Origin of the sequence: Mesorhizobium sp. B2-4-12 (assembly GCF_006441575.1) — a bacterium.
In the GTDB taxonomy this organism is placed as follows: Bacteria; Pseudomonadota; Alphaproteobacteria; order Rhizobiales; family Rhizobiaceae; genus Mesorhizobium.
In genome coordinates this window covers 57,672-101,006 of sequence record NZ_VFVC01000019.1, presented here as the reverse complement: position 1 = coordinate 101,006, position 43,335 = coordinate 57,672, and the positions used below count along the sequence as shown (strand labels likewise).

46 protein-coding genes, 1 tRNA gene and 3 pseudogenes (1 of these 50 cut by a window edge) are annotated in these 43,335 nt (G+C 61.9%); 23 read left to right on the top strand and 27 right to left on the bottom strand.

Translation table 11 applies throughout. The annotated features are described in order from the left end of the window. Nucleotides 1–156: 156 nt before the first annotated feature. The 3 genes and pseudogenes from FJ934_RS13875 to FJ934_RS28375 form a co-directional block, all read right to left on the bottom strand. Nucleotides 157–816, bottom strand: a complete 660-nt coding sequence (locus tag FJ934_RS13875; protein WP_140610177.1) for an amino acid ABC transporter permease — start codon at nucleotides 814–816, stop codon at nucleotides 157–159. Between the two features lie 12 nt (nucleotides 817–828). Next, a pseudogene (locus tag FJ934_RS13870) lies at nucleotides 829–1,134 on the bottom strand (ABC transporter permease subunit); the annotation flags it as partial. Between the two features lie 121 nt (nucleotides 1,135–1,255). Further along, nucleotides 1,256–1,396 (bottom strand): annotated as a pseudogene (locus FJ934_RS28375) (acyl-CoA thioesterase); the annotation flags it as partial. A 239-nt stretch (nucleotides 1,397–1,635) separates the two neighbouring features. Between FJ934_RS28375 and FJ934_RS13860 the strand changes: the two are divergent. Further along, nucleotides 1,636–1,884, top strand: a complete 249-nt coding sequence (locus FJ934_RS13860) for a ParB N-terminal domain-containing protein (protein ID WP_127320334.1) — start codon at nucleotides 1,636–1,638, stop codon at nucleotides 1,882–1,884. Nucleotides 1,885–2,004: 120 nt separating this feature from the next. Here the strand turns inward: FJ934_RS13860 and FJ934_RS13855 are convergent, their stop codons facing one another. Next, nucleotides 2,005–3,033 carry a 2OG-Fe(II) oxygenase family protein gene (locus FJ934_RS13855; RefSeq protein ID WP_140610176.1) on the bottom strand — a complete coding sequence of 343 codons (1,029 nt, stop codon included), beginning with the start codon at nucleotides 3,031–3,033 and terminating at the stop codon, nucleotides 2,005–2,007. Between the two features lie 117 nt (nucleotides 3,034–3,150). On the opposite strand from FJ934_RS13855, the gene FJ934_RS13850 reads away from it, so the two are divergent. The 5 genes from FJ934_RS13850 (at nucleotide 3,151) to FJ934_RS13830 (ending at nucleotide 6,651) form a co-directional block, all read left to right on the top strand. Then, nucleotides 3,151–3,546: a GFA family protein gene (locus tag FJ934_RS13850; protein WP_140610175.1), complete on the top strand. Its 396-nt coding sequence runs from the start codon at nucleotides 3,151–3,153 to the stop codon at nucleotides 3,544–3,546. A 156-nt stretch (nucleotides 3,547–3,702) separates the two neighbouring features. Beyond that, on the top strand, nucleotides 3,703–3,900 hold the full coding sequence (locus tag FJ934_RS13845; RefSeq protein WP_140610174.1) for a hypothetical protein: 198 nt from the start codon (nucleotides 3,703–3,705) through the stop codon (nucleotides 3,898–3,900). Between the two features lie 192 nt (nucleotides 3,901–4,092). Next, a complete protein-coding gene (locus FJ934_RS13840; protein WP_140610173.1) occupies nucleotides 4,093–4,965 on the top strand; it encodes an undecaprenyl-diphosphate phosphatase in 873 nt (290 codons plus the stop codon). Between the two features lie 145 nt (nucleotides 4,966–5,110). Further along, on the top strand, nucleotides 5,111–5,737 hold the full coding sequence (locus FJ934_RS13835) for a transglutaminase-like cysteine peptidase (RefSeq protein WP_140610172.1): 627 nt from the start codon (nucleotides 5,111–5,113) through the stop codon (nucleotides 5,735–5,737). Nucleotides 5,738–5,859: 122 nt separating this feature from the next. Next, on the top strand, nucleotides 5,860–6,651 hold the full coding sequence (locus FJ934_RS13830; protein WP_140610171.1) for a phosphodiester glycosidase family protein: 792 nt from the start codon (nucleotides 5,860–5,862) through the stop codon (nucleotides 6,649–6,651). Here FJ934_RS13830 and FJ934_RS13825 read toward each other — a convergent pair. Continuing rightward, nucleotides 6,635–7,270, bottom strand: a complete 636-nt coding sequence (locus tag FJ934_RS13825; protein ID WP_140610170.1) for a DedA family protein — start codon at nucleotides 7,268–7,270, stop codon at nucleotides 6,635–6,637. The genes FJ934_RS13830 and FJ934_RS13825 overlap by 17 nt on opposite strands. Nucleotides 7,271–7,296: 26 nt before the next feature. Then, complete coding sequence (locus FJ934_RS13820; protein WP_246671506.1) at nucleotides 7,297–8,214, bottom strand: DUF1402 family protein; 918 nt, start codon at nucleotides 8,212–8,214, stop codon at nucleotides 7,297–7,299. A gap of 303 nt (nucleotides 8,215–8,517) precedes the next feature. Here FJ934_RS13820 and FJ934_RS13815 point away from each other — a divergent pair, with 303 nt between their 5' ends. Further along, the gene (locus FJ934_RS13815; RefSeq protein WP_140610168.1) at nucleotides 8,518–9,585 is read left to right on the top strand and encodes a GH25 family lysozyme; all 1,068 of its coding nucleotides are present in this window, start codon (nucleotides 8,518–8,520) and stop codon (nucleotides 9,583–9,585) included. A gap of 34 nt (nucleotides 9,586–9,619) precedes the next feature. Here FJ934_RS13815 and FJ934_RS13810 read toward each other — a convergent pair whose 3' ends face one another. The 6 genes from FJ934_RS13810 to FJ934_RS27995 form a co-directional block, all read right to left on the bottom strand. Continuing rightward, entirely contained in the window at nucleotides 9,620–9,805 is a 186-nt protein-coding gene (locus FJ934_RS13810) for a hypothetical protein (RefSeq protein ID WP_140610167.1), read from the bottom strand. Nucleotides 9,806–10,183: 378 nt separating this feature from the next. Then, entirely contained in the window at nucleotides 10,184–12,754 is a 2,571-nt protein-coding gene (locus FJ934_RS13800; protein ID WP_140610166.1) for an EAL domain-containing protein, read from the bottom strand. Nucleotides 12,755–13,301: 547 nt separating this feature from the next. After that, complete coding sequence (locus FJ934_RS28660) at nucleotides 13,302–13,433, bottom strand: hypothetical protein (RefSeq protein ID WP_281407610.1); 132 nt, start codon at nucleotides 13,431–13,433, stop codon at nucleotides 13,302–13,304. Nucleotides 13,434–13,477: 44 nt separating this feature from the next. After that, nucleotides 13,478–14,668 (bottom strand): NADH-quinone oxidoreductase subunit D, encoded by a 1,191-nt coding sequence (locus tag FJ934_RS13795; RefSeq protein WP_140610165.1) that lies wholly within the window; start codon nucleotides 14,666–14,668, stop codon nucleotides 13,478–13,480. Between the two features lie 280 nt (nucleotides 14,669–14,948). Further along, nucleotides 14,949–15,449, bottom strand: coding sequence for a DUF6496 domain-containing protein (locus FJ934_RS13790; RefSeq protein ID WP_140610164.1), 501 nt, complete (start codon nucleotides 15,447–15,449; stop codon nucleotides 14,949–14,951). 63 nt (nucleotides 15,450–15,512) lie between these two features. Next, entirely contained in the window at nucleotides 15,513–15,686 is a 174-nt protein-coding gene (locus FJ934_RS27995) for a hypothetical protein (protein ID WP_181165611.1), read from the bottom strand. Nucleotides 15,687–16,076: 390 nt separating this feature from the next. Here FJ934_RS27995 and FJ934_RS13785 point away from each other — a divergent pair. Further along, a pseudogene (locus FJ934_RS13785) lies at nucleotides 16,077–16,148 on the top strand (transposase); the annotation flags it as partial. Nucleotides 16,149–16,177: 29 nt separating this feature from the next. Here FJ934_RS13785 and FJ934_RS13780 read toward each other — a convergent pair. From FJ934_RS13780 to phaC, 8 genes are all read right to left on the bottom strand, one after another. Then, a complete protein-coding gene (locus FJ934_RS13780) occupies nucleotides 16,178–16,420 on the bottom strand; it encodes a hypothetical protein (RefSeq protein ID WP_140610163.1) in 243 nt (80 codons plus the stop codon). A 415-nt stretch (nucleotides 16,421–16,835) separates the two neighbouring features. Next, on the bottom strand, nucleotides 16,836–17,285 hold the full coding sequence (locus tag FJ934_RS13775; RefSeq protein ID WP_140610162.1) for a GNAT family N-acetyltransferase: 450 nt from the start codon (nucleotides 17,283–17,285) through the stop codon (nucleotides 16,836–16,838). 237 nt (nucleotides 17,286–17,522) lie between these two features. Further along, the gene (locus FJ934_RS13770) at nucleotides 17,523–17,840 is read right to left on the bottom strand and encodes a hypothetical protein (RefSeq protein WP_140610161.1); all 318 of its coding nucleotides are present in this window, start codon (nucleotides 17,838–17,840) and stop codon (nucleotides 17,523–17,525) included. After that, the gene (locus tag FJ934_RS28370; RefSeq protein ID WP_246671505.1) at nucleotides 17,837–18,271 is read right to left on the bottom strand and encodes a helix-turn-helix transcriptional regulator; all 435 of its coding nucleotides are present in this window, start codon (nucleotides 18,269–18,271) and stop codon (nucleotides 17,837–17,839) included. The genes FJ934_RS13770 and FJ934_RS28370 overlap by 4 nt, the downstream gene beginning before the upstream one ends. Nucleotides 18,272–18,858: 587 nt before the next feature. Continuing rightward, nucleotides 18,859–19,152: an adenylate cyclase gene (locus FJ934_RS13760; protein ID WP_140610160.1), complete on the bottom strand. Its 294-nt coding sequence runs from the start codon at nucleotides 19,150–19,152 to the stop codon at nucleotides 18,859–18,861. Nucleotides 19,153–19,343: 191 nt separating this feature from the next. Next, nucleotides 19,344–19,418, bottom strand: a tRNA-Glu gene (locus FJ934_RS13755). 248 nt (nucleotides 19,419–19,666) lie between these two features. Continuing rightward, nucleotides 19,667–20,911 (bottom strand): YcbK family protein, encoded by a 1,245-nt coding sequence (locus tag FJ934_RS13750; RefSeq protein ID WP_140610159.1) that lies wholly within the window; start codon nucleotides 20,909–20,911, stop codon nucleotides 19,667–19,669. A 215-nt stretch (nucleotides 20,912–21,126) separates the two neighbouring features. Continuing rightward, nucleotides 21,127–22,962 (bottom strand): class I poly(R)-hydroxyalkanoic acid synthase, encoded by a 1,836-nt coding sequence (phaC, locus tag FJ934_RS13745; protein ID WP_140610158.1) that lies wholly within the window; start codon nucleotides 22,960–22,962, stop codon nucleotides 21,127–21,129. A gap of 98 nt (nucleotides 22,963–23,060) precedes the next feature. Between phaC and FJ934_RS13740 the strand changes: the two genes are divergently transcribed. The 7 genes from FJ934_RS13740 (at nucleotide 23,061) to recJ (ending at nucleotide 29,960) form a co-directional block, all read left to right on the top strand. Further along, a complete protein-coding gene (locus FJ934_RS13740) occupies nucleotides 23,061–23,453 on the top strand; it encodes a hypothetical protein (RefSeq protein WP_140610157.1) in 393 nt (130 codons plus the stop codon). Between the two features lie 60 nt (nucleotides 23,454–23,513). Continuing rightward, the gene (locus FJ934_RS13735; protein WP_140610156.1) at nucleotides 23,514–24,731 is read left to right on the top strand and encodes an LL-diaminopimelate aminotransferase; all 1,218 of its coding nucleotides are present in this window, start codon (nucleotides 23,514–23,516) and stop codon (nucleotides 24,729–24,731) included. Nucleotides 24,732–24,773: 42 nt separating this feature from the next. Beyond that, nucleotides 24,774–26,087 (top strand): homoserine dehydrogenase, encoded by a 1,314-nt coding sequence (locus tag FJ934_RS13730; RefSeq protein ID WP_140610155.1) that lies wholly within the window; start codon nucleotides 24,774–24,776, stop codon nucleotides 26,085–26,087. A 116-nt stretch (nucleotides 26,088–26,203) separates the two neighbouring features. Continuing rightward, nucleotides 26,204–26,560, top strand: coding sequence for a hypothetical protein (locus FJ934_RS13725; protein WP_140610154.1), 357 nt, complete (start codon nucleotides 26,204–26,206; stop codon nucleotides 26,558–26,560). A 66-nt stretch (nucleotides 26,561–26,626) separates the two neighbouring features. Beyond that, entirely contained in the window at nucleotides 26,627–26,794 is a 168-nt protein-coding gene (locus FJ934_RS13720) for a Thivi_2564 family membrane protein (protein ID WP_140610153.1), read from the top strand. A 190-nt stretch (nucleotides 26,795–26,984) separates the two neighbouring features. Then, nucleotides 26,985–27,968, top strand: coding sequence for a class II fructose-bisphosphatase (glpX, locus tag FJ934_RS13715; protein ID WP_140610152.1), 984 nt, complete (start codon nucleotides 26,985–26,987; stop codon nucleotides 27,966–27,968). Nucleotides 27,969–28,178: 210 nt separating this feature from the next. Then, entirely contained in the window at nucleotides 28,179–29,960 is a 1,782-nt protein-coding gene (recJ, locus tag FJ934_RS13710) for a single-stranded-DNA-specific exonuclease RecJ (protein WP_140610151.1), read from the top strand. A 137-nt stretch (nucleotides 29,961–30,097) separates the two neighbouring features. Here the strand turns inward: recJ and FJ934_RS13705 are convergent, their stop codons facing one another. The 3 genes from FJ934_RS13705 to folE form a co-directional block, all read right to left on the bottom strand. Beyond that, entirely contained in the window at nucleotides 30,098–31,072 is a 975-nt protein-coding gene (locus tag FJ934_RS13705) for a patatin family protein (protein ID WP_181165610.1), read from the bottom strand. 87 nt (nucleotides 31,073–31,159) lie between these two features. Next, the gene (gene hisI / locus FJ934_RS13700; RefSeq protein WP_140610180.1) at nucleotides 31,160–31,615 is read right to left on the bottom strand and encodes a phosphoribosyl-AMP cyclohydrolase; all 456 of its coding nucleotides are present in this window, start codon (nucleotides 31,613–31,615) and stop codon (nucleotides 31,160–31,162) included. Nucleotides 31,616–31,705: 90 nt separating this feature from the next. Continuing rightward, nucleotides 31,706–32,341, bottom strand: coding sequence for a GTP cyclohydrolase I FolE (gene folE, locus FJ934_RS13695; protein ID WP_140610150.1), 636 nt, complete (start codon nucleotides 32,339–32,341; stop codon nucleotides 31,706–31,708). Nucleotides 32,342–32,581: 240 nt separating this feature from the next. On the opposite strand from folE, the gene FJ934_RS13690 reads away from it, so the two are divergent. From FJ934_RS13690 to FJ934_RS13670, 5 genes are all read left to right on the top strand, one after another. Then, nucleotides 32,582–33,028 (top strand): iron-sulfur cluster assembly scaffold protein, encoded by a 447-nt coding sequence (locus FJ934_RS13690; protein ID WP_140610149.1) that lies wholly within the window; start codon nucleotides 32,582–32,584, stop codon nucleotides 33,026–33,028. A 247-nt stretch (nucleotides 33,029–33,275) separates the two neighbouring features. Beyond that, on the top strand, nucleotides 33,276–33,653 hold the full coding sequence (gene yidD, locus FJ934_RS13685; RefSeq protein ID WP_140610148.1) for a membrane protein insertion efficiency factor YidD: 378 nt from the start codon (nucleotides 33,276–33,278) through the stop codon (nucleotides 33,651–33,653). A 396-nt stretch (nucleotides 33,654–34,049) separates the two neighbouring features. After that, nucleotides 34,050–34,868, top strand: a complete 819-nt coding sequence (gene blaOXA / locus FJ934_RS13680; RefSeq protein ID WP_140610147.1) for a class D beta-lactamase — start codon at nucleotides 34,050–34,052, stop codon at nucleotides 34,866–34,868. Nucleotides 34,869–35,017: 149 nt separating this feature from the next. After that, a complete protein-coding gene (gene thrS, locus FJ934_RS13675; RefSeq protein WP_140610146.1) occupies nucleotides 35,018–36,994 on the top strand; it encodes a threonine--tRNA ligase in 1,977 nt (658 codons plus the stop codon). An 85-nt stretch (nucleotides 36,995–37,079) separates the two neighbouring features. Then, nucleotides 37,080–38,018 carry a GNAT family N-acetyltransferase gene (locus FJ934_RS13670; RefSeq protein ID WP_140610145.1) on the top strand — a complete coding sequence of 313 codons (939 nt, stop codon included), beginning with the start codon at nucleotides 37,080–37,082 and terminating at the stop codon, nucleotides 38,016–38,018. Nucleotides 38,019–38,094: 76 nt separating this feature from the next. On the opposite strand, the gene FJ934_RS13665 is transcribed toward FJ934_RS13670, so the two are convergent. Further along, nucleotides 38,095–39,057, bottom strand: coding sequence for a hypothetical protein (locus tag FJ934_RS13665; RefSeq protein ID WP_140610144.1), 963 nt, complete (start codon nucleotides 39,055–39,057; stop codon nucleotides 38,095–38,097). A 154-nt stretch (nucleotides 39,058–39,211) separates the two neighbouring features. On the opposite strand from FJ934_RS13665, the gene FJ934_RS13660 reads away from it, so the two are divergent. Both FJ934_RS13660 and FJ934_RS13655 read left to right on the top strand, forming a co-directional pair. Beyond that, complete coding sequence (locus tag FJ934_RS13660; RefSeq protein ID WP_140610143.1) at nucleotides 39,212–39,796, top strand: nitroreductase; 585 nt, start codon at nucleotides 39,212–39,214, stop codon at nucleotides 39,794–39,796. Further along, nucleotides 39,797–40,405, top strand: coding sequence for a flavin reductase family protein (locus FJ934_RS13655; protein ID WP_140610142.1), 609 nt, complete (start codon nucleotides 39,797–39,799; stop codon nucleotides 40,403–40,405). 86 nt (nucleotides 40,406–40,491) lie between these two features. Here the strand turns inward: FJ934_RS13655 and FJ934_RS13650 are convergent, their stop codons facing one another. Both FJ934_RS13650 and FJ934_RS13645 read right to left on the bottom strand, forming a co-directional pair. Then, the gene (locus FJ934_RS13650) at nucleotides 40,492–41,373 is read right to left on the bottom strand and encodes a CoA ester lyase (protein WP_140610141.1); all 882 of its coding nucleotides are present in this window, start codon (nucleotides 41,371–41,373) and stop codon (nucleotides 40,492–40,494) included. Then, nucleotides 41,373–41,825, bottom strand: coding sequence for a MaoC family dehydratase (locus FJ934_RS13645; RefSeq protein ID WP_140610140.1), 453 nt, complete (start codon nucleotides 41,823–41,825; stop codon nucleotides 41,373–41,375). The genes FJ934_RS13650 and FJ934_RS13645 overlap by 1 nt, the downstream gene beginning before the upstream one ends. 151 nt (nucleotides 41,826–41,976) lie before the next feature. On the opposite strand from FJ934_RS13645, the gene FJ934_RS13640 reads away from it, so the two are divergent. Next, nucleotides 41,977–43,101 carry a DUF2336 domain-containing protein gene (locus tag FJ934_RS13640; RefSeq protein WP_140610139.1) on the top strand — a complete coding sequence of 375 codons (1,125 nt, stop codon included), beginning with the start codon at nucleotides 41,977–41,979 and terminating at the stop codon, nucleotides 43,099–43,101. A gap of 87 nt (nucleotides 43,102–43,188) precedes the next feature. Here FJ934_RS13640 and FJ934_RS13635 read toward each other — a convergent pair whose 3' ends face one another. Further along, on the bottom strand, nucleotides 43,189–43,335 hold the 3' end of the coding sequence (locus tag FJ934_RS13635; protein WP_140610138.1) for an FUSC family protein. It continues 1,920 nt past the right edge of the window; the window shows 147 of its 2,067 coding nt (coding positions 1,921–2,067); its start codon lies beyond the right edge, outside the window — the gene reads right to left on this strand; its stop codon occupies nucleotides 43,189–43,191.

The window sequence follows — 43,335 nt, the reverse complement described above, 5'->3', positions numbered from 1 at the left end:
CGGCGAACCCATCATGAGGGAGAAAACTGTTACCTATCTATCCGGTTCAAAGTGTTACCCATCTATCGGCTGGACACCGGTCGATACCTCTGAGGACCTCGACGGCGCCGAAGGATTTGCGTGCGCCGCGGACCTCGACCATTGGCCGCTGCGTGCTCATCGGGAAACCTCCACATGTCTTTCAAACCGATGCAAGGCCGCTTCGAGCACAAGGTTCAAGATGTAATAAAGCGCGGCGGCGGTGATGTAGAACTCAAAGGGGCGGAAGGTTTCACTGATCGCCAGTTGCGCCGAGTGAACCAGCTCGGCGATGCCGATGACAGAGACGATCGAGGATTCCTTCAGCAGTGCGATCAGGTTGCTTCCGATCGGCGGCGCCGTGTTGCGCACGGCTTGCGGTATCACGACGTAGCGCAGCGTCTGCCATTTTCCGAAACCGATGCTGCGTGCGCCTTCCGTCTGGCCAAGGTCGACAGCCACGATGCCGGCGCGCATCACATCGGCTTTGTAGACGGCAAAGTGCAGGCCGAGCCCGACAATGCCGGCGGCAAGCGCGGGAATATTGATGCCGATCTGCACCAGGCCGAAATAGATCAGGAACAGCTGCAAAAGCAGCGGCGTACCCATGAACACCCACATGAAGGCGCGCACGGGATAGGCGAGAACTGCCGGCGCATAGAGCACGATGACAGCAAACATGATGCCGCCGACAAAGCTGAGGGCTCCCGCCGAAACCGTCAGTACGGCGGTCCACCAGGCGCCCGTCAACAGGAGATCCCAATAGGGCGTGACGACGGTGAAATCCAAACCTTGCATCGTGCTCTCCCGTCAGACGATGGCGAAGCGTTTGTCGAGCAGATCGACGACACGGGCGACGGCGTAGACCATGACCATGTAGAGCAGGGCCGCGACGCCAAAGATCTCGAACGGCTTGTAGGTCGAGCCGATGAAGCGCTGGGCGGTATAGGTCAGCTCCACCACCGAGATGGTGGATACGAGCGCCGACCCCTTGAGCAGAGCGACCGTATTGACGCCGAGCGGCCGGATCATCAGCCTTGCGGCCTGTGGAAGCACGACCTTGCGCAAGGTCTGGAAGCGGCTGAAGCCGATCGTGCGGGCAGCTTCCGTCTGGCCCGTCGGCCATCATCTCGTCCAGCGCCTTCTGCATGGCGGCATGAATGATGCCGTCGAGCGATCCCGACATGATCTGTTCGAAGGTGATGGAGGTGCGGCCGATCTTCGCCACATGCGAACGGATGGTAATCAGCGAGCCGGCTGTCGTTTCATGGCGATAGTCGATTTCGGTGCGCACGTCGGCCCACCCGGTCGCCGCTGCCTGGCTGCCATCCTGCCCGGCGATATGGCCGAGGAGCTGGAAACTGGCATCATCGAACATCGCCGCGTAGTGGCGCACATTCACGTGCCCCATCACGTCGCACATCCAGGGATGGACGACACCGACGAAGGTGACGAGGGATTTGCTCATGGTTCCGTTAGGATCGCGAGACGCCATAGCGAAACGCGTGGCGAGAGGCAAACCGGTGGACGGCCGATATTCGTTAGCCGCGCCCTTGGCCCTCCTGAACAAACCGACTATCTCAGGAAGACGGCGGCGGTTCCGCCACGGGGACAGGCATGCTGAGGGTGCAAAAGGTCAAGGTAGACGACATCTACGTGCCCACTGCGCGCAGGAAGACGCTGCATCCCGAGACGGTGCGGCATCTCGCCGAGGACATACTGGAGAACGGCATGAAGACGCCGATCCAGGTCCGCCACGACGGCAAGCGCCATGTGCTCGTCGAAGGCCTGCATCGTCTGGAAGCAGCCAAGTGGCTCGGCGAGACCGAGATCGACGCTTATCTGGTCCAAGCCAAGCGCCACTGACGCGAGCGCGGTACGCAATTCTCCCAGCAATAATCTCCAGAGTTTTTTCGCTGGCCATGTCGAAACGAAGTAACCGCCCGTCGATTTCCGGCCATCCCAACGAGATGGCCGACGGTTTGTTTATGAAGCCTTCGCGCGACGGGGCAGCCTTAGATGCTTGATGCCGCTCATCTCGACGAAATTCGTCGCCGAGTCCCAGAGATAATCACCATAAAGAAACGGCTCGAAAGGTTCCGTGCCGCTCAGTGGCAACGGAGCGATCTCGGCATCGACGCGCGGCTCGTAGAAAAACAGGATCGAAAAACGCACCGTCTTCGGCGCAATCACCCGGTGCCGCGTCGCCCTGACGCGTCCGCCGGTCCAGCGCTCCAGCAACTGGCCGAAATTGACCGCCAGCGTGCCGTTGGCAGGCGGCACGTCGACCCACTCGCCGGCCAGGTTTTTTGCCTGCAGGCCGTCGAAGCCGTCTTGCGCCAGTAAAGTCACGAAGCCTGAATCGGCATGTTCGCCGCCGATGATGGTGCGCGTTTCCCCCTTATGGACCACCGTGACCTGCGGGCCACCAGCATCGACGCCGGCATTGACGTCGCGCAGGGGATAGCGGATCAGGCGCAGCGTCGAGATGCCCTGTTCGAAATAGGCATCGAAGACCGTCTCCGGCAGGCCAAGCCCGCGGGCGATCGACCGCATCAGCGCGTTACCGACCGTCTCCATGGCGCGATAGTAGTCGGCCGCCTCGGCGCGCCAGCCGGGCAGCGCGCTTTCGGCCGGAAATGGTGTTGGCTCGCGCAATGGATCGTCGGAAGCCGAAACACGCGTCGGATCGGCAAGGTCAGGCCCCATGTCGATGCCTTCCTTGTAGGAAACGGCTCGCGGCTGCAGCGGGAACCAGCCGCGGTAGAAATTCTTCTTGGTGCGGTCGAAATTCCAGCGCAGCAGTTTCTGCTTCTCGGCATCGGGAAGCGTGAAGATGCGCAGCAATTGCCCGCGCTTGTCCGGCGTCAGCCAGTCATCGCCGGGAAAATCGCGGACCGCCATGAAACCGATGCCCGAGGCGGCGGCCATGATCCGGGCGTCGGTTCGGTCGCGGGCGGGCGAGGGCGGACCGAACAGGTCCGCAATCCCGATGGTTTCGATATCTGGCGTCATGGCTTCCGTTCCACCCGCATCATCATAATCGATGACCTTGTATCAAAGCTTTTCAATTGACCCAATCGGTTCCGCCGCTAGCCTGTCGATTACTCTCTCCAAGACTGGATCAGGACGATGGCTGGATATCAGGGCGGGTGCTTGTGCGGAGCGGTGCGCTATCGTGCCGACGTCGATCCTGTCAACGAACGTATCTGCCATTGCCGGCTTTGCCAGAAAGCGATCGGCGCTGCCTTCAATGCGCGCGTGCTGTTTCGCATCGACGATGTGACGGTCGAAGGACCGCTGGCGACTGTGAACACCTCGCCGGATCTCAAGCGCGGCTTTTGTCCGAATTGCGGCACGACGATGTTTTCGCGGCGCGATTCCGCCGGCATCATCGGCATCACCACCGGATCGCTCGACGATCCTTCGCTGTTTCGGCCGCAGATGCATATCTGGACCGGCTCGAAGCAGCCTTGGCTGGTCCTTGACGACGGCCTGCCGCAATATGAAGACGCCCCGCCTCCGTAAGTACTTCCCCCTTCTCCCGTACGGAGAAGGACGAAGCCGTGCAGTCATGACAAAAAATTAATCCAAATCGTCACGCGATAGCCGGCAAAACGTCATTGGCGGGCCATCTTTGCGTCCTATCTATGCTGCGCGGGCCGGCATTCGAGGAGACGACGGATGAACGACAGCATCAGCACCCTGGACGAGCTTTTGAGCGATCCGATGGTCCTGCTTGTGATGGAGCGTGACCGTGTGCGCCCGGAACAGGTACGCATGCTGCTCGAACGGGTGCGCCGACCATCGGCCGAAGAACCTGTCGTTCCCCCGGCCCATGTGATCGCCAGGACCTGCCAGAAACCTTGGTTGTGCCCGTAATTGCTTGCCGTTCTATCCCATGAGAAAAAAGGCCGGCCTCTTGGGGCGGTCCCGGACGACGTACTTCGACGCACGGCGCCAGCTTACAAATCCGTAAATTGATTATCCGATCCATGACGGTAAGGCTTGCGCGGGACCGGCCGACGCCGGTAACACCTGCGCAAGCTAGATCTCTCACACACGGAATCCGACATGGCTGACATCTGCACTCAGGGCGTGGATACGGGCTTTGTCGGCCTGGGATATGCCAAGGTCGCCTTTCTCGGCCTCGTTCAGGGCATCACCGAATTGCTGCCGATTTCCTCGACCGCCCACATGCGCATCGTGCCGGCGGTGCTTGGCTGGCAGGATCCCGGCTCCGCCTTCTCCGCGGCCATGCAGCTTGCCGCGCTCGCCGCCGTCGTCAGTTATTTCTGGGGCGATGTCAGGGATCTCGTGTTCGGCTCGCTCGGGGCTCTCGTGCGGCGCGATTTCGCGGACCGCGACTTTCGGCTGGCTTCCTGGATCGTGCTGGCGACGATCCCGATCGTCATTGCCGGCGTGGCGCTGTCAGGCGTTCTCAATACCTGCAATTCGCCGCTGCGCAGCCTGAGCGTGATCGGATGGGCCTGCATCGTCATGGCGGTCCTGCTGGCGCTGGCCGAGATTTTCGCCCGCCACCGCCGCACCATGGGCGAAGCGTCGCTCGCCGACGCGCTTCTGGTCGGCATCGCCCAGATCGGCGCGCTGATACCTGGCGTCTCACGCTCGGGCTCGACTTTGACGGCGGCATTGGGGCTCGGCTTCAAACGGGCCGAGGCGGCGCGCTTCTCGTTCCTGCTCGGGCTGCCGGCGATCGCGCTGGCCGGTCTGAAGGAACTGTGGGAACTGCACAAGGTTCACCTTGATGCCCATGGCTGGTCGGTTCTTGCCACGGGGCTGGTCGTCGCCTCGATCTCCGCCTTCTTCGCCATCTGGGGGTTGATGCGCGTGCTGGAACGGTTCTCCGCCTGGCCTTTCGTCATCTACCGTGGCCTGCTCGGTGTCGTCCTGTTGCTCGGTGTCGCGATGGGATGGCTGGCCTAGCTTGGGAACTGAACCCTTGTGTTGCGCCGCTGCAACCCCCGAAGGCCTATGCGGCGACCGCAAAGATGTGATCAGCCGCGTTCATTGACTTCGAGACATAACCGCCCTTAACGTTCCGTTAACAAAAAACGATGGGCGGGGCCGCATGGCATCCTCGACAGGTTGGCGCCGCAAGGCGAAGGGGCTGGGGCTGGCGGTTGCGCTGACCGCTTTTTGTTCGGCGGCGAGTTTCGCCTATTCCGCGCCCGCGTCCATGGTTATCGGTGGCTCGACCTCCCAGCCGATCGGCCACTATGATTTTTGCAAGATCCATGTCGTGGAATGCTCCATCCGCTCACCCGACAACGCGCCCGAACATATGACCGGCAAGCTGCTGCGCGAGATCACGGCGGTAAATCTCTCGGTCAACACGCGCGTCAAGCCGATGAGCGACCTCGACAATTACGGCAAGGAGGAATGGTGGGCCTATCCCGACAACGGCTTCGGTGATTGCGAGGACTACGCGCTGGAAAAGCGGCGCGAACTCAATAGGTTGGGCATTGCCATCGCCAATCTCCTGATGACAGTGGTGCGCAAGCCCGACGGCGAAGGTCATGCCGTGCTGACAGTGCGCACCGACAAGGGTGACTTCATCCTCGACAACCTGACCGACAAGGTCCGCCTCTGGAACCAGACCAGCTACCGCTATCTGAAAAGACAGGCGAGCGACAACACCGGGCACTGGGTTTCCATCCTTGGCGGCGACGAACAATTGGTCAGCGCTGTCAAATAGTCTCCGCGGCGCTATGGCGCCCGTTAACCGACCGTTCCTGCGTTCTGTTCAAGCCGCCTTTCATTTCAGCGCCCGGCGGTGGTATCCACGTCGCTCGTTGGAGCTGGCAATCCGGTAGGCGCATGGATTTTCCGACACTTCTCAACGCCGTCCCGCTGTTGGCGGCCTTCGCCAAGACCGCGCTGCCCCATGCGATCGCCACGACGATGGCGTTCGGCCAATGGTTCGCAACGGTACCACCGTGCCGCGATTTTGCCTTTGAGGCGGCCAGCTATCTCGTCTGCGAGGTCGACCCGAAACGCTATTCGATCGAGCTGTTCTGGAAGGATCCAGCTGGTAAACCTTTTCAGTCGCTGCACAATCTCGATAATGCTCAGCGCGCGGCCGGCCGCACCATGCTGTTTGCCATCAATGCCGGCATGTATCACCCCGACCTCAGGCCGGTCGGCCTCTATATCGAGCGAGGCCAGGAAATGGCTGATGTGAAGACGGGATCGGGAACCGGCAATTTTTCGCTGCAGCCGAATGGCATCTTCTACATCAGCGGCGGCAAGGCCGCGGTCCGGGCGACGAGGGACTTCGTCAGGAAACGGCCGCCCACCGACTATGCGACGCAATCCGGGCCGATGCTGGTGATCGACGGCCAGCTTCATCCGAAATTCCAGTCCGACAGCACCTCGCGCAAGACCCGCGACGGTGTCGGCGTGCGAAAGGACGGTGTCGCGGTCTTTGCCATTTCGAATGGTGCGGTGACGTTCCATGCATTCGCCCGGCTCTTTCGCGATGCGCTCGGCTGCGACAATGCGCTGTTCCTCGACGGCTCGATTTCAAGCCTGCTTGCCCCGGCAATCGGCCGCAACGACGATTACTGGAATCTGGGACCGATGATCGGCGTGTTCAGGAAGCGCGGCTAGGCTGGCGCTTGCCCCGGAGCTTGCCGGCGATCACCGCTATGATGACCAAGGCGATGGCTGCGATCACCGCCATGCCGAACAGGCTGGTCGCATCGAGTTCGGGGAGACTGCCGGCGCCCTTGGCGACCAGCCATCCCGGCGACAGCACGGCTGGAGCCCAGATGATCGCCGACAGGATGTTGGCGATCTGGAAGCGGCGCCGGTTCATGCCCATCATGCCCGCGACCAGCGGCACGGTGGCGCGGACCGGGCCGAAGAAGCGGCCGACGAAAACCGCCGCGAAGCCATAACGATGGAAGAACAGCCGCGCCCGGGCGATCTCGCGCCGGTAGCGATTGAGCGGCCATTTATGGACGACACCGCGTCCGAGCCATTTGCCAAGGAAATAGGAGACGGTGTCGCCGAGCGTCGCACCGACCATCGCTGCGAGAAGAACGGGCAAAGGCTGGACAATGCCTGCGCCCACCAGGCCGCCGACGATGACCAGGACCGTGGTGCCGGGCAAGAGGATGCCGACCAGCACCAGCGATTCACCGAACGCCAGCAGTCCGACCACGACGCCTGCCCAGGCCTGATGGTTTTCGATGAAACAAACGCTCTGGTCGATGAACGACTGCACGCAAGCTCCCTGATAAAAAGCGTCTCTCAGCTGCCGCTATCGAGCAGGCTCCTGAGTTCGTCGAGCTTGTCGTTGACGAGCCAGCCATAATAATTTTCCACCGGCAGCTTGCGGCCCTTGCCACTGGCGACTGCCGCGCGCAGGTCGGCCGCCCGCTGCCGGGGTTGGCCGACATTGTAGAGCGTGGCCGTTATGCCCGGATTGCCCGATATGTCGAAGCCCTCCTGTTTGTAGGCGTCGATGGCGTCGCGCACGATCGCCGCGATGTAGACGATGCTGCGGTCCGGATCCATGACGTCACGATAGATCGCCTGCGGACGATCTGGCGTCAGTCTGTCATAGCCGCTCACCCTGTTGACCAGGTCGGTCACTTCCAGCGCGGTCAACGGGCTGATCTGGCCAAGGCCGAATGTCTGGCCGGCGAAGAAGGGCTGGAAGAACGCCTGCTGGAAGGTCATGGCCTCGTAGGTGACGCCATCGACGCTCTTGCCACGGAAATGTTCTACCCAGACCCTGTCGCGGCAACTCCACAGGGCGGCACTGTCTTTGGCCTCGGCGCAGGCCGCGAACTCCGGCCGCTGGACAAAGGTCTGCACCGGCACGCCCTTGTAGCGGAAGGCAAAGTCAAGGCCGGAATAGGACAGTGCCTTCACATAGTAGGTCTGTACCGAGCCGACGGCGGTGACGTTATAGGTATGTTCGCCGACAAGCGCGCCGACGATATGGATAGGATCGATATCGTAGGCGGCCGCCACCTGCTTGATGTGCGCCACCAGTTTCTTCTCGTGCTTCAGCAGCGCGACGATCTTCTCGTATTTTTCCGGGTAGGTGGTCTTGAAGGCGCGCGTTCGCGTCGCGGATGCATCCGGGATTGGCGGTTGCGTTTCGGAGCGATTGCCGGATGGAACGACGACCAGCCCGCCGGCATGCGCCGTCTCCACCATGAGCGCGCCACTCCAGGAGAGGGCCGCGAGCAGGAGGACCAGGAGAAATCGCTGCAACGCAATCATCGGGCGCCTTTTTTGGGCTCTCGGGGAACGTCGCCGGAGACGCCGCATACTGCTCTCAACAGCCACATCATGGCGCTGTCAAGGCTTGGGCCGCCATTGACGGCGGATGTCTGAAACGGGTCACAGGTTTGGTAAAAAACTTGATTCAAACTTTATTGGTAATTTCTCGTTCATAACTGAGCCTGGTTGTCCGTCGGCCGTCGCCTTCGGTCTGTTGTGTTTCGAGTACAGGTCCAGATGCGGTTACCAGGCGTCATCAGTTTCGTGATCGCATCACTGTGCCTTGCCGGCTGCTCGTCGACATCGGGCATGGATGCGCTCGACGTGCAGAAGCCGTCGAACGAGACCACCAGTTCGGTGGTGCGGCCAAGCGCGCCGATCGCATCCGTCCCCGTCACCAGGGTCAACAATGCGCGCAAGCGCACTGAGCCCGCGCCCGTGGACGACACTGTTCGCCCCTTTGGCCTTGCGGAGGAGGAAACGGTGGCGTTTCCGGCGCCCGAATTGCCCGACAGCGTCGATCCGCCGGTCGAGCCGGCAGCCCTGGTCTCGCCTCCGAACCTTTTGTCGCCGGCAGCCCCGCCCATGCTTGCCGGGCCGATCACGCGCTATGGCTTTCGCGATGCCAAACCGATCAATTTCGGCCGCTCCTCGCCCCGGCATCTTGCCGTGCACGGGGTCGACGTGTCGCGCTGGCAAGGGAATGTGAATTGGGAGAAGCTACGCGCCCAGGGCGCCAACTTCGCTTACATCAAGGCGACCGATGGCGGCGACCATCTCGACCCGATGTTCACCAGGAACTGGCGCGGCGCCGACGCGGCCGGGCTGAAGCGCGGCGCCTACCACTTCTTCTACTGGTGCCGAACCGCCGGCGAGCAGGCCGACTGGTTTATCCGCAACGTGCCGAAGGTCGAAGGCGCCTTGCCGCCGGTGATCGATGTCGAGTGGAACGGCGACTCCAGCTGCCAGCGGCGGCCGTCGCGCGAAAAGGTCCTGGAGAAGATGCAGGTGTTCATGGACAAGCTGGAGCGTCACTATGGCCAGCGTCCGATCATCTACACCGCGCCGGATTTCTATCGCGACAATCTGCAGGGCGCCTTTCTCGATTATCCGTTCTGGCTGCGCGCGGTGGCGAGACATCCGTCAAAGGTCTATCCCGATCGCAAATGGCTGTTCTGGCAATATTCCGGCTCCGGCCTGTCGCATGGCGTCACCGGCCGCATCGACCTCAACGTTTTCCATGGCGACGAGCGTCAATGGCGCGCCTGGGCCGGCGGTCGGCAGATCATGGCGGACGCGGAGTAGGGTTCGCGTCGCCGTTCATTCCCGTTCCGGCCAGCTATTGGAACTGGTTGCTCCCGCCATTCCTTTCCTCGCTCAGCCGCAGCTTCATCCTCAAGCTCATGATCTCGGCAATCGCGGCATCGATCATGGTGAGAAGCGTAAGCGTGTCGTGCTGGGTTGGATCGGCTCTGACATAGGCGAGCTGATTCACGATATCGGTGTCGTCGGATTCGTCGCTCATGCGCATCGTCCCGGCTGTTGTCTTTCGGGATTTCTCGGTCCGATCGGATCGATCGTCAAATTGCTCCTTTATCACTTCCTCGTGTGGATGGTCTTCGCGTTTCGTTCGGCCTTAGCGTGTCTGAGGGATAATTCTTGTTCCGGCCCGATAACTGGATATCAAGGCGGCTTGATCGGATCGCGCCGCCCGACATCGACCAGGTTCAACTCGGCCAGAAGGCGGTTCTTCGCCTTTCCGCTTCAATCAGCGCACCACGCCGAAATCAACGGAAAGGTGTCTCGCATCTCAGCTGATCTGACGATGAACGAGCGCCGGCGAGATTTGTCTTCTAGCTGATTAGGCCGAGCTTCTCGCGCAGCTGCAACCATGGGGCGCTACCTACAGCGCGCTCTTGCGACGCCGACCCTTCCGCTCGGCCGTCATTTCGGGTGCAGGCTCGATGATGTCGCCAGCCACGACGGCGCGCGTGCGCTGCAGCATTGCGGGGATTTCCCGAGCAGGGAGCGGCCGACTGAGCAGGAAACCCTGTGCCTCGGTGCAGCCTTCTCTTCGTACCCGCTCGAGCTGTTCCGCTGTCTCGACCCCTTCGGCGGTGGTCTGTATCCCGAGGCTGTTGCCAAGGCTCGTGACGGCCCGGATGATGGCAACCGAGCTGTCGACGTCATCGGCATCCCTGACGAAGGACTGGTCGATCTTGATCTTGTCGAACGGGAAAGAGCGCAGGTAGCTCAAGCTCGAGTATCCCGTTCCGAAGTCGTCCATCGCAATATGCACCCCAAGTATGTGGATCTGCTGCAGCAGCGCGAGAGTCGCCGGGCTGTTGGCCAGCAGCACCGTCTCGGTGATCTCAAGCTCAAGCTGACTCGCGGGCAGCCCCGAGGCATCCAGTGCCTCGACGATCGTCGAAAGCAAGCGCGTGCTGCGAAACTGCGTCGGCGACAGGTTGACGGCAACCTTGATGCCTTTGGGCCAGCCTGCTGCGTCGAGACACGCTTGCTTGATCACCCAGTCGCCGATCGGGACGATGAGGCCGATCTCCTCGGCCAGGGGAATGAACTCTGCCGGAGAGACGATGCCACGCTTCGGGTGATGCCAGCGCAGCAGCGCTTCGAAGCAGCTGACCTCGCCGCGGCCGATATTGAGGAGCGGTTGGTAATAGATCTCGAACTGCTCCCGTCCCACCGCCTCGCGCAGATCGAGTTCGAGAAACCGCCGCGCCTGCATGCGGGCATCCATTTCCGGCTCGAAGAACCTATATGTTCTGCGTCCGTCCGCCTTTGCCCGGTAGAGCGCCATGTCGCCGTTCTTGAGCAGCTCGTCGGCGTTCTCGCCATCGTCCGGCGCAATCGAAATGCCGACGCTGGCGCTGATCATAACCCCGTGTCCATCGACGATGTAAGGCGCGCTCAGCGCGTCTATGACCCTTTGAGCAAGGGCAGTGGCCTCGACCGGCTGATCGGTCCCCTTTTGAATGATCACGAACTCGTCGCCACCGAGCCTGGCTACCGTGTCGCCTTCACGGAGGACGCGCCTCAGCCTGGCGGCGACCTCCTTCAGCAGGGCGTCACCAATCGGATGCCCCAGCGTGTCGTTGACCGTTTTGAAATGATCGAGATCAAGGCAAAGGACGGCGACCTTGCCGTTCTGCCGGCTCATCTCGATCAGAGCTTCCTCGGCGCGTTCGTGGAACAATGTACGGTTCGGAAGATCGGTAAGCCCGTCGTGGCGGGCCATGTGCGAGATGCGGGCCTCGCTACGCCGCAAGCCGGTCACGTCGTGGTGCGTGGCAAGCCATCCGCCGCCTGGCAGCGGCTGGTGGATGAGGTCGATTGTGCGCCCGTCCCGGAGTTCGACGAGGCTCACGACGCGCTCGGCACGGTCGATCGTCGCCGAGAGTTCTTCCAGATATCTTTCCGGCTCCAGGCCGACATAGAGCCCCGCGGCGATCCGGAACTGCTTCAAATCGGCCCAATGCGAGCCTGGACGGGTCAGGGTCTCCGGCAAGTGATAGAGGTCAGCGTAGGTCTGGTTGCAAAAAACCAGCCGCCGCTCGGCATCGAACATGCACAGACCCACCGGCATGTTTGCTGCCGCTGCGGCCAGATGCTGCCGTTCCAGCTCCGCCTCGCGGGCCAAGGCATCACTGCGCTCCAGGCTGGCACGGTAGCCGGCAAAGGCCGAGAACAACACCCCAATCTCGTCCCGGCGATCCCTTTTGGGTGCAACGAGGGTTGAGCGACGGTCACCCAGTGTTAGGCGATGCATCGCCTCGCTCACCGTGAGGATCGGCTTGCTGACATTGTGTCGAATCCAGGCGACAAGCCCGCCGAGGCACACGGCAGCAAAGGCAATCGCGGCCCAGGTCAGCCGCTGCGCGATGGTGTAGGTGCGATCCGCCATGGCTGCGACAGCGGTGCTGCGCTGATTGGTGAGGGCCAGCAAGCCGTCCAGCCGCTGCGCCGCCTCGGCGACGGTTGGCAGCGATACCGTCTCGAACTCTTTAAGGGCCTTTGTTCGCCCCTCTGTTTCCAGGAGCGGGAAAATGGATGTCAGGGAGTCTTGATAGGCCGTCCACAGATAAACGAACTGATCGAACAGTTCCTGCTCGGCGCGCGATCCGGCGCTTCTACGGTAGGCACGCCGACCCCTCAGAATCTCGTCGCTCTCCCTCGCCATCTCGTCATCGATGCGCAGCAGCTGTCGGGTATCGTCGGTGCGCATGCGCAGCGTCGCATAGAGCTGATGTTCCGCGAGATTGCGCTTCATCTCCTCCACGACCTGGACCTGCGGCAACCAAACGCCTGTGATCTCACCTGTGATTTCATTGAGAGATCGCAGCTGACCCACCCCAAATAGCCCTACTGCCATGACGCACAACAACGCCAGACCAAAGCCCAGCGAGAGCTTGGTCCTGACGCTAACATCCTTCAATGGCTTCAGGTAAAACATTGGTGTAATTAGACCAATCCCGCGCCATACGATGATTACGCGGGAAGTTTAGACCGCTTTTCGTAATATAGCGCCAAACGTATTAAGGTTGAATTAAGAGGGCCTTAGCGATATTATCCGCTTACAGCAGGTAAAAGCAGCTCAGCTACTTTCTTCAACTATCGAGGGCGTCGAGCGCAGGCTTTCCTGCCAGATCTCGCGATCATGGACGAGGCGGAAAGGACAATGCTTTCCTGTTGCTTCGAGGTTTGCGCCCAATAACCGAGAGAATACAAAGAGATGCAGGATGGCGCGCAATTGCGAGATGAGCGTATTCCCAGCGTTGCCGGAGCCTTTCCCATTGCCCTGGCTGGGTTGTCCAGTTTGAGATCGCGACATTGGTCGGCTGGACCCACAAGAGGAACACGATCAGTCCGCACCCGATCAGCGCCGCGGAGACCAGTGCGCCTAAGGCCGCCCGGCGTTTCGTTCGCAGCAACAGGACAGCGAGTATTGCGTCAAGGATGATCTTTGCGGTGATGGGCGGGCCGAACAGCGCCCAGCCGAGCTACATTTGCTGTGCGCCGAAATAGGCTGCCCGATCCATCGCGAGCTTGTGCGGCATCTCTAAAAGATGCGCGCCGCTCGGGATGAGCAGGATGGCTCCCACCCAAAGCGAGATAAGGACCATTGCTCTCATCGTCGACCTCCGATCGCGGCCAGCTTGCTACCTGACATTCCGCGCTAACGATCGATTTCTCCAAACACGATGTCGAGCGAGCCGATGATTGCCGACACGTCGGCGATCATGTGGCCTCTGGACAGGAAATCCATCGCCTGCAGGTGGGCAAAGGATGGGGCCCGAATTTTGCATCGATACGGGACATTGCCGCCATCTGAAATCAGATAGACGCCGAACTCGCCCTTTGGTGCTTCGACAGCCGCATATACCTCTCCAGTGGGGACACGGATGCCTTCGGTGTAGAGTTTGAAATGGTGGATAGTCGCTTCCATGGAGCGCTTCATTTCGGAACGGTTTGGCGGCGTGATCTTTTGATTGGGTATCGCGACTGGTCCTTGGCCCGCCGGCAGCCGTAACTTTTCCAAACACTGCTTGATGATCCGGACGGATTGGCGCATTTCCTCCATTCGAACCAGATAGCGGTCGTAGCAATCCCCGTTCTTGCCGACGGGAATGTCGAAATCCATCTCGGGATAGCATTCGTAGGGCTGGGCCTTGCGCAAATCCCAGGCGGCTCCGGAACCGCGCACCATCACGCCTGAAAAGCCCCATGCCCAGGCGTCGTCAAGACCGATCGTTCCGATGTCAACGTTTCGCTGCTTGAAAATCCGGTTGCCAGTCAGCAGTTCATCGAGATTGTCGCAGACCTTGAGGAAAGGGTCACAAAAATTCCAAATGTCGTCGAGAAGTCCCGGTGGCAGATCCTGATGCACGCCGCCAACCCTGAAATAGTTGGCGTGCATCCGGGCGCCGGAAGCACGCTCGTAGAAGACCATCAGCTTCTCACGCTCGGCGAAGCCCCACAGCGGCGGCGTCAGAGCGCCGATGTCCATTGCTTGCGTCGTGACGTTGAGGAGGTGCGACAGCAGCCGCCCGATTTCGCAGAAAAGGACGCGAATGAGCTGCCCGCGTCGCGGGACCGATATCTGGAGCAATTTCTCAGCCGCAAGGCAGAAGGCGTGCTCCTGATTCATCGGGGCGACATAGTCGAGCCGATCAAAGTAGGGGAGTGCCTGAAGATAGTTCTTGTGCTCGATCAGTTTTTCCGTGCCGCGGTGCAGCAGTCCGATATGCGGATCGACTCGCTCGACCACTTCGCCGTCGAGTTCGAGCACAAGCCGCAGGACGCCATGCGCTGCCGGGTGTTGCGGCCCAAAGTTGATGGTGAAATTACGAACCTTCGCTTCAGTCACGGAGCCCTCGGCGTTCAGGATTAGCCGCTCAATTGGCGTGACGATTTCTGGAAGTACGAACTGAAACGGGAAGAACGCTTGGGGGTTCCATGGATTTGCGTCTGTGGAGTGATCCCTGTGGCGCATTCAACTCATGGGAAGCATTTAACGACTGGGATGCGCACGGAGACCATATTGAGGAAATCGAGGATTGGATCTGGCCTCGCGATATCTCGGTAGAACTGCCCGCCAGGCTCCGGGGAAGCAGAGGGTTGTCCGTGACGTGTCCCATTCGCTCCGGTCAGGTCTTCCGCGCACGCGTTTCGGCGGCCTTCCGTGCCGCGGCCGAACGACCGGACGGGCCCTTCGTCTCGCCTGCCTTCTTCGCCGCAGCCGAGCGTTCTTCTGCCGTCCGGTGTGATGCCGCGCGCTTGGTCTGCCGTGAGAGAGCCTCATGCGATGTCGTGTTCTTCGGTTCGTGTTCGAGGACCTCGGACACAGCCTTCGAGACCTTCGGGCGGCGCTTCGGCGTGCGCTCGCCCTGGCCGACTTCATAGGCGTATTCGGCGCTCTTGCGCGTGCTCTCCTTGACCTTGCCTTTCTTGGGCGGCGGCAGATCAACACCAGCGCGACGTGCTTCCGATAGGCCGATGGCGATCGCCTGCTTGGTCGAGCGCGCGCCATGCTCGCCGCGCCGGACCTTTTCGATCTCCTCATGAACGAACTCACCAGCCTGGGTGCTCGGCGACTTGCCTTGGCGCTTGTCCTTTCGCGCCTTCTCGATGGTCTTTTTGTCTGGCATTGCATTGCTCCTTCCTGGCAACCGTTCGAACAGTGGCGGTGCGTCGCCATCAAGACCGCTGGATCACGCACGCCGCGCCATTTGGGTTGGGTTTTCCACCATGTGCCGCCGGGCGCGGGTGAAATCGGCAATGTCGAGCATGACCCGGTCCTCAGTACGGCTGGCTATGGAGGCCGCCGAGCGCGAAATGCCTGTCAGCGCCTGCCCTGCCGACCCGTCCTCGACGTTCACGGCCACGTCGCCCAGTCTCCCTGTTTTTCGGATCGAAAAAAACGGAGCGGTAACCCTTCAGGCAATTCGCCGGCCCGCTAAGTCCAAAGAACGACCCGACAGTGCGAAGAGTTCCTGCGTCGGAACGATGATGGATGCGACACGTTCGCCCAGAAGTCTTGCACGCGGTTCGCAAAGGAGACTGGCGGAGACGGAGATGCGTATGCCACCTTGGCGAGTATCGCGAACAACCTCGCCGCCGTTATCCTGTTCCGGTTGGTTGCAACGGGGTTCCTCCTGTTCGGCACACTGTTCTGGCCGCAGCGCTAAGCCCGTATGGTGATCCTTCCGTCTGTCGATCACACGACGACCGCAGGAATTGAACGAGCCCTTTCGCGCATCAATCTTCCAGACCGATTTGGCCGCACGCTTCTCACCCGTGTCGGCAAGCTGGAACTGCGGGTTCCGCAGGACCGGCAGGGGCGCTTCGGTTCCCTGGGCATTTGCTGGGGAAGGAACTAGAGCCCGAAAGAGAAAACCCAAGGGTTGGTTTCGTACCCCAGGCGCGGCTTGGGCTTGCTTGTGTCGGTCTGTGATGAAATGGCGGTGCCGGTTGCCGTACAATCCAATTTTGCTGCCTTTACCGCCTTGATCGACAGACCAGCACATGCATTGGCAGTGACCTTCGCCTTCTTTTCGTGCGCCACGGCGGCACTTGACGCGGCAAGGACAATAGCCGCGCACGCGATAGCAGTTTTCATTAAAATCTCCTATTTTAGGAAAAACTAATAAAAAGTTAACGTAACGTCAGATAGGCGTCAACGGATAGATCGACCCCGGCGGTGCCATCAAGTCCGCGGTCGGTGCACGTGATTTCGGGAACCGAATTGTGCCCCACTCGGTACAACTCGACCCGAGAGCCCTTGGGGCCTCCCAAAGCTTCAGTGCGCCAGATGCGGAGGGGAGGCGGCCCGGCTGCCGGGGGTTTTTCCTTTGGGGGACCAGCAGCCGAGCCATGCCGGAGTTCCTCCCGGCTGATCTGATCATGCCCCTATATTAGCAAGAACGCAAATGCGATTTGGAATCTGAAATGAGCGCTCCGGGAGGCGCCAGCGCGCGCCAGAGGCTTCGGCGATGTAGGACAGCGGCGGCGGGAAACGCATACAGGCGGGGCTGCTACGCTTGCAAATCCGTAAGATAGGTCTTCATCGCCCGATGCGGCATACCAGCTTCCTCGAACGCGTCGCCATAGGCTACGAAGCCGAGCTTCTCGTAGAACGAGATCTTGTCCGCCTGGGACGTGAGATAAAAGCGGTTCTCGCCACGCGACCGCGCGATCTTCATCCCCGCCTGCATCATCCGCGAGGCAATGCCCTTGCCCCGTGCATGGCGCAGCACGGCGACACGGCCGAACTTGGCGTGTTCGGGCAGGAAGACAATCCGCAGCGTGCCGACGACATCGCCGCCGTCGATGGCGACAAGGTGGATGGCCTCGGCGTCATAGGCATCCCGTTCCACCGTCTCGGGCACGTTCTGTTCGACAATGAACACCTTGCGCCGGACTTCGAGTGCGAGGGCACCTAGGTCAGAGGCAATGGAGACGGGGAGGATCGTGAGATCGGACATGGTGAAGTTCAACCATTGGAACGCGAATACGATCGCAGCCGGGATTCGGGATCAGCCCGCGATAGCGGGCCTTAGAGCGATTCCAAAAGTCGATCGCGAACCAAGGACCAAGTTCGCTGCCATCTTGGCGGCAAACGCGCTGTACGGGCTTCCCTGCCTCTTCTGAGGGGTTTTCAAGGCGCTGGCAAGATCATCGAAAGCGATGCAGGTTGAACCACTGTTTTCCCTCGCAGACAATCAGTCATAGATGATCTGGCTGCGCGATCCGTCCAACGTCATGAAGCCGATGTGCCGCCGATCCTGATAGAACTCGCACGAGGCGACCGACCGATGGGGGGCATGCGCCTTGTTGCGGATTTCAAATTCGATCGTCACCTTCAGCGGATCAACTTGCTCCGTGACGCTGATGCGCCTGTAGCTCTCGTGACTCTCACCATGCAGTTCGAAAAACCGCAGAAAGTTCTCACACCGTGCGATCGGAGTCAGCGCCGGCTCCGAGGCTGCCGGCGAAAGCATCAATGCGTAGGCGCACAACGCGGCCAGGATCGCGGTCATTTCCTCAACCTAACGCCGGCGCCGCCGTCGACCATCTGTCCGTCTTCGAGGAAGATAACGCCCGCTTCACGGAGAGCGCGTTCCAGGACTTCCAGTGTGGCGTTGCGCGGGTTAGACATTCCGGTCTCGAAATTCTGGAGCGTCGCAATGCCGACCTTGGCCGTGTCGGCGAGGTTCTGCTGCGTCCATGATACGAGCGCGCGAGCGGCGCGGCACTGCGTCATCAATTCGATCATCCCCCTTCGATCATCCCCATAGATACCTTCGTGCAAGGCGTTGGTCGCGTCGAGGGGCTTTCGAAAAACCTCTGTCGCGTTTCGCACTTCGCCAACCAGCGCGGTTTCGACGGCAGCCAGGAATGCGTCTGCGTTGCCAAGTTCATCTTGACGTTCGAAACGATGCTGGCGACGTCGGCGGCGACGGTAAAGCACACCGAGATCAGCGATGAAGAGTTTTTCAGCCCGACTGGCGGGGCGACAGTCAATTAACTCGAAGACCGGCTATTTTTTGGCCCGGCGACTTCGGCTTCCGGATCTTTTGCATTCAACGGAACGAGATGCCGGGAAGCCGGTTAACTAGATATGCCAATCAAGGTCAAAGAACCTCCGGCGAGGCCGGACCCGAAGAAGCCACCTGTTCGTCGTCCCGACGAGGAAGAATCGCCACAACCCAAACATGTCGATCCACCGCCGCGAGATGTGCGAGAGGCACCAGTACCAAATCCCAACGGCGATAAGAAATCCTAAGCGTTCCGCAAGCAAAAAAGGGCTCGGCTGCTTCGGGGGGAATGCTATGTCTGTGGCGGAAAAGTCACGCAACTCGAATATCCAGCACTTCAACTGGCGCGAGCTTATTATCCAGCTAAGCGAGGCGTATCGTTGTCCGCGGGTAAAAGGGGACACTCCTCCCGAATTAGCGCCCGCTGCGGAATAAGGTGGTGGGCGTTTTCTTTACCCCGAAAGGGCCCGGCGGCCACCGGCTTGCCAGGCCTTTCTTGTGCTTTGCAGGCTTGCGAGCATCACTTATGCGATTGCTGGAAGCCGGCCACGTCGTATTGAGATACGCTCTTCGGGTTCTTTGAGTTCTGCGGCTGCTCGCCGGCATAGTGTGTTCCCGCATTCCCATCGGGATTGAAGGCAGAACCCGGGGCAGAGCTGGCGTGGCCAGGGGTGGTGCTACCCGTTTCAGAGGTGCCGATCGTTTGGCTGGGCTGACCAGTCGTGCCTGTTACGGTATGGACGTTGGCAGCCAAAGCCGTGCTGGCGGAGGCTATGAACAAGCCGGCGATCATTGGCGTGAGGAGATGCTTCATGGTGTTCTCCTTTGCGTTTCAGGAAGGCGCTCGGGGGTAAGAGCACCCGGCATGAAGCACGAACGCTTTTCGGGCCCGCTTTTATTCCGGTGGCTTCGGCTTCCGGGCCTTTTTTTGTTGGATGATTCTCGGCCCATATTGGCCAAATCTTGGACAGAGGCCGGTAAAAATTCACTAAGTGCTTGATTTTGTGGTACGCCCAAGGGGAATCGAACCCCTGTTACCGCCGTGAAAGGGCGGTGTCCTGACCGCTAGACGATGGGCGCGCTCAGATGAAAGCGGCTTATACTGACGTTGCACGCAACCGGCAACCCGTCTGTGGCCGCTCGCGACAACTTTTTTCCGACCTGTCGAAGCGATCGATTTGCGCGGCCTTGACACCAGTTTCCGGCCGCTGCCCAACAAGACGACCGCGTTGATTTGCGAACTCTTTCAGACGATTGCGAGCCACTTCGACATTGGATCGCCCTGCAACACCAGATTCTGCTTGGTGTCCGGCTGGCCCACTCCGAAATCAGCCCTCGTCACCGCCGCTGCGCCTCCGGCAGCGCCAGTTCCAGTCGCGCTCGGGACCGACATCGACGTGAACCGATTCGGTGTGGCAGTAGGTGCCGACGCCGCCACGGCCGGGCATCGTCCTGATATAGCTCGCCAACTCCCATTTGGAGACGCCGGGCACCTGGATGTCGGCGGCCGCGCAATACATGTGCAGCGAGTTCTTGGCGCCGTTGGCGCGACGGTTGCGGGCAGGGTCGCGATAGCCCGAGGTGACGACCATCTTGCGGCCGTAATGGCCTTCGATCGTCTTCAGTACCCGCACCAGAGACGGCTTCAGGCAGGCCACATCGACGCTTTCGTTCTGCCTCAGCAGCCCGTTGGGCGCCAGGCGCGCCATGCCGGCGGCGGACGCAACCTGATAGGAGCCGCCTTCGTCCTCATTGAGGTCGACGTCGCTTTCATCGTCGAGGCCGGATTTGCGCTTGATCTCGAACAGGGCCGTCTGGCGCACGCCAGGCAGGGCGTCGCTCCCCGTGATGTGACCGGCTTCATCACCGGTCGAAGCCAACTGTATCGGCTTTGCCGTGGAATCGGCCGAGGCCAAAGTGATGATCGGCTTTGCCGCCGCCGGCGCTGGTTTGGCCTGCGCGGCCGGCTGTTCGCCCGATCGCGTGTTGACCAGCGGAGCAGGCGTCGCCGAGGCAGGCGTGGCGCCAAACATCGAGGCCAGGAAGCCTCTTTTCTTCGGCGGCTCGGCTTGCGGCATTTCACCCGCGGTCAAATAGACCGGATTGTTCATCACCGGCGCCGCGGCGGCCTTTGCCGCCGTCACGGCGGCATCGGCGGCGGCGATCTTCTGCGCGACCGCGTCGGTCTGCTGCGCCGTCTGCGCCGGCTGCTGGAAGGCCTGTGGCGTTTGTCCCGCGATCGTTTGAGCGCCGGCCGGCGTTATCAGCGGAAAGGCGGCTTCGGGCTTGGCCATCGGCACGTAGGCGACCGTTTCGGGCAGCGCCGTGTCACCTTCGCTCATCACGGTCGTTTGCGTGGCCATCATCTGCGATGACGAATCGGCGGTGGCGACCGGCTTACTGGTGGTTGCCGCGTGGATGTCCGAAGAGGAGGTATTGTAGCCAGGCATCACGACCGACATTGTCGGGTCGCCGGCCGATGTGCAGGAGGCCAGGAGCACGGAGCAGAGCGCTGCCACGACGGCGCGGCGGTCTCCCTTTGCGAGGCTCCATCCTGCTGATTTCAAAGTCAATTCCCCCTCGATGTCCGGTCGGTTTGTCCTTGGCGCAACGCCTGGGCATCGGCGTCAAGGCAACCTTTGTCTCCGATCCGGAAACGAGACCTGTGTCAAATCAGCAAGCCTGGAAGTATTTTTGCAGTAATCGCCTAATTACGGCCGCTTGATGGTTGACGACACCATTTCGCCCGCTTTTGACGGTCCGTCAACTCACCACACATTACAGTCCGTTACACACGCACCTTCACATAGGTGCCGGGAGCATCGCCCAAGGTTTTCATATGCTTGCCGGGTTTGCGGGCAGGCACGCGGGTGTTGTCCTTGGCCTCTATCCAGTTCTGCCAATGCGGCCACCAGGATCCGGGATGCTCGGTTGCGTTGGCTATCCATTGGGCGAAGTCACCAGTCGGCGCACCGCTGGTCCAGTACTGGTATTTGTTGGATGCGGGCGGATTGACGACGCCGGCGATATGGCCCGATCCCGCCATCACATACTCGACCTCGCCGCCGAAAAATTTCGAGCCGAGGAAGACGGACAGCGCCGGCGCGATGTGATCTTCCCTGGAGGCGAGGTTGTAGATCGGAATGGTGACATCGCCGAGCGAGACCGTGTGCCCCGCCAGTTCCATCGTGCCGCGCGACAGGTTGTTCTCGAGATAGCAATTGCGCAGGTAGAAGGAGTGGTTGGCCGCCGCCATGCGGGTCGAATCGGCGTTCCAGTAGAGCAGGTCGAAGGGCAGGGGTTCCTTGCCGCGCATGTAGTTGTTGACGACATAGGGCCAGATCAGGTCGCCGGACCGCAGCATGTTGAAGGCGGTCGCCATCTTGGTGCCGTCGAGATAGCCCTTTTCATTCATCGATTTTTCCACCGCCGCGACCTGTTCCTCGTCAACGAACACTTTCAGGTCGCCGGCATAGGTGAAGTCGACTTGCGTGGTGAAAAAGGTCGCCGACTTGATGCGGTCGTCGCCTTCCTTGGCCATCAGCGCCAATGCCGCCGCCAGCAGCGTGCCGCCGACGCAGTAGCCGATCGCGTTGACGTCCCGTTCGCCTATGGCTTTCTCGATCGTGTCGAGGCCGTATTGCAATCCTTCCCTGATGTAGGCTTCCCAGTTCTTGGCACCGTGACGCTCGTCCGGATTGATCCAGGAAATGACGAAGACGGTATGGCCCTGCTCGATTGCCCAGCGGATGAAGGATTTCTGCGCGTTGAGGTCGAGTATGTAGAACTTGTTGATCCACGGCGGGCAGATCAGCAGCGGGCGTTTCAGCACCGTCTCGGTTGCCGCCTCATACTGGATGATCTCCGCGACATCGCTGCGGCCGACGACCTTGCCGGGCGTGGTGGCGATGTTCTTGCCGATCTCGAAGGGAGAATAATCGGCCTGGCGCAGCTTCAGGTCGCCCTTGCCAGCGGCGATGTCCTCGGCCAGCATCTTCATGCCGCGCACCAGGTTCTCGCCGTTGGAGGCCACGGTTTCGCGAAACAGTTCCGGGTTGGTCAGAATGAAATTCGACGGCGAGATGGCGTTGGACACCTGCTTGACGTAGAAGCTCGCCTTGTGGCGGGTGTGCTCGTCCAGACCTTCGGCGTGCTCGACCAATTCGGACGCCCAGCGCGAGGTGACGAGATAGGCCTGCTTGAGGAAATCGAAGAAGGCGTTGCGGCCCCATTCCGGATCCTGGAACCGCTTGTCGCCGCGCTCGGGCTTGACGGCATCGTCGGGACTCTCGGCGTTGGGGTTGACGCGCTGGATGGCGTTCGCCCATACGGTCATATAGCCGGCGAACAGCCGCGTCTGCGCTTCGAGCGCGCGCTGCGGGTCGGCAAGCCAGTATTCGCTGAGCTTGGAGAACGTCTTGACCATGTCGACAACCGGTTCGGCGACGTGATCGCGCACTTCGCCGCGTTCGCGCGGCTCGGCCCAAGCGGACGCCGCCTTGCCGGCCTGCTCGACCATCCGCGCCATATTCAACGCGAAGCGCTCCGGATCCTTCACCAGATATTGCTCGACGGTCGAAGGCTCGTCATCTTCCGCTTGGCCCGAATCGGGTGTCTTGGACATGGTTCGCGGGGTTCCTCCCGAAGCGTTTTCTTGACATATTAACATGGGACATCCGGCAGGGTCCAATCTCGCTCTACCCCGGCTGCCAAGGAAACAATATGACGATTAATATTGGCGAGACTGTTTTTTTTGGTGCCGCACGCTTTTGCCGCATCGGCACGGCGGTGATCCTGCTGGGGGTTGCTGGGTGTTCGAGCACGAATACCAGCGGTCCGGTGCCGATGGCCGAGGATGCGGGCCCGAAGGATACCGGCACCTTTCCGAATCTGAACATCCCACCGAAAGTGGCGAACAAACAGTTCACCGAAGCCGAGAGGAATGCGAAACTCGCCGAACTGAAGGCCGACGAGAATGCACAAGCGCCCAAAGGGGGCGCCCCAAAGGTCACCAATCAGGCGACGCTGACGGATCTGGCCAAGCAGCATGGCCCTCAGACGCTGAAGCAGATCGAAGGCAAATGCGACCCCGCCCTCGACCCTACCTGCAAATGAGTATATAGCGCGCGCCCAACGCCCCCGAGTGTCTGGGCTCTTTCGATGTCTGGAACCGCCATGGAAGAATTTCACAAGGTCCGCCGCCTTCCGCCCTATGTTTTCGAGCAGGTCAACCGGCTCAAGGCCAGCGCCCGTTCGCGCGGCGCCGATATCATCGACCTCGGCATGGGCAATCCGGACCTGCCGACGCCCAAGGCCATCGTCGACAAATTGTGCGAAGTGGTGCGCGATCCGCGCACGCATCGCTATTCCTCCTCGCGCGGCATTCCGGGACTGCGCCGGGCCCAAGCGGCCTACTATCAGCGCCGCTTCGGCGTGAAGCTCGACCCCGACACGCAGGTGGTGGCCACGCTTGGCTCGAAGGAAGGCTTCGCCAACATGGCGCAGGCGATCACCGCGCCCGGCGACGTCATCCTGTGCCCCAATCCGACCTATCCGATCCATGCCTTCGGCTTCATCATGTCGGGCGGCGTCATCCGTTCGCTGCAGGTCGAGCCCGATGACGGCTTCATTCCGGCGGTCGAGCGGGGTATCCGCCATTCGATCCCGAAGCCGCTGGCGCTGATCCTCAACTATCCGTCGAACCCGACCGCGCTGGTCGCTTCGCTCGATTTCTACAAGGACGTGGTGGCATTCGCGAAAAAGAACGACATCATCATCCTGTCCGACCTCGCCTATTCGGAGATCTATTTCGACGGCAATCCGCCGCCTTCGGTGCTGCAGGTGCCGGGCGCCATCGATATCTGCGTCGAGTTCACCTCGATGTCGAAGACCTTCTCCATGCCTGGCTGGCGCATGGGCTTTGCCGTCGGCAACGAGCGGCTGATCTCGGCGCTGACCCGGGTGAAGTCCTATCTCGATTACGGCGCGTTCACGCCGATCCAGGTGGCGGCCGCACATGCGCTCAACGGCGACGGCGCCGACATCGCGGAGGTGCGTGAGGTCTACCACAAGCGCCGCGACGTGATGGTCGATGCCTTCGGCCGCGCCGGCTGGACCATTCCCGCCCCTGCGGCCTCGATGTTCGCCTGGGCGCCGATCCCCGAACCTTTCCGTCATCTCGGCTCGCTCGAATTCTCCAAGCTGCTCATCGAACATGCCGACGTGGCCGTGGCGCCCGGTGTCGGCTTCGGCGAACATGGCGACGATTTCGTACGCGTGGCGCTGGTGGAGAACGAGCACCGGATTCGACAGGCGGCGCGCAATATCAAGCGCTTCCTGTCGACCAGCGCCAAGCAGCCCAACAATGTGGTGCCGCTGTCCGCCCACCGGTAAGCCGTAAACAATTTCGATCTGACTTGAGGGACATCGCCTGCTATGGCTGAAGCACTGCGTGTTGGAATTGCCGGACTTGGCACGGTCGGTGCGTCGGTGGCGCGCGTGCTGCGCGACAAGGCAGCGGAACTGACCCGGCAATGCGGGCGCGACATCACCGTCACCGCGGTGTCGGCGCGCGACCGGAAGCGCGACCGCGGCGTCGATCTCTGTTCGGCGACATGGTTCGAAGACCCGGTCAAGATGGCGCAGACCGCCGACATCGACGTGTTCGTCGAGCTGATCGGTGGCGATGAGGGGCCGGCGCGCTCGTCGGTGAAGGCGGCGCTCGAAGCCGGCCGTCACGTCGTCACCGCCAACAAGGCGCTGCTCGCCAAACATGGCGTGGCGCTTGCCGAAATCGCCGAGAAGAAGGGTGTGCTGCTCAACTATGAGGCGGCGGTGGCAGGCGGCATTCCTGTCATCAAGGCGATGCGCGAGGCGATGGCCGGCAATTCGGTCACCCGCGTGTTCGGCATCCTCAACGGCACCTGCAACTATATCCTGACGCGCATGGAGGCCGAAGGCATCTCGTTCGACGCCTGCCTGAAGGACGCACAGCGGCTCGGCTACGCCGAAGCCGATCCGACCTTCGACATCGAGGGCCACGACACCGCGCACAAGCTGTCGATCCTGACCAGCCTTGCCTTCGGCACGAAGATCGCCGCCAACGACATCTACATGGAAGGCATTTCCAACATCACCCAGGCCGATATCCGGGCGGCGGGCGATCTCGGCTACCGGATCAAGCTGCTCGGCGTCGCGCAGCGCACCGAAAGCGGCATCGAGCAGCGCGTCCACCCGACCATGGTGCCGACTGCCTCCGTCATCGCGCAGGTGCATGGCGTCACCAATGCGGTGGCGATCGAGACCGACATCCTCGGCGAACTGTTGCTTTCAGGTCCCGGCGCTGGTGGCAATGCCACCGCCTCGGCCGTCATCGGCGACGTCGCCGACATCGCCAAGAGCCGCCCAGGCTTCCAGCACGGCCCTGTCTTCGGCCGGCCGGCGAAGGAGCTGAAACCCTACAAGAAAGCGCAGATGCGCAGCCATGAGGGCGGCTACTTCATCCGGCTGACCGTCCATGACCGCATCGGTGTGTTTGCCGCCATCGCCAAGCGCATGGCCGACAACGATATTTCTCTGGAATCGATCGTCCAGCATGCGGTCAGCGGCGAGGCGGCGGCGCAGAAGACGGTCATCCTCGTGACCCACGAGACCACCGAGGCCGCCGTTCGCAAGGCCGTCGACGGCATCACCAAGGACGGCCACCTGACCGACAAGCCGCAGGTCATCCGCATCGAGCGGGCAGGGTAGCGCCCGGGCGCCGTCGGGCGGGGCCTCGCCGGCGTCACTTCGCAGATAGCCGTGATCGGCCGGAACGAAACCGCGCCGGCGCCGTTCTCTTGGTCAACAACCAAGGGAGCCGTTTGATGGCCGACACCAACAAGTCCGACAGCCCGAACATCGACGACATCCAGAAGACGCTGGAAAAGCAGATTGCCGAACTGCGCAAGGAGATCACCAAGATCAACGAGAGCATTTCGGCGCGCGGCGCGGAAATGCTGAACGATGCCAGCGAGCAGGCTTCGGACTTCTACGATACGGCCGCGACCCGTGCGTCGCGAACAGCACAGCAGTTGCGCAGCCAGGCCCAGGCGGTTTCAGACGTCGCACGCGAAAACCCGGGCACGACGACCGCTGTTGTCGGCATGATCGGGCTGCTCGGCTTTCTGGCCGGGCTTGCTGTTGGCCAGTCGATGAACGACACGTCGCGCCGCTGGTATTGACCAACACCGAGCCGATGTCGCCGGCTCGGTTTCCGATTTCAGGAATTGATTTCAAGGAGGGGCACCATGGCGTCATCCGTGTTGATCGGCATACTGATCACGTTCCTGGTCATCATTCTGGTCCTCTATCTGGTTCAGCGCCTGCCGCTCGATGCCAGGATGAGACAGATCGTCCAGATTATCGTCATCATCATCGGCATCGTTTCGCTGCTCAGATATCTCGCGGTTTTCTAAGCGGCAATTCGCGTTTCAGGCTGCGCCGGTTCCTCGGGAACAGGCCAGCATCGTTTTAAGAATGCGGTTTAATCGATTGATATCGCAGGCCTTTCGATAAAACTCCCGGCAGGTCTTGCCGTTGTCATGCTCGTTTGACAAAACAGGCGCGCCTCCGGCGGGAGGTGGCATGCAAACGAGGATTTCCCCAATGAATGTGGCCCAGAACATCGTCGCCGGTCTTGACCGGATTCTCACCATGGAGTTGGTGCGCGTCACCGAACGGGCCGCGGTCGCGGCTGCAAGGCTGCGTGGCCGCGGCGACGAGAAGGCCGCCGACCAGGTCGCCGTCGATGCCATGCGCCAGGAACTCAACCGCCTCGCCATCAAGGGCACTGTAGTGATCGGGGAAGGCGAGCGGGATGAGGCGCCGATGCTGTACATCGGCGAGGAGGTCGGCACCGGCAAAGGCCCGGCGGTCGATATCGCGCTCGATCCGCTCGAAGGCACGACGATCTGCGCCAAGAACCTGCCGAACGCGCTCGCCGTCATCGCCATTGCCGAGAAGGGCAGCCTTCTATTTGCCCCTGACGTCTACATGGACAAGATCGCCATTGGCCCGGGCTATGCGGAAGGCGTCATCGACATCGATGCCTCGCCGGCCGAGAACATCGCCAGCCTGGCCAGGGCCAAGGGCGTCACGGTGTCTGACATCACGGCCTGTATCCTCGACCGGCCGCGCCACGCCAGGCTGATCGACGCCGTGCGCGCCACGGGAGCCGCGATCCGGCTGATCGGCGATGGCGATGTCGCCGGCGTCATCCACACCACCGATCCCGATGAGACCGGCATCGATATCTATCTCGGCACCGGCGGTGCGCCGGAAGGCGTGCTGGCGGCCGCCGCACTGCGCTGCACCGGCGGCCAGATGCAGGGCCGGCTGATCCTCGATACGCCGGAGAAAATCGCACGTGCCGCCAAGATGGGCATTTCGAATCCGAAGCGGGTCTACCGGGCGGAGGACATGGCGCGCGGCGATGTGCTGTTCGCGGCCACCGGCGTCACCGACGGCAACATGCTGGCGGGGGTCAAGTTCGGCCGCACCTACATCACCACCCATACGATCGTGCTGCGCTCGTCATCGCGGACCGTACGGGAGATCAAGGCCCGGCATCAGGATCTGGATAAGTTCTAGATCCGCTTGCGAAGCCGCATCGCAGTTGTTAGCCATTCGGTTGCTGCTGACGGTGGCGAGTGGTGCGGTCGGCCAATGATTTCGGTGCGCGGCTGAAAGGCGGAAAGCGTAGTTCTTCTTGAGATCTCCCGCGACGGCGTACGATCCTGAACCGCTTGGCTTCGCCCGCCTTTGGCCTATCCTGCGGCCAATCATGAGTCGGCAAAGCGCATGACGGGCGAAAGGCGCCTTTTCCTCGATGTCAGGCAGTCGGCTACCGGTCTTTCCTGGGAGCACCGGCTGACCGAACGGCAGGACATGATCGCGCTTGCCATCGCGCAGGGTCATGGCGTGCCCGATATCGTCGCGCGCGTCCTGGCCGGGCGTGGCGTGACAGCAGAGCAGACCGAGCGGTTCCTTGATCCGACGATCCGCGACCTGTTGCCCGATCCGGCCTCGCTGACCGACATGGACAGAGCCGCCATCCGCATCGCGGCCGCGGTGATGGCGCGGGAAAAGGTCGCGATCTTCGGCGATTACGATGTCGATGGCGCCGCCTCGTCGGCCTTGCTGAAGCGGTTCCTGACGCATTTCTCCGTGCCGTCGGAAATCTATATCCCGGATCGTATCTTCGAGGGCTATGGTCCCAATCCCGAGGCCATGCGCGAACTCGTCTCGCGTGGCGCGACGCTGATCGTCACCGTCGATTGCGGCACCAACAGTGCCGTTTCTGTCGATGCGGCCAATGCGGCCGGCGCCGATGTCGTGGTGCTCGACCACCATCAGGTCGGCGGCGCCTTGCCGGCCGCAATTGCGGTCGTCAATCCGAACCGCGACGACGACCTTTCCGGGCAGGGCCATCTCTGTGCCGCGGGCGTGGTCTTCCTGGCCCTGGTGCAGACGGCAAGGGTGCTGCGCGGCCTGACCGACGCCACCCTGCCGGATCTGCTTTCGCTGCTCGATCTCGTCGCGCTTGCCACCGTCTGCGACGTGGTGCCGCTCACCGGCGTCAACCGCGCTTTCGTCGTCAAGGGACTGCAAGTGGCGCGCCAGCAGAAAAATGAAGGGCTGGCCGCATTGGCACGGGTTTCGCGGATCGGCGAACCGGTCAGTACATTCCATTTGGCCTACCTGATCGGCCCTCGCATCAATGCCGGCGGCCGCATCGGCGACGCGGCGCTCGGCAGCCGCCTGCTTGCGACAGACGACCCGGTCGAGGCGCGGACCATTGCCGAAACGCTCGACCGACTGAACCAGGAGCGACAGCTGATGGAGCAGGAGATGCTGGCCGCGGCGCGCGCCGAGGCCGACGCCGAGCTTGCGGGAGGAAGCGGGCCGGCGATCGTCGTCACCGCCAGCAACAACTGGCATCCCGGCATCGTCGGCCTGCTTGCCTCGCGGCTGAAGGATCATGCGCGCCGGCCAGCCTTCGCCATCGCTTTCAACGCCAACGGCACCGGTACCGGGTCGGGCCGTTCGGTTTCGGGATTCGATCTTGGGAGATTGGTTCGCGAAGCCGCCGACGCCGGGCTGATCGTCAAGGGCGGCGGCCATGGCATGGCGGCCGGCATCACCGTTGAGCGTGTCAGGCTTGGCGAACTCAGGGCTTTTTTCGAGGAACGGGCGGCAGCCGACGTGTTTCGGCTGCAGGACGAGGAAAGCCTTGCGATCGACGGCGCGCTTGCGGCGGAAGGTGCGACGCTCAGCCTGCTCGAAGCGCTGGAAAGTGCGGGGCCTTTCGGCGCCGGGCATGTCGCGCCGGTTTTCGCGCTGCCGCGCCATCGACTGGCCGATGCCAGGCCGGTCGGCACCAATCATATCCGCGCGGAGCTGCAGTCGGAAAGTGGCGGACGCCTCCAGGCGATCGCCTTTCGCGCCGTCGACACGGCACTTGGCGAATTCCTGTTCAAGAACCGAGGCAAGACAATCCACGTCGCCGGATCGCTGTCGGGCAATTACTGGAACGGCAGCCGCACGGTGCAATTTCGCATTGTCGACGCGGCGCGGGCCTAACCCCTGAGCCGCGGTACTCAGCTGGGCAGCGCATAGCGGAGCAGCGTCACCTGCGCAGACCAGCATAATCAATTGGGGCGGGCGCGGCATCGCTCCGTCAATTGAATGGCACAGCAGGCTTCTGAAGGGGGATAGCTCTAGGCCAGAACCGACTGCAGCCGGGTCAGTTCGCCGATCTGCGCCATGGTCGCCTGGTAGCCGAGCTGGATCGCCTCGTCGGCGCGATGAAATTCGGTGAGGCCGATATGGCTGAGTTTCGGCTGCAGCGACATATCGGGCGGATCGCCGGCAAGCCTGGCGCGCGAGATGCGGTCCTGGATGATGTTGAAGGCCTCGACCATGACACCGGTGATACCGAGGCGCGTCTGATGCGACTGGTGGTCCGGATCCAAGTGGCCGGCGCGGGGGGCGTCCTTCTCGACAACCAGCTCGCCGGCGCTGTGCTTTATCACCGCAGCACGGCCGAACAGGTCGTAATGGAGGTTGACCGCCACGACCAGAGGCTGCTCATAGGCGCGGCAGACCGATACCGGCACGGGATTGACCAACGCTCCGTCGACCAGCACTCGGCCGTTGCAATTCACCGGCTCGAACACGCCAGGCAGTGCATAGGATGCGCGCATGGCCGTGATCAGCGAACCGCTCGACAGCCAGATTTCGTGGCCGGTGCGGATTTCCGATGTGACACAGACGAATGGCTTGGGCAGGTCTTCGAAGCGAACGCCCGCCACATGCTCGCGCAGACGCGCATCCAGTTTCATGCCGCCGAAGAGGCCGCTGCCGCGCAGATTGAGATCGAGCAGGCCGAAGATGCGCCGCCTGGTAAGGCTGCGGGCGAACTCTTCCAACTCATCCAGTTTGCCGGCGAGATAACAGCCCCCGACCAGCGCGCCGATCGAGGTGCCGGCGATCATCGAGACTTCGATGCCCGCCTCATCGAGCGCGCGCAGCACGCCGATATGGGCCCAGCCCCTGGCGCAGCCACCGCCGAGGGCCAGAGAAATTCCTGTTTTCTTGGGAGATTTCGTTTCGGATGCGCCGCCGGGAGAGGACAGGCCATTGGCCTCCCTGACATCTGGTCTGTTACGCAATGACGCCCACTCGAGCATCATGATCTCCCTTGTCCCAAGGCTAATATACGGACGGGCCGTATCGAAATGATGAATCTGTGTGGTTGGTATGAGGCAGAAGGTTCAAGCTCAGGTCTTTCGATACGTGGTTTGCGCATCGAACAGCGGTTTGCTGCCATCGTCGGCAAGCGTCCCCTTGCCGTCGACCAGCCCCACCGTCCGATAAAAGCATGAACGCCGGCCGGTGTGACAGGTTGCGTCGTGGCCCAACACTTTCACGCGGAGCCACAATGCATCCTGGTCGCAGTCGGTGCGCATCTCGATGACATGCTGGAAATTGCCCGAGGTTTCGCCCTTTTTCCAAAGCGCATTGCGCGAGCGCGACCAGTAGTGGGCGACGCCACTCTCCAGGGTCAGCGCCAATGCCTGTGCGTTCATGTGTGCGACCATCAGCAGCATCCCGTCTTCGGCATCGGTGACGACGACGGTAACAAGGCCGGCAGTGTCGAAGCGCGGTGAAAACACCGCGCCTTCCTCCAGAGCCTTCTTGTCTGACGGAGCTTCGGGAAATTCCAGTGCCGACATCGCCGATGTATTTTCCTGTTTGACCATGATCTTATCCGAAAACCGGTTCCCACGTTTCGGGATCATGGTCTAGCGATATCGGCCTAGGCGTTATGCCCGGCCGCCACGCACCATGGTGACAAAACGAACCTGCTCCTCGGGCGTGTCCTTGAAGACGCCGGTGAAGGTGGAGGTGAGTGTGGTGGAGCCCTGCTTGCGGATGCCGCGCATGGCCATGCACATGTGCTCGGCCTCGATCATGACGGCGACGCCGCGAGGGTTGAGCACATCCTGGATAACGCCGGCGATCTGCGCGGTCAGCGCCTCCTGCGTCTGCAGGCGATGGGCAAAGATATCGACGACGCGCGCGATCTTCGACAGGCCGACGACCTTGCCATCCGGCAGATAGCCGACATGCGCCTTGCCGATAATCGGCACCATGTGGTGCTCGCAATGCGAATGGAACTGGATGTCCTTTACGATGACGAGATCATCATAACCGGCGACTTCCTCGAACGTGCGGCCGAGTTCCTCTGCCGGGCACATATCATAGCCACCGAACATCTCGCGGAAGGCCTTGGCCACGCGTTTGGGCGTGTCGATCAGCCCCTCGCGGTTCGGATTGTCGCCGGTCCAGCGCAGCAGGGTGCGAACGGCGGCCTCGACCTCGGCTTCGCTCGGCCGGTCGGTGACCGGCTTTTCCATGTAGGCGGACTGGGGCATGAGTTTCTTGATGACGGCATCCATAAAGGCGTCTCCCGTAGTTCCTCTCTCAGGAGGAACGAGTTGAACGGACCACGACCTTTCGGTGTCGGAAACTCGCCCCGTTTCCAGCCCCGTAAGCGGCGTGAACTTCCCGGCCAGGACAGCGGGCATGCGTCGCCTTGTCGTTACCGGACTGCCAGCATTATATAAGACCGTAGCGAGCGAAAGGAAGACGCGGCAGCGGCAATCGCTGTTCGCTTGGCGGCGACGGATTGGAAAATAATGATCAACGACGTCTACAACGCGAAAATTCTCGGTTTTGCCGGAAACATCGCCCGCATCGGCCGGCTCGATCATCCTGACGCAACCGCAAAGGCCCATTCCAAGCTTTGCGGTTCGACGGTTACCGTCGACCTCAAGATGGCGGACGGCGTGGTTACAGACTTCGCCCATGACGTGAAGGCCTGCGCACTTGGCCAGGCATCGTCCTCGATCATGGCGCAGCATGTCGTCGGCGCGAGTGCCGAGGAGTTGCGCGCGGTGCGCGATACGATGCTGAAGATGCTGAAGGAAAATGGCGAACCGCCGGAAGGGCGCTTCGCCGACCTCAAATATTTGGAGCCGGTGCGCGACTACAAGGCACGGCATGCCTCGACCATGCTGACCTTCGACGCTGTGGTCGACGCGATCGGTCAGATCGAAAAGAAGCGCGCCGAAGAAGCGGCTTGAGTTTGGAATGTCGCGGTATGGTGCACCAGCTTCGCGGCCGGACTGGCCGTGGGCTGCTATTTGCCTGGAGCCTTGCCGTCGCATTTGCGTCGAGCGGCGGACGAGCCTGTCAGCTCTGACCGGTGGACACCTCCGGTCGACAGACAGCCGTTTCGCCGCTCGCGCCCATGACAGGGTAGGGGCGGGGATTGCGTTCTCTTGTGGAAGCCCACATCTATCGCGTGGAAATGCGATACGGAGAACAGCGGTGGATCCGCATGGACATGGGGATAGCGCCGGACCGGCAAGGCATGGCCGCAACTGGCCCGGCCCGTGGCGCAAGACGCCGGGGCGCCTTTTCGGCACGTCTCTCGTGCGACTCTACCAATTGACGCTGTCCGGCTTCATCGGCAATTCCTGCCGGCATTTGCCGACCTGTTCCGAATATATGCATGAAGCCATCGCCCGCCACGGCCTGTGGGCCGGCGGCTGGATGGGATTTTTCCGCGTGCTGCGCTGCGGGCCATTCGGCACGCACGGCATCGACCTGGTGCCGGAAGTGCTGGCGGACCGTTATGTCTGGTTCATGCCTTGGCGCTATTGGCGGATCGGCAGAAAAGGCGGCAAAGCTAGCAGCAGAGGATAGTCCGGAAACGGGTGGCGACGCCTGCGGGCCGAGGTGACTCTGAGACCTCCAGGATATGAGGTTTGCCATGATGTCGCTGTTTCTTGCCATTCACATCCACGCTGCAAAACGGGGCGATGGATTGCTGCCCGAATTTCTCGGAGCAAGGCCGCAGCCCGGCGACCTGCCGAAAGCCATGAATGAAAACCCGACCAGCTCCGCTCCAGTCGTCAAAGGTGCTTCAAAACCTGATCCGCATCTGCGCAAGGACGTTCGAAAGCCGGTCATCCTTAGGCTGCGTTTACGATCCGGTAGGGTTAACGCGAACCTGCATAAAGACTGCGCATTTGAGACAAAATCGAGACAAGAGACCTCGTTAAGCCGCTTCCCAAACCCCCTTCTGGAGCGAGCAGAAAAATGCGTAATGTCGATCGGCTTCCTTTTATCCTGGCCGGAGTCCTCTTCCTGCTCGCCTGGCTGCTGGGGTTTCCGATGCGCGCGCAGTCGGCGCCGCTGGAGGATGTGCAATGCACGCTGATCGCCGACGCCGCGACGGGCAAGACGCTCTACCAGGACGGGGTATGCGACCAACGGTTCAGTCCCGCCTCGACGTTCAAGGTGCCGCTTTCGCTGATCGGCTATGATGCCGGGATCCTGAGCGATGAGCATACGCCAACCTGGAACTACAAGCCGGAATTCAATGCGGTGAAACGGGACCAGAAGGCCGTCGATCCGGCGATTTGGGAACGCGATTCGGTTCTCTGGTACTCGCGCGAGATCACGCGCCGGCTCGGCAACGAAAAGTTTGCCGGTTATGTCTCCAGGTTCAATTATGGCAACGGCGACGTTTCCGGCAATCCCGGCAAGGATGATGGGCTCACCCGTTCCTGGGTCAACTCCTCGCTGCAGATCACGCCGGTCGAACAGGTCGCCTTCCTGCGCCAGGTGCTCGCCGGCAAGATGCCGGTGTCGGCGAAGGCGCATGAAATGACACGCGCCATCATGCCGAGCTTCAAGGCTGGCGATTGGGCCGTTCAGGGCAAGACCGGCAGCACCCGGCTCGGCGAGGGTGGCAAGGGCAGGCGCTCGCTCGGCTGGTTTGTCGGCTGGGCGCAGAAAGACGGCCGTCAGGTCGTGTTCGCCCGGCTCGTCGTCGATGCCAAACGGACTGACATGCCGAAGGGGTTGGCGACACGGGCCGCATTCCTGAAGGACCTGCCGCAACTGATCCGGTGAGCCGGGCTTTACGGCGGCGGCATCTGCTCATAAAAGACTGCCGCCGCCGGACGCCTCCGGCTAACCTGATGCACGCCGCAGGCCCGAACCGCTGTCGACGTGCATTTTTACCACCCGCGCTCGTTTGCGGGACTGGATAGGAGATTTCAATGCTGAATTCCGTTTCCCTGACATTTCCCGATGGCTCCGTCCGCGAATACGACGCGGCGATGACCGGTGCCGGTCTCGCCGAATCGATCTCGAAGTCGCTGGTCAAGAAGGCGGTCGCCTATGCCATCGACGGCACCGTGCGCGACCTCAGCGATCCGCTCGGCAAGTCCGGCAAGGTTGAGATCATCACCCGTGACGACCCGCGCGCGCTGGAACTCATCCGTCACGATGCCGCGCACGTGCTGGCGGAAGCCGTGCAGGAGATATGGCCGGGAACGCAGGTGACCATCGGGCCGGTGATCGAGAACGGATTCTACTACGACTTCGCCCGCAACGAGCCGTTCACCCCGGACGATTTTCCGGTGATCGAGAAGAAGATGCGCGAGATCATCGCGCGCAACAAACCGTTCACCAAGGAAGTCTGGTCGCGCGAGAAGGCGAAGAAAGTCTTTGCCGAAAAGGGCGAGCGCTACAAGCTTGAACTGATCGATGCCATTCCCGAGGACCAGGACCTCAAGATCTATGCGCAGGGCGACTGGTTCGATCTCTGCCGTGGCCCGCACATGGCCTCGACCGGCCAGATCGGCAACGCCTTCAAGCTGATGAAGGTGGCCGGCGCCTATTGGCGCGGCGACTCGAACAACCCGATGCTGACGCGCATCTACGGCACGGCCTGGGCCGACCAGGCGCAGCTCGAAGCCTATCACACGATGCTGGAAGAAGCCGAGAAGCGCGACCATCGCAAGCTCGGCCGCGAGATGGACCTGTTCCATTTCCAGGAGGAGGGGCCAGGCGTAGTCTTCTGGCATGCCAAGGGCTGGAAGATGTTCCAGAACCTTGTCAACTACATGCGCCGCCGCCTCGACGAACAAGGCTACCAGGAGGTCAACGCGCCGCAGGTGCTCGACAAGAGCCTGTGGGAGACGTCAGGCCATTGGGGCTGGTATCGCGACGCCATGTTCAAGGTGACGGTTGCGGGCGACGACACCGATGACGACCGCATCTTCGCGCTGAAGCCGATGAATTGCCCGGGCCATGTGCAGATTTTCAAGCATGGGTTGAAATCATATCGCGATCTGCCCGTAAAGCTTGCGGAATTCGGCAATGTGCATCGCTACGAGCCGTCGGGCGCGTTGCACGGGCTGATGCGCGTGCGCGGCTTCACGCAGGACGATGCGCATATCTTCTGCACGGAGGAGCAACTGGCGTCGGAGTGCCTGCGCATCAACGACCTGATCCTGTCGACCTATGCGGATTTCGGTTTCGACGAAATCAGCGTGAAGCTGTCGACGCGGCCGGACAAGCGTGTCGGCACCGACGAAGCCTGGGACCATGCCGAGGCGATCATGGGCAGCGTGCTTGAGACGATCAGGTCGAGGTCCGGCAACCGGATCAAGACCTCGATCAATCCGGGCGAGGGCGCCTTCTACGGGCCGAAGTTCGAATATGTGTTGAAGGATGCCATCGGTCGTGAATGGCAGTGCGGCACGACGCAGGTCGATTTCAACCTGCCGGAACGCTTTGGCGCCTTCTACATCGGCTCGGATTCGGAGAAGAAGCAGCCTGTCATGGTGCATCGCGCCATCTGCGGTTCGATGGAGCGCTTCCTCGGCATCCTGATCGAGAACTATTCCGGCCATTTCCCGCTGTGGTTCGCTCCGTTGCAGGTGGTGGTGGCAACGATCACGTCGGACGCCGACCAGTATGCGACCGAAGTGGTGGCAAAGCTCAAGGCCGCCGGCTTGTCTGTGGAAGCGGACCTGCGCAACGAGAAGATCAACTACAAGGTCCGCGAGCACAGCCTGGCCAAGGTGCCGGTCATCCTCGTCTGCGGCAAACGCGAAGCGGAAGAGCAGACGGTCAACATGCGCCGCCTGGGTTCGCGCGACCAGGAGTCGCTCGGCCTTGCCCAGGCGATCGCACAACTGAGCGAAGAAGCCATCACACCCGATCGCCGGCGCAAGCGCGCTGCCTGAACGAAAACGGATTCGATCGAATGGCGGTGGAGCGATCCACCGCCATTTTCACATCCCTGTCACGCCGATCTAGTAACGAGCCCCTATGCTCAAGCTGAAATTGCGCCAACGACCCTTTCCCGAGCTTTCCTACGCCAATCCGCGCCAGCCGGCATTGGCGCGCTGGTTCATTCACTCCGTCGAAGGCCTTTCAGGCCGCGATCGTTTCGCGGTGCTCTATGATTTCTGGCGCCGCCAGGTGGTGCCGAGCGGCGAGCGCATCTTCAGCCGCATGCTCGAGCTGATCGACGTGCGGATGCAAATAGCCGGCCAATGGCCGCCGAAAGACCTGCCCGAAACGCCGCTGGTGATCGTCGCCAATCATCCATTCGGCATCGGCGACGGCATCGCCGCGCTCTCGCTGGCCGAGCAGTTGGGGCGGCCGTTCCGGGTGATGATCCACAAGGATCTGCTCAAGATCCGCGAGATGGAACCCTATTCGCTGCCGATCGATTTTTCCGAAACCAAGGAAGCGTTGAAGAACAATCTGGCGGTGCGTCATGAGGCGGTGCGGCTGCTGAGGGAAGGCGTCACCATCGTCGTGTTTCCGGCCGGCGGCGTCGCCACTGCGCCGAAGGGTTTCGGCCGGGCAATCGACCTGCCATGGAAGATGTTCCCGGCCAAGCTGATCCAGGACGCCAAGGCTTCAGTGGTCCCGATGCATTTCTCAGGACAGAACGGCCGACTGTTCCACCTCGTCAGCGGCCCGATGAACATGGCCGAGCGCGACGGGCGCGTGGCAAAGTTCGTCGGCAAAACATCGCTGACTTTGCGCACCTCGCTGCTCATCCACGAATTCGCGCGGCTCTCCGGCCGGTCGATCGAGGTGCGTGTCGGCGATGTGCTGACCTGGAATGATCTGCAGTTCTTGCGCGACCGCAAGGCGCTGCTCGAGCGGCTTTATCGCGGCGTCTTCGACCTGGCGCCGCCTTTACCGCGCCGCCGGATTCCATTTTTGCCCGCACGGACCAAACTGGCCGCTTAGCAACGTTTCGCCTTGATATATCACTAATATATCATGCGGACGACCGGTCGCGGCCAGGCCGATTCCGGCGGCCCCCCTAATCCGCGCCTTCCTCGGGATCCATCGCCGCGGCTTCGGTGGCCAGAACCTCGATCTCCTGGTTCTGCCCTCCCACGACCGTGAAATCCTTTTGATAAATACGGTCGCGGTTCTTGGCGATGATGGTGTAGTCGCCCTCGGCAAGCACCATCGAGGCGAAGGCGCCGACGGTCTCCTTGATCGGATCGCCGGATTCATTGAGCAGCGACCACGACGTATCGGCGATGGCTTCACCGCCGGCTTCGCGTACCAGCTTCATCGTGATTTCGGCGGCGTGATGCTCGACGGTGGCCTCGGTCAGCTTGCCGGCCTCGACGCGGATGTCGGAGCGGATGACCGCATTGACCGCGCCATAGGTCGAGACGACGTGATAGATGCCGGCATTGAGCCGCACGACGCTGTTGGGCTCGACATCGGGAATGATCAGCGCGCGGTCGCCATTGGGTGCGGCATGGCCCTCGTAGATCGAGAAGCGCAGCTTCTTCGGCGGTATGCGCACGCCACCGGACAGAACCGCGTCGAGCTTCAGGCCGCCGGCATCGAGCACGAGGCTTTCCCGCTTGGCGTCCTTGCCGACCGTGATGCGTTTGGTGGCGCCGGCGCGGCCATAGGAGGCATGAACCAGGTAGCTGCCGGGCTCGAGCTGGAAGACGGCGTTGCCGCCATGGGCGGAAGCCACCATCGGCAATTTGCCATTGACGGCTTCAGGCTTGAAGACGCGCCAGACGAGGCCCCGGGTGATGTCGGCGCCCTTGTCGGTCAGCTGGGCGGAAAGCGTGATCGAGCCGCCGCCGCCCAGCGCGAGCGGCGTTTCGCTTTTGGGCGTCGCATAGCTCGAAATTCCGGGAAGTTTGAGGTCGCTTATGCCGTCCTTTTCCTGCGCAACGGCCATGGCGACCGGCAGCAAGAACAGCACGGCACAGAGCCGAAGCAGGAAAAGTCGCAGTCGCCCCTCAAACATGCCTTGCGTTGAAGCCCATGGCGGTGGCAATTTCAAGGCTTAAGAGTCCGATCCGCGACTCTTCAGTCCGGCGCTCGCGCGCCTTTGCCCGAGCCACCCGAATTCCCGATGGTGCGCTTCAGCTCAAAACAGAGTGTCCAGGAGACTTGCGCCCATGGCGTCGCCTATCATCGACTTCCTGCTGACCCGAAATTCAGCGCCGATTCCCGACCTCAAGGAGCCTGCGCCCAGCGATGCCGATATCGCGACGATGATCGCCGCCGCGACGCGCGTACCCGATCATGGCCGGCTGGAACCCTGGCGCTTCATCCTCTATCGTGGCGATGCTCGTGTCGAGATCGGCAGGAAGCTGGCGGAACTTGCCGAACAGCGGGAAGGGCCGCTGCCCGAGGGCCGCCGCAATCAGGAATTGGCGCGCTTCTCGCGCGCGCCGCTGGTGATCGGCGTGGTGTCGGTGCCGAAAGAGAATCCCAAAATACCGCAATGGGAGATGTTCCTGTCCGGCGGCATGGCGGCGATGAACCTGATGATATCAGCCAACGCGCTGGGCTACGGCACCAACATGATCAGCAACTGGTATTCCGATGTGCCGGAGGGCAGGGCGATCCTTGGACTGGCGCCGCGGGAGCGCGTCGTCGGTTTCATCCATATCGGCTCTTATGCCGGCCCCGCGCCGGAGCGGCCACGGCCTGATCCGGCAAAGCTCTACGCCGACTACACCGGGCCTTGGGCGGGCTGAATGTTCTACGAGCCGTCCAAGGGGCATGGGCTGCCGCACGATCCGTCGAAGGCGATCGTGGCGCCACGCCCGATCGGCTGGATATCGACCCTGAACAAGGCTGGCGAGATCAATCTCGCGCCGTACTCCTTCTTGAACGCCATTTCGACGCGGCCCTTCATCGTCTGGTTCTCCTCGGAGGGCGAGAAGGACAGCGCCTCCTTCGCCGAGGAGACCGGTGAGTTCGTCGCCAACCTGGTCGGCCGCGATCTGGCGGAGAAGATGAATTACACGTCCGTCAATGCGCCGCGTGGCGTCAATGAGTTCGTCTATGCCGATCTCGCCATGGCGCCTTCGCGTCTCGTCAGGCCGCCACGTGTGGCGGTAGCGCCTGCCGCGCTCGAATGCCGGGTGACTGAGATCTTTCGCCCGAAGGCGCTGAATGGGGCGCCGACGAGCGCCGTCGTCGTCGCCGGCGAAGTGGTGGGCGTGCACATCGACGATGCTTTTCTGAAAGACGGCCTGTTCGACGTCACCAAGGCTGGCAACGTGGCTCGCCTCGGCTACATGGACTATGCCAGCGTCAACGAAATCTTTTCGATGCGCCGGCCGCGCTGGGGCAAGGAATAGATTCCAGGCTTTGGCAAATCACAGCGCGTTGACGGCATTCGGTCGCCGAGCTGTCAAGGCGGCGCGCATGGTAGCGATTGGCGCGTCTAGGCGGAAATCCCCGCCGCCCTCGCGCGTGCCAGAAGCCGCTCGGCGAGCCGCAGATGAGGACGGTCGAACATTTTGCCGTCGATGCCGACGACGCCTGGATTTCCGGCAGCCGCGAACGCCGCGACGATCGCCGCCGACTGTTTCACCGCCTCGGACGATGGCGTGAAGGCGGCATTGATGACGGGCACCTGATCGGGGTGGATCGCCATCTTTCCCGTAAAGCCGTCACGCTCGGCTTCGGCGCATTCCGCGCCGAAGGCTGCCATGTCGCGAAAATTCGGGAAAACGGTGTCGATCGCCGCGACTTCCGCGGCGCCGGCCGCCAGGATGGTCGTCAGGCGGGCGTGGCGGAACACGTCGGTGTAGCGGCCGTGCCCGTCGCGGGCTGAGCGAGCGCCGATCGCCGCCGAGAGGTCTTCCGCGCCCCAGGTGAGGCCGGCGAGCCGCGCGCTCGCGCCGGCATAAGTCGCCGCGGCAAGCACGCCAGCCGGGGTTTCGGTGATGATCGGCAGGATCTTGATGGAGCCGTCGGGCAGGCCGTTCTCCGCCTCGCGAACCCTGAGCTTTGCCGAGAGCTGCTGGACGTCCTGCCCGCTGTTGGACTTGGGCAGCATGATGCCGTCCGGTCGCGCCGGGATGAGCGCGCCAAGATCATCATCCGTCAGTGCGCTCGCCAGATCGTTGACCCTGATATAGATCGCCGAGCCGGTTTGCCCCCGGCGTTCGGCGACAAAGCGCGCCGCGACCTCTCGCGCCGTTGCCTTGTTGTGCGGGGCCACGGAGTCCTCGAGATCGATGATCACCACATCGGCGTCGGCGCCAAATCCCTTTTCCAGCTTGCGCTCGGAATCACCGGGGACAAACAGCAGCGAGCGCATCAGGTGGTCTTCTTCAGCATCATCGCCTGCCTGGCGCATTTGGCGACCAGATCACCATGCTGATTATAGGCGCGGTGTTCGAATTCGACGATGCCGCGATCGGGCTTCGACTTGGACTCGCGTACCGAGACAACCGTTGTCTCGACGCGGATGGTGTCGCCATGGAAGACCGGATGCGGAAACACGGTTTCCTTCATGCCGAGATTGGCGACCGTCGTGCCGACCGTGATGTCGTTGACCGAGATGCCGATCATCAGACCGAGCGTGAACAGCGAGTTGACCAGCGGCTTGCCCCATTCGCTCTTCGCGGCGAAATCGAAGTCGATATGCAACGGTTGCGGGTTCAACGTCATCACCGAAAACAGCATGTTGTCGCTCTCGGTCACGGTCTTGCGCAGCGTGTGCTGGAAGACGTGGCCGACGACAAACTCTTCGAGGTATAGTCCGGCCATTCTCCGTCTCCTGCGCTGTCTGACGGTTGATAGGCGCTGCATCCGGCGCTCGCAAGCCAGTTAATGAACATGGTGAACGGTTCGTAAACCATTTCTGCCTACCGTCTGCACGGGGCTGGAAACCTTCCGGCAAAGGGCGTTGGCAGGCGGCATGGTTGTTGTTTCGCATTTCCTGAAATGGATCTACACGGCCAGGGTGTCGGAGCGTGCCGCGGCGGCCAATGCGTTGGCCCGGGCCTATGTCAATTCCGAATTGCCGTTCGAGGACCGCTGCGCCGCCGAAGCGGCGCTGACGCTGCTGCTCGACGATGCCTCGTCGAAAGTGCGGCTGGCAATGGCCGAAGCGCTTTCGATGAGCCACCACGCGCCGCTGCAGATCATCAGTGCGCTGGCGTCCGACCAGCCGGAGGTGGCCGGCGTCGTGCTGGCGCGCTCACCGCTGCTCACCGACGCCGATCTGATCAACCGCGTCGCGGCGAGCCCGAAGGCAACGCAGAAGCTGATCGCCGACCGCCCGCTCGTCTCGATGGCGCTGGCGGCGGCCATCGCCGAGATCGGCGAGGCGGAAGCCTGCGCTGTCCTGCTGGCCAACAGCGGCGCTGAGATTGCTTCGCTGAGCTTCCGCCGCATGGCCGAACGCCACGGGCATCTCCCACGGGTGCGAGAAGCGCTGATATCGGATGCCCGCCTGCCTGCCGACTGCCGGCACATGCTGCTCGTCAAGCTCGGCGAGACATTGAAGACGTCGCCGCTGGTCATGGCCCTGATGGGCGCCGCGCGTGCCGACCGCGTCATGCGCGATGCCTGCGTCAAGGCCTCGGTAACGCTGATCGAGGGCACGCGGCAGGAAGAGCACGCCGCGCTGATCGAACATCTCAGGCTGCGTGGCGATCTCACGGCGAGCTTCCTCATCCGCACCATCGCGCATGGCAAGGTCGATTTCTTCGGTTCCACGCTGGTCGCGCTCGGCCAGCAGCCCGAGCAGCGGGTGAGGGCGCTGCTGGCAGGCGGGCATGATGTGGCTTTACACGCGTTGTTCCGTAGCGCCGGCCTCGCCGTCTCCACGCATGCGATTATCCTGCGTGCGCTGAAAATCTGGCGGGAGGTCGCCAATGGCAAGCGCATTGCCGGCGTGCAGGAAGTCAGCTGGCTGATGCTCAAGGAATTGGGCGGGCAATCCGCGGAAGGCGATCTTGCCGCCCTGGTCAAGTCGATCCATCTCAACGCGCTGCGCGAGAACGCACGCGGCCATGCACTGGCGATCGCGGCGGCTTAGGGCGGTTCAGATGGAATCGTTGACCCCGCTCTAATTCTTTTTTCTGCGCAATTCAGGAAAACCGCTGCGCACTCTTCCTGAATTGCTCTAGCCTCGGTCTTTCGCGAAGAAATCCGGAAAATCCTCGATCGCGGCGGCGATGATGCGCAGCGAGGCTGCGATCTGCAGCATTTCACCGGCGCTGCTTCGCTGTGTGATCATAGCCGCATACTGTCTGGCGACGGTCACGGTTGA

What these genes read in the sequence shown, in the direction of transcription:
- FJ934_RS13850 (WP_140610175.1), top strand. Translation starts at nt 3,151, where the DNA reads ATGGCTGGATATCAGGGCGGGTGCTTGTGCGGAGCGGTGCGCTATCGT.
- FJ934_RS13690 (WP_140610149.1), top strand. Translation starts at nt 32,582, where the DNA reads ATGATCAACGACGTCTACAACGCGAAAATTCTCGGTTTTGCCGGAAAC.
- glpX (WP_140610152.1), top strand. Translation starts at nt 26,985, where the DNA reads ATGAATGTGGCCCAGAACATCGTCGCCGGTCTTGACCGGATTCTCACC.
- hisI (WP_140610180.1), bottom strand. Translation starts at nt 31,615, where the DNA reads ATGTCGGCACTGGAATTTCCCGAAGCTCCGTCAGACAAGAAGGCTCTG.
- FJ934_RS13730 (WP_140610155.1), top strand. Translation starts at nt 24,774, where the DNA reads ATGGCTGAAGCACTGCGTGTTGGAATTGCCGGACTTGGCACGGTCGGT.
- thrS (WP_140610146.1), top strand. Translation starts at nt 35,018, where the DNA reads ATGCTGAATTCCGTTTCCCTGACATTTCCCGATGGCTCCGTCCGCGAA.
- FJ934_RS13640 (WP_140610139.1), top strand. Translation starts at nt 41,977, where the DNA reads ATGGTTGTTGTTTCGCATTTCCTGAAATGGATCTACACGGCCAGGGTG.
- FJ934_RS13845 (WP_140610174.1), top strand. Translation starts at nt 3,703, where the DNA reads ATGAACGACAGCATCAGCACCCTGGACGAGCTTTTGAGCGATCCGATG.
- FJ934_RS13705 (WP_181165610.1), bottom strand. Translation starts at nt 31,072, where the DNA reads ATGATGCTCGAGTGGGCGTCATTGCGTAACAGACCAGATGTCAGGGAG.
- FJ934_RS13790 (WP_140610164.1), bottom strand. Translation starts at nt 15,449, where the DNA reads ATGCCAGACAAAAAGACCATCGAGAAGGCGCGAAAGGACAAGCGCCAA.
- FJ934_RS13775 (WP_140610162.1), bottom strand. Translation starts at nt 17,285, where the DNA reads ATGTCCGATCTCACGATCCTCCCCGTCTCCATTGCCTCTGACCTAGGT.
- FJ934_RS13840 (WP_140610173.1), top strand. Translation starts at nt 4,093, where the DNA reads ATGGCTGACATCTGCACTCAGGGCGTGGATACGGGCTTTGTCGGCCTG.
- FJ934_RS28660 (WP_281407610.1), bottom strand. Translation starts at nt 13,433, where the DNA reads ATGAGAGCAATGGTCCTTATCTCGCTTTGGGTGGGAGCCATCCTGCTC.
- FJ934_RS13670 (WP_140610145.1), top strand. Translation starts at nt 37,080, where the DNA reads ATGCTCAAGCTGAAATTGCGCCAACGACCCTTTCCCGAGCTTTCCTAC.
- folE (WP_140610150.1), bottom strand. Translation starts at nt 32,341, where the DNA reads ATGGATGCCGTCATCAAGAAACTCATGCCCCAGTCCGCCTACATGGAA.
- FJ934_RS13820 (WP_246671506.1), bottom strand. Translation starts at nt 8,214, where the DNA reads ATGGTGGAGACGGCGCATGCCGGCGGGCTGGTCGTCGTTCCATCCGGC.
- FJ934_RS13875 (WP_140610177.1), bottom strand. Translation starts at nt 816, where the DNA reads ATGCAAGGTTTGGATTTCACCGTCGTCACGCCCTATTGGGATCTCCTG.
- FJ934_RS13735 (WP_140610156.1), top strand. Translation starts at nt 23,514, where the DNA reads ATGGAAGAATTTCACAAGGTCCGCCGCCTTCCGCCCTATGTTTTCGAG.
- FJ934_RS13815 (WP_140610168.1), top strand. Translation starts at nt 8,518, where the DNA reads ATGCGGTTACCAGGCGTCATCAGTTTCGTGATCGCATCACTGTGCCTT.
- FJ934_RS13770 (WP_140610161.1), bottom strand. Translation starts at nt 17,840, where the DNA reads ATGACCGCGATCCTGGCCGCGTTGTGCGCCTACGCATTGATGCTTTCG.
- FJ934_RS13660 (WP_140610143.1), top strand. Translation starts at nt 39,212, where the DNA reads ATGGCGTCGCCTATCATCGACTTCCTGCTGACCCGAAATTCAGCGCCG.
- FJ934_RS13830 (WP_140610171.1), top strand. Translation starts at nt 5,860, where the DNA reads ATGGATTTTCCGACACTTCTCAACGCCGTCCCGCTGTTGGCGGCCTTC.
- FJ934_RS13655 (WP_140610142.1), top strand. Translation starts at nt 39,797, where the DNA reads ATGTTCTACGAGCCGTCCAAGGGGCATGGGCTGCCGCACGATCCGTCG.
- FJ934_RS13720 (WP_140610153.1), top strand. Translation starts at nt 26,627, where the DNA reads ATGGCGTCATCCGTGTTGATCGGCATACTGATCACGTTCCTGGTCATC.
- FJ934_RS13780 (WP_140610163.1), bottom strand. Translation starts at nt 16,420, where the DNA reads ATGAAAACTGCTATCGCGTGCGCGGCTATTGTCCTTGCCGCGTCAAGT.
- FJ934_RS13835 (WP_140610172.1), top strand. Translation starts at nt 5,111, where the DNA reads ATGGCATCCTCGACAGGTTGGCGCCGCAAGGCGAAGGGGCTGGGGCTG.
- FJ934_RS13740 (WP_140610157.1), top strand. Translation starts at nt 23,061, where the DNA reads ATGACGATTAATATTGGCGAGACTGTTTTTTTTGGTGCCGCACGCTTT.
- FJ934_RS13665 (WP_140610144.1), bottom strand. Translation starts at nt 39,057, where the DNA reads ATGTTTGAGGGGCGACTGCGACTTTTCCTGCTTCGGCTCTGTGCCGTG.
- phaC (WP_140610158.1), bottom strand. Translation starts at nt 22,962, where the DNA reads ATGTCCAAGACACCCGATTCGGGCCAAGCGGAAGATGACGAGCCTTCG.
- FJ934_RS13725 (WP_140610154.1), top strand. Translation starts at nt 26,204, where the DNA reads ATGGCCGACACCAACAAGTCCGACAGCCCGAACATCGACGACATCCAG.
- FJ934_RS13855 (WP_140610176.1), bottom strand. Translation starts at nt 3,033, where the DNA reads ATGACGCCAGATATCGAAACCATCGGGATTGCGGACCTGTTCGGTCCG.
- FJ934_RS13810 (WP_140610167.1), bottom strand. Translation starts at nt 9,805, where the DNA reads ATGAGCGACGAATCCGACGACACCGATATCGTGAATCAGCTCGCCTAT.
- blaOXA (WP_140610147.1), top strand. Translation starts at nt 34,050, where the DNA reads ATGCGTAATGTCGATCGGCTTCCTTTTATCCTGGCCGGAGTCCTCTTC.
- FJ934_RS13645 (WP_140610140.1), bottom strand. Translation starts at nt 41,825, where the DNA reads ATGGCCGGACTATACCTCGAAGAGTTTGTCGTCGGCCACGTCTTCCAG.
- FJ934_RS13860 (WP_127320334.1), top strand. Translation starts at nt 1,636, where the DNA reads ATGCTGAGGGTGCAAAAGGTCAAGGTAGACGACATCTACGTGCCCACT.
- FJ934_RS13800 (WP_140610166.1), bottom strand. Translation starts at nt 12,754, where the DNA reads ATGTTTTACCTGAAGCCATTGAAGGATGTTAGCGTCAGGACCAAGCTC.
- FJ934_RS13760 (WP_140610160.1), bottom strand. Translation starts at nt 19,152, where the DNA reads ATGAAGCATCTCCTCACGCCAATGATCGCCGGCTTGTTCATAGCCTCC.
- FJ934_RS13650 (WP_140610141.1), bottom strand. Translation starts at nt 41,373, where the DNA reads ATGCGCTCGCTGCTGTTTGTCCCCGGTGATTCCGAGCGCAAGCTGGAA.
- recJ (WP_140610151.1), top strand. Translation starts at nt 28,179, where the DNA reads ATGACGGGCGAAAGGCGCCTTTTCCTCGATGTCAGGCAGTCGGCTACC.